General features: G+C 64.2%; 47 protein-coding genes, 1 tRNA gene, 1 pseudogene and 1 riboswitch (1 of these 50 cut by a window edge). Of the genes and pseudogenes, 21 read left to right on the forward strand and 28 right to left on the reverse strand.

Annotation, left to right across the window (positions count from 1 at the left end; all coding sequences use genetic code 11):
* The 3 genes in view from rfbA to rfbB are tightly spaced (each overlapping or abutting the next) and all read right to left on the reverse strand, a layout consistent with a single transcriptional unit that may run on beyond the window.
* Window positions 1-514 carry the 5' portion of a glucose-1-phosphate thymidylyltransferase RfbA gene (rfbA, locus tag A6M56_RS09250; RefSeq protein ID WP_102080811.1) on the reverse strand. It extends 380 nt beyond the left edge of the window, so 514 of the gene's 894 nt are visible here — the first part of the coding sequence; the start codon lies at window positions 512-514; its stop codon lies beyond the left edge, outside the window.
* The gene (gene rfbD / locus A6M56_RS09255; protein WP_102080812.1) at window positions 511-1425 is read right to left on the reverse strand and encodes a dTDP-4-dehydrorhamnose reductase; all 915 of its coding nucleotides are present in this window, start codon (window positions 1423-1425) and stop codon (window positions 511-513) included. The genes rfbA and rfbD overlap by 4 nt, the downstream gene beginning before the upstream one ends.
* The gene (rfbB, locus tag A6M56_RS09260) at window positions 1418-2470 is read right to left on the reverse strand and encodes a dTDP-glucose 4,6-dehydratase (protein WP_102080813.1); all 1053 of its coding nucleotides are present in this window, start codon (window positions 2468-2470) and stop codon (window positions 1418-1420) included. Before rfbB ends, rfbD begins: the two co-directional genes overlap by 8 nt.
* Before the next feature lie 173 nt (window positions 2471-2643).
* Here rfbB and A6M56_RS09265 point away from each other — a divergent pair, with 173 nt between their 5' ends.
* The 4 genes from A6M56_RS09265 to A6M56_RS09280 all read left to right on the forward strand — a co-directional run bounded on the left by A6M56_RS09265 (window position 2644) and on the right by A6M56_RS09280 (window position 7186).
* Window positions 2644-4032: a phosphomannomutase/phosphoglucomutase gene (locus A6M56_RS09265; RefSeq protein WP_102080814.1), complete on the forward strand. Its 1389-nt coding sequence runs from the start codon at window positions 2644-2646 to the stop codon at window positions 4030-4032.
* A 43-nt stretch (window positions 4033-4075) separates the two neighbouring features.
* Window positions 4076-5074, forward strand: coding sequence for a lipopolysaccharide heptosyltransferase I (gene waaC, locus A6M56_RS09270; RefSeq protein ID WP_102080815.1), 999 nt, complete (start codon window positions 4076-4078; stop codon window positions 5072-5074).
* Entirely contained in the window at window positions 5074-6390 is a 1317-nt protein-coding gene (gene waaA / locus A6M56_RS09275; RefSeq protein ID WP_102080816.1) for a lipid IV(A) 3-deoxy-D-manno-octulosonic acid transferase, read from the forward strand. The genes waaC and waaA overlap by 1 nt, the downstream gene beginning before the upstream one ends.
* 97 nt (window positions 6391-6487) lie before the next feature.
* On the forward strand, window positions 6488-7186 hold the full coding sequence (locus A6M56_RS09280) for an META domain-containing protein (RefSeq protein WP_102080817.1): 699 nt from the start codon (window positions 6488-6490) through the stop codon (window positions 7184-7186).
* Here A6M56_RS09280 and A6M56_RS09285 read toward each other — a convergent pair whose 3' ends face one another.
* The 4 genes from A6M56_RS09285 to A6M56_RS09300 form a co-directional block, all read right to left on the reverse strand.
* Window positions 7187-8653 (reverse strand): TolC family outer membrane protein, encoded by a 1467-nt coding sequence (locus tag A6M56_RS09285; RefSeq protein ID WP_459178724.1) that lies wholly within the window; start codon window positions 8651-8653, stop codon window positions 7187-7189.
* 72 nt (window positions 8654-8725) lie between these two features.
* Window positions 8726-9058 carry a rhodanese-like domain-containing protein gene (locus A6M56_RS09290; RefSeq protein ID WP_045786161.1) on the reverse strand — a complete coding sequence of 111 codons (333 nt, stop codon included), beginning with the start codon at window positions 9056-9058 and terminating at the stop codon, window positions 8726-8728.
* 25 nt (window positions 9059-9083) lie between these two features.
* Complete coding sequence (locus A6M56_RS09295) at window positions 9084-9734, reverse strand: protein-L-isoaspartate O-methyltransferase family protein (RefSeq protein ID WP_045787800.1); 651 nt, start codon at window positions 9732-9734, stop codon at window positions 9084-9086.
* A 95-nt stretch (window positions 9735-9829) separates the two neighbouring features.
* Entirely contained in the window at window positions 9830-10570 is a 741-nt protein-coding gene (locus A6M56_RS09300) for a TetR/AcrR family transcriptional regulator (RefSeq protein ID WP_045786162.1), read from the reverse strand.
* A 200-nt stretch (window positions 10571-10770) separates the two neighbouring features.
* Between A6M56_RS09300 and A6M56_RS09305 the strand changes: the two genes are divergently transcribed.
* The 4 genes from A6M56_RS09305 (at window position 10771) to A6M56_RS09320 (ending at window position 13806) form a co-directional block, all read left to right on the forward strand.
* Window positions 10771-11028 (forward strand): YkgJ family cysteine cluster protein, encoded by a 258-nt coding sequence (locus tag A6M56_RS09305; RefSeq protein ID WP_102080819.1) that lies wholly within the window; start codon window positions 10771-10773, stop codon window positions 11026-11028.
* 13 nt (window positions 11029-11041) lie between these two features.
* Complete coding sequence (locus tag A6M56_RS09310; protein ID WP_045786163.1) at window positions 11042-11641, forward strand: DUF1439 domain-containing protein; 600 nt, start codon at window positions 11042-11044, stop codon at window positions 11639-11641.
* Between the two features lie 51 nt (window positions 11642-11692).
* Window positions 11693-12574, forward strand: a complete 882-nt coding sequence (locus A6M56_RS09315; protein ID WP_062737807.1) for an undecaprenyl-diphosphate phosphatase — start codon at window positions 11693-11695, stop codon at window positions 12572-12574.
* Window positions 12575-12693: 119 nt separating this feature from the next.
* On the forward strand, window positions 12694-13806 hold the full coding sequence (locus A6M56_RS09320; protein ID WP_102080820.1) for an NADH:flavin oxidoreductase/NADH oxidase: 1113 nt from the start codon (window positions 12694-12696) through the stop codon (window positions 13804-13806).
* Window positions 13807-13824: 18 nt separating this feature from the next.
* Here the strand turns inward: A6M56_RS09320 and trmB are convergent, their stop codons facing one another.
* The 3 genes from trmB to A6M56_RS09335 form a co-directional block, all read right to left on the reverse strand.
* Complete coding sequence (trmB, locus tag A6M56_RS09325) at window positions 13825-14598, reverse strand: tRNA (guanosine(46)-N7)-methyltransferase TrmB (RefSeq protein ID WP_102080821.1); 774 nt, start codon at window positions 14596-14598, stop codon at window positions 13825-13827.
* 77 nt (window positions 14599-14675) lie between these two features.
* A tRNA-Gly gene (locus A6M56_RS09330) sits at window positions 14676-14749 on the reverse strand.
* Window positions 14750-14911: 162 nt separating this feature from the next.
* Entirely contained in the window at window positions 14912-15625 is a 714-nt protein-coding gene (locus A6M56_RS09335) for a hypothetical protein (RefSeq protein WP_145997219.1), read from the reverse strand.
* Between the two features lie 484 nt (window positions 15626-16109).
* Between A6M56_RS09335 and A6M56_RS09340 the strand changes: the two genes are divergently transcribed.
* Genes A6M56_RS09340 through A6M56_RS09350 form a run of 3 tightly spaced genes read left to right on the forward strand, consistent with a single transcriptional unit; the run spans window position 16110 to window position 21427 of the window.
* A complete protein-coding gene (locus tag A6M56_RS09340) occupies window positions 16110-18884 on the forward strand; it encodes a type VI secretion system Vgr family protein (RefSeq protein ID WP_102080892.1) in 2775 nt (924 codons plus the stop codon).
* On the forward strand, window positions 18881-20428 hold the full coding sequence (locus A6M56_RS09345; protein WP_102080893.1) for a hypothetical protein: 1548 nt from the start codon (window positions 18881-18883) through the stop codon (window positions 20426-20428). The genes A6M56_RS09340 and A6M56_RS09345 overlap by 4 nt, the downstream gene beginning before the upstream one ends.
* Window positions 20429-20437: 9 nt before the next feature.
* A complete protein-coding gene (locus A6M56_RS09350) occupies window positions 20438-21427 on the forward strand; it encodes a PoNe immunity protein domain-containing protein (RefSeq protein ID WP_102080894.1) in 990 nt (329 codons plus the stop codon).
* A gap of 349 nt (window positions 21428-21776) precedes the next feature.
* Here the strand turns inward: A6M56_RS09350 and A6M56_RS09355 are convergent.
* The 4 genes and pseudogenes from A6M56_RS09355 to ubiD all read right to left on the reverse strand — a co-directional run.
* Window positions 21777-22028 (reverse strand): annotated as a pseudogene (locus A6M56_RS09355) (helix-turn-helix domain-containing protein); the annotation flags it as partial.
* A gap of 21 nt (window positions 22029-22049) precedes the next feature.
* Window positions 22050-24104, reverse strand: coding sequence for an acetoacetate--CoA ligase (locus tag A6M56_RS09360; RefSeq protein ID WP_102080896.1), 2055 nt, complete (start codon window positions 24102-24104; stop codon window positions 22050-22052).
* A gap of 84 nt (window positions 24105-24188) precedes the next feature.
* Window positions 24189-25700: an NAD-dependent succinate-semialdehyde dehydrogenase gene (locus tag A6M56_RS09365; protein WP_045786235.1), complete on the reverse strand. Its 1512-nt coding sequence runs from the start codon at window positions 25698-25700 to the stop codon at window positions 24189-24191.
* A 129-nt stretch (window positions 25701-25829) separates the two neighbouring features.
* A complete protein-coding gene (gene ubiD, locus A6M56_RS09370; protein WP_062737761.1) occupies window positions 25830-27341 on the reverse strand; it encodes a 4-hydroxy-3-polyprenylbenzoate decarboxylase in 1512 nt (503 codons plus the stop codon).
* A 539-nt stretch (window positions 27342-27880) separates the two neighbouring features.
* Here ubiD and A6M56_RS09375 point away from each other — a divergent pair.
* Window positions 27881-29062 (forward strand): lytic transglycosylase domain-containing protein, encoded by a 1182-nt coding sequence (locus A6M56_RS09375; RefSeq protein ID WP_045786237.1) that lies wholly within the window; start codon window positions 27881-27883, stop codon window positions 29060-29062.
* Between the two features lie 79 nt (window positions 29063-29141).
* On the opposite strand, the gene A6M56_RS09380 is transcribed toward A6M56_RS09375, so the two are convergent.
* From A6M56_RS09380 to A6M56_RS09435, 12 genes are all read right to left on the reverse strand, one after another.
* On the reverse strand, window positions 29142-30326 hold the full coding sequence (locus A6M56_RS09380; protein WP_102080897.1) for a pyridoxal phosphate-dependent aminotransferase: 1185 nt from the start codon (window positions 30324-30326) through the stop codon (window positions 29142-29144).
* 47 nt (window positions 30327-30373) lie between these two features.
* The gene (nusB, locus tag A6M56_RS09385) at window positions 30374-30841 is read right to left on the reverse strand and encodes a transcription antitermination factor NusB (RefSeq protein WP_045786239.1); all 468 of its coding nucleotides are present in this window, start codon (window positions 30839-30841) and stop codon (window positions 30374-30376) included.
* A 29-nt stretch (window positions 30842-30870) separates the two neighbouring features.
* A complete protein-coding gene (ribH, locus tag A6M56_RS09390; protein WP_045786240.1) occupies window positions 30871-31365 on the reverse strand; it encodes a 6,7-dimethyl-8-ribityllumazine synthase in 495 nt (164 codons plus the stop codon).
* A gap of 92 nt (window positions 31366-31457) precedes the next feature.
* Window positions 31458-32588, reverse strand: a complete 1131-nt coding sequence (ribBA, locus tag A6M56_RS09395) for a bifunctional 3,4-dihydroxy-2-butanone-4-phosphate synthase/GTP cyclohydrolase II (RefSeq protein WP_045786241.1) — start codon at window positions 32586-32588, stop codon at window positions 31458-31460.
* A 131-nt stretch (window positions 32589-32719) separates the two neighbouring features.
* Window positions 32720-33355, reverse strand: a complete 636-nt coding sequence (locus tag A6M56_RS09400) for a riboflavin synthase (RefSeq protein WP_045786242.1) — start codon at window positions 33353-33355, stop codon at window positions 32720-32722.
* 5 nt (window positions 33356-33360) lie between these two features.
* Window positions 33361-34473, reverse strand: coding sequence for a bifunctional diaminohydroxyphosphoribosylaminopyrimidine deaminase/5-amino-6-(5-phosphoribosylamino)uracil reductase RibD (gene ribD / locus A6M56_RS09405; protein WP_045786243.1), 1113 nt, complete (start codon window positions 34471-34473; stop codon window positions 33361-33363).
* A gap of 22 nt (window positions 34474-34495) precedes the next feature.
* Entirely contained in the window at window positions 34496-35056 is a 561-nt protein-coding gene (locus tag A6M56_RS09410) for a GspH/FimT family pseudopilin (protein WP_102080898.1), read from the reverse strand.
* On the reverse strand, window positions 35044-35448 hold the full coding sequence (locus A6M56_RS09415) for a type IV pilin protein (RefSeq protein ID WP_102080899.1): 405 nt from the start codon (window positions 35446-35448) through the stop codon (window positions 35044-35046). Before A6M56_RS09415 ends, A6M56_RS09410 begins: the two co-directional genes overlap by 13 nt.
* A complete protein-coding gene (locus A6M56_RS09420) occupies window positions 35448-37283 on the reverse strand; it encodes a pilus assembly protein (RefSeq protein ID WP_102080900.1) in 1836 nt (611 codons plus the stop codon). The genes A6M56_RS09415 and A6M56_RS09420 overlap by 1 nt, the downstream gene beginning before the upstream one ends.
* Window positions 37280-37927 carry a pilus assembly PilX family protein gene (locus A6M56_RS09425; protein WP_102080901.1) on the reverse strand — a complete coding sequence of 216 codons (648 nt, stop codon included), beginning with the start codon at window positions 37925-37927 and terminating at the stop codon, window positions 37280-37282. The genes A6M56_RS09420 and A6M56_RS09425 overlap by 4 nt, the downstream gene beginning before the upstream one ends.
* Entirely contained in the window at window positions 37921-38832 is a 912-nt protein-coding gene (locus A6M56_RS09430) for a PilW family protein (protein ID WP_102080902.1), read from the reverse strand. Before A6M56_RS09430 ends, A6M56_RS09425 begins: the two co-directional genes overlap by 7 nt.
* Before the next feature lies 1 nt (window position 38833).
* Window positions 38834-39025, reverse strand: coding sequence for a type IV pilus modification PilV family protein (locus A6M56_RS09435; protein WP_062737759.1), 192 nt, complete (start codon window positions 39023-39025; stop codon window positions 38834-38836).
* Between the two features lie 587 nt (window positions 39026-39612).
* Between A6M56_RS09435 and A6M56_RS09440 the strand changes: the two genes are divergently transcribed.
* The 7 genes from A6M56_RS09440 to A6M56_RS09470 all read left to right on the forward strand — a co-directional run bounded on the left by A6M56_RS09440 (window position 39613) and on the right by A6M56_RS09470 (window position 47557).
* A complete protein-coding gene (locus A6M56_RS09440) occupies window positions 39613-40134 on the forward strand; it encodes a type IV pilin protein (protein WP_102080903.1) in 522 nt (173 codons plus the stop codon).
* A complete protein-coding gene (locus tag A6M56_RS09445; RefSeq protein ID WP_286758082.1) occupies window positions 40128-40745 on the forward strand; it encodes a GspH/FimT family pseudopilin in 618 nt (205 codons plus the stop codon). The genes A6M56_RS09440 and A6M56_RS09445 overlap by 7 nt, the downstream gene beginning before the upstream one ends.
* Window positions 40732-41217, forward strand: a complete 486-nt coding sequence (locus tag A6M56_RS09450; RefSeq protein ID WP_102080905.1) for a type IV pilus modification PilV family protein — start codon at window positions 40732-40734, stop codon at window positions 41215-41217. Before A6M56_RS09445 ends, A6M56_RS09450 begins: the two co-directional genes overlap by 14 nt.
* A 32-nt stretch (window positions 41218-41249) precedes the next feature.
* A complete protein-coding gene (locus tag A6M56_RS09455; protein ID WP_145997220.1) occupies window positions 41250-42449 on the forward strand; it encodes a PilW family protein in 1200 nt (399 codons plus the stop codon).
* 2 nt (window positions 42450-42451) lie between these two features.
* On the forward strand, window positions 42452-43066 hold the full coding sequence (locus tag A6M56_RS09460; RefSeq protein ID WP_102080907.1) for a pilus assembly PilX family protein: 615 nt from the start codon (window positions 42452-42454) through the stop codon (window positions 43064-43066).
* Window positions 43067-43137: 71 nt separating this feature from the next.
* On the forward strand, window positions 43138-46863 hold the full coding sequence (locus A6M56_RS09465; RefSeq protein ID WP_180964288.1) for a pilus assembly protein: 3726 nt from the start codon (window positions 43138-43140) through the stop codon (window positions 46861-46863).
* A 379-nt stretch (window positions 46864-47242) separates the two neighbouring features.
* Window positions 47243-47557 (forward strand): hypothetical protein, encoded by a 315-nt coding sequence (locus tag A6M56_RS09470; protein WP_102080909.1) that lies wholly within the window; start codon window positions 47243-47245, stop codon window positions 47555-47557.
* 67 nt (window positions 47558-47624) lie between these two features.
* On the opposite strand, the gene nrdR is transcribed toward A6M56_RS09470, so the two are convergent.
* Window positions 47625-48089, reverse strand: coding sequence for a transcriptional regulator NrdR (gene nrdR, locus A6M56_RS09475; protein WP_045787807.1), 465 nt, complete (start codon window positions 48087-48089; stop codon window positions 47625-47627).
* Between the two features lie 138 nt (window positions 48090-48227).
* Complete coding sequence (gene glyA / locus A6M56_RS09480) at window positions 48228-49475, reverse strand: serine hydroxymethyltransferase (RefSeq protein WP_045786255.1); 1248 nt, start codon at window positions 49473-49475, stop codon at window positions 48228-48230.
* 137 nt (window positions 49476-49612) lie between these two features.
* Window positions 49613-49743: riboswitch (ZMP/ZTP riboswitch) on the reverse strand.
* 138 nt (window positions 49744-49881) lie between these two features.
* On the opposite strand from glyA, the gene ydfG reads away from it, so the two are divergent.
* On the forward strand, window positions 49882-50634 hold the full coding sequence (ydfG, locus tag A6M56_RS09485; RefSeq protein WP_045786256.1) for a bifunctional NADP-dependent 3-hydroxy acid dehydrogenase/3-hydroxypropionate dehydrogenase YdfG: 753 nt from the start codon (window positions 49882-49884) through the stop codon (window positions 50632-50634).
* A 71-nt stretch (window positions 50635-50705) separates the two neighbouring features.
* Window positions 50706-50879 (forward strand): thioesterase family protein (locus A6M56_RS09490; protein WP_286758084.1); only part of this gene is annotated, 174 nt, incomplete at its 3' end.

Genomic DNA, 50879 nt, shown 5'->3' on the forward strand with positions numbered 1-50879 from the left:
CGGCGTAGCTCGAGCGCGGATTAAGCGGCTTCTCTTCGATCGAAAGTGCCTGGAATGTCTTGTCGAATTCGACCACACCGTAGCGCTCCGGATCGTGTACGTGGTAGGCGAAAACGGTTGCACCGCTGGTTTTGGCGTTGGCCTTGGCGAGTTGGGCGACCAAGTCGTGACCATAGAAAATATTGTCGCCAAGGATCAGCGCCGAAGGATCGTTGCCGATGAAGTCGGAGCCGATCAGGAACGCTTGAGCAAGGCCGTCGGGAGAGGGTTGCACCGCGTAGCGGATATTGATGCCCCACTGAGCGCCATCTCGCAGCAATTGCTCGAATCGCGGTGTGTCGGACGGCGTTGAAATGATCAGCACGTCTCGAATACCCGCCAGCATCAGCGTGCTGAGCGGGTAGTAGATCATCGGCTTGTCGAAAACCGGAAGCAGCTGTTTGGACAGCGACTGAGTAATGGGATAGAGCCGCGTGCCGGAACCGCCCGCCAGGATGATGCCCTTGCGTTTCATTTTTTTGCGCCTTCCAGGTTTGCAATCAAGTTGACTGCGGCTCTGACACCGTCCTGCCACGCGGGCAGGCGCACATCAAAAGCCGCACGTATCTTCTCCGTGGCCAACACCGAATTTGCAGGCCGGGCGGCTGGCAGCGGGTACTCCGTGGCGGGAATGCCGACAATGCCTTCGGCATCAAGCGTGAGCGGCAGGCCAGCCCTGTGAGCGAGATCAACAATGTAAGTTGCGTACTCGTACCAACTTGTGCGCCCACTTGCCGTCAGATGGAAAAGGCCGCTTACCGTGCTTCCCGAACTGCGCCGCAGCACGTTTCGCAAAACCTGGGCCGTAACGTCTGCGATCAGGTCAGCACTGGTCGGTGCGCCAAATTGGTCCGCGACGACACGTAACGATGTGCGCTCTTTGGCGAGCCGAAGGATTGTCTTCAGGAAATTCTGTCCATAGGCGCAATATACCCAGGACGTTCTAAGGACGACACCATTGGGGGTGTCCAAGACAGCCAAGTCGCCTTGCAGCTTGGAGCGGCCATAGATCGACGCCGGGTTCGGGGAATCGGTCTCAATGTATGGGGAGGTCTTCGTTCCGTCGTAGACGTAGTCGGTGGAGTAGTGAATGAGCGCGGCGTCTAGAGCGCGCGATTCCTCGGAGAGGATGGCCGGTAATTCGGCGTTGATCGTTGTAGCGCCGGCTTCATCCTGCTCTGCTCGGTCGACCGCAGTGTAGGCTGCAGCGTTGACAATCGAGATGGGTCGAACAGTGCGGACCAGGGCGCGAACGTCAGAAGCCTGGCTAAGGTCGCACTCCTTGCGGCTCACGGGAATCACGTCGGCAAGAATAGATAGCGAGCGCTGCAGGGCATAGCCGACTTGACCATTTGCGCCCAGCAACAAAATGCGCGGCTCAGCCATAGTGCAGCTTGGTCCAGTCTCGATAGGCCCCCGAGACGGCATTTTGGACCCAGTTTGGGTTATCGAGATACCAGCGAACGGTCTTGCGCAGGCCCGATTCGAACGTCTCCGCTGGGCACCAGCCAAGCTCCCGCTCCATCTTGGTGGCATCAATCGCATAACGTAGATCGTGCCCAGGCCGGTCCGCTACGAACGTGATCTGATCTCGATATGACCCGTGTGCCTTGGGACTCATTTCATCCAACAAGTCGCAAATGGTTTGCACTACTTCCAGATTCGTCTTCTCGTTGCGGCCGCCGATGTTGTAGGTTTCTCCGACGCGACCATGCTGAAGCACGGTGCGGATTCCAGCGCAATGGTCGGTGACGTAGAGCCAGTCTCTGACATTGGAACCATTGCCATAGACCGGCAGCGGTTTGCTCTCCAATGCATGGGTGATCATCAGGGGAATCAACTTCTCCGGGAAGTGATATGGCCCATAGTTGTTTGAGCAGTTGGTCGTGAGAACGGGCAAACCGAAGGTGTGATGGTAGGCCCGCACTAGGTGGTCGGAGCCCGCCTTGGAAGCCGAATACGGGCTATTTGGGGCGTAAGCCGTTGTTTCGGTGAATGCCGGGTCTTTGGGTCCCAGCGTGCCATAGACCTCGTCTGTCGAGACATGGTGGAAGCGAAAGCTTTCCTTGAGGCCGCCCTCAAGCTGGTTCCAGTACGCGCGAGTTGCCTCCAGCAGAGTGAACGTACCAACGACGTTCGTCTGGATGAAATCCGCCGGACCATGGATCGATCGATCGACGTGGCTTTCTGCCGCAAAGTGCACGATTGCTCGTGGGGTGTACTTAGCCAGCAGTTCATCCATTGCCACGCGATCGCAGATGTCGGCGCGCACGAACGTATGCCGGGCATCTCCCTCTAGCGACGCGAGCGACATCAGATTGCCGGCGTAAGTGAGCTTGTCGACGTTGACCACCGGCTCATCGCAACCGCGCAGCCAATCCAGAACGAAGTTGGCGCCGATGAAACCAGCGCCGCCAGTAATCAAAATCATGCGATTGTCGAGTCGTTGTTGCGCGCAGAAGAACTTGGACGAGGGCTGCGCGGTGGGGAAAGAGGCGGATGGCTCACAGGAGCCAGCCAAGTATTATAAAGGGCAAGCGGTTAGAATCCGAAACCACTTGTAACATTTCCGCGCGCTCGGCTCTCCAGTGCGCCTAGAGCCTCATGACACACCTAAATCCCACCATCTTCAAAGCCTACGACATCCGCGGCATCGTCGGAAAAACCGTCGACGCTGACACCGCCCGCCTGATCGGCCGGGCCTTTGGTTCGGCAGCCCGCGCCAAGGGCGAGTCGGCCGTGGTGATCGGCCGCGATGGCCGCCTGTCGGGTCCGGAGCTGCTGGCTGCACTCGCGGACGGCCTGCGCGCAAGCGGCGTCGATGTGATCGATCTGGGGCTGGTCGCCACGCCGATGGTCTACTTCGGCACCAACATCGAGCTGGCCGGCCGTCGCGCCACGTCGGGCGTGATGGTCACCGGCAGCCACAACCCGCCGGACTACAACGGCTTCAAGATGGTGCTCGCCGGCCAGGCCATCTACGGCGATGAGATCCAGGCGCTGCGCACGCGCATCGAGCAGGGCGACTTCACCGAAGGCGCGGGCGGGTACGTGCAGGTGGACATCCGCCAGCAGTACATCGACCGCATCGTCTCCGACGTCAAGGTGAGCCGCCCGATGAAGATTGCCGTGGACTGCGGCAACGGCGTGGCGGGGGCCTTCGCGCCGGCGCTGTTCCGGGCGATGGGCTGCGAGGTGACGGAGCTCTTCTGCGAGGTCGATGGCCACTTCCCCAACCACCATCCGGATCCGGCGCACGTCGAGAACCTGCAAGACCTCGTGCGCACGCTGCAGACGACCGACTGCGAGCTCGGTCTCGCGTTCGACGGCGACGGCGACCGTCTCGGCGTGGTGACCAAGGACGGCCAGGTGATCTTCCCCGACCGCCAGCTGATGCTGTTTGCGCAGGAGGTCCTCTCGCGCAACCCGGGCGGCGAGATCATCTTCGACGTGAAATGCACGGGCAAGCTGGCGCCGTTCATCCGCGAGCACGGCGGCCGCGCGACGATGTGGAAGACCGGTCATTCGCTGGTCAAGGCAAAGCTCAAGGAAACCGGCGCGCCGCTCGCCGGCGAGATGAGCGGCCACATCTTTTTCAAGGACCGCTGGTACGGTTTTGACGATGGCCTGTACACGGGCGCGCGCCTGCTCGAGATCGTCTCGCGCCTGGCCGACCCGAGCGCCACGCTCAATGCCCTGCCGAACTCGCACTGCACGCCGGAGCTGCAGCTGAAGTGCGCCGAGGGCGAGCCCTTCGCCCTGCTGGACAAGATCAAGGCGAACGCGACGTTCGAGGGCGCCAAGGAAGTCATCCGCATCGACGGCGTGCGCGTGGAATACGAAGACGGCTTCGGCCTGGCGCGGCCGTCCAACACCACGCCCGTGGTGGTGATGCGCTTCGAGGCGGACAACGATGCCGCCATGGCGCGCATCCAGGCGCAGTTCCGCCGCGCGATCCTGGCCGAGAAGCCGGACGCGCAACTGCCGTTCTGATCGAGCGGTTCGCACTCATGAGGTTGGGGGAAAGGATGGCGGCATGCGTGTGCTGATCGTCAAGGTGTCGTCGCTTGGCGATGTGGTGCATTGCACGCCGGTGGTGGCCGATATCCTGCGCGCGCATCCGGAGGCCGAGATCGACTGGGTGGTCGAGGAGGGCTTTGCTGGCATCGTGCGCATCGTGCGCGGCGTGCGCGAGGTGATTCCGTTTGCGCTGCGGCGCTGGCGCAAGTCGCTCGGCGCTGGCAAGACGTGGAACGAGATGGCGGCGTTTCGGCGTGCGCTGCGCACGCGGCCGTACGATGCCGTGCTCGATACGCAGGGGCTGATCAAGACGGCGCTGATTGCCACGCAGGCCAAGCTCGCACCGAATGGCTTCGTCGCGGGGCTCGGCAACCGTACGGACGGCGCGGGCTACGAGCCGTTGGCGAGGCTCTTCTATCAACGCAAGATCATGATGGAGCCGCGCATCCACGTGGTCGAGCGTTCGCGCCGCATGGTGGCCGAGGCGCTGGGCTACGCGCTGCCCGATACGATCGATTTTGGCCTGCAGCCGCCGGCGGAGCTGCCGTCCGCTCTGCCGCGCCCGTACGTGGCCCTCGTGCATGCGACGTCGCGCGCCGACAAGGCGTGGCCCGAGGCCGCGTGGGTCGAGGTTGCGCGTGAGCTGCTGGCCCGCGATTACGCGATCGCCCTGCCGTGGGGCAGCGAGGCCGAGCGCCGCACGAGCGAGTCCATCCGCGAGGCGATCGTTGCGGCGGTGCCTGGCACGGTCGGCCGCGTGGTGATTCCGCCGCGCATGTCGCTGCCCGACGTGACGGCGTTTCTCGATCAGGCGACGGCGGTGGTAGGCGTCGACACCGGCCTCGTACACATCGCCGCTGCGCTGTGCAAGCCGACGGTGGCGCTCTACAACTTCACCACATCGTGGCGCACGGGCGGCTACTGGACGCCCAATGTGCACGACCTCGGCAGCGCCGACGCCCATCCGACCAGCGCGCAGGCGCTCGATGCGCTGTGCGCGCTGGGTGTGCTGTGATGCTGCGCGTCCTGTATCGCTGGCTGTGGCGCATTGCGCTGCCCTTTGCGCTGCTGCGCCTGTGGTGGCGCGGGCGCAAGGAGCCCGGATACCGCCAGCACGTCGGCGAGCGCCTCGGGTTCTATCCGCCGCGCGTCAATCCCGATCGTCCGCTGCTGTGGGTGCATGCCGTATCGGTGGGCGAGACGCGTGCCGCCCAGCCGCTCATCGATGCGCTGCTCGCGCGTTTTCCGCACCACGCCGTGCTGCTCACGCACATGACGCCGACTGGCCGCCGCACCGGCGCCGAGTTCGCAGCGCAACGCAACGGGCGCGTCATCCAGGCGTATCTGCCATACGACCTGCCCAGCGCCGTTGACCGCTTCCTGCGCCATTTCCGGCCGCGCCTGGGGTTGCTGATGGAAACCGAGATCTGGCCGGTGCTGATCGAGCGCGCGTACGCTGCCGGTGTGCCGATGGTGCTCGTCAACGGGCGCCTGTCCGCGCGCAGCCACCGGCGTACGGCCCGTCTGGGCGATGCCGCGCGCGAAACCTACGCGCAACTGGCCGCCGTGCTTGCACAGACGCCCGACGATGCCGACCGCTACCGTTCGCTCGGCGTGCCGCGCGTGCGCGTGACGGGCAATCTCAAGTTCGACATCACGCCGCACGTCGACCAGATCATGGCCGGCCGCATGCTGCGCGACGCGTTGGGCGGCCGCGCCGCCTGGGTGGCCGCCAGCACGCGCGAAGGCGAGGAGCCGCTGCTGCTCGAGGCGTGGCAGGCGCACCGTGCGCAGCACGTCGGCAGGCGGCATGCGCTGCTGATCCTGGTGCCGCGGCATCCGCAGCGTTTTGACGAGGTGGCGCAACTGGCCGAGCGTGCCGGCCTGCGGGTCGTGCGCCGCAGCGCGCTGTCGATCTCGGCGGACGGCGTGGCGGGCGAGCTCTCGCTGGCAGAGGCCGATGTCCTGCTCGGCGATTCGATGGGCGAGATGGCGCTGTACTACGCCGCCGCCGAGGCCGCGTTCATCGGCGGCAGCCTGTTGCCGCTGGGCGGGCAGAACCTCATCGAAGCCTGCGCCGTCGGTACGCCGGTGGTTATCGGCCCGCATACGTTCAACTTTGCGCAGGCCACGCGCGACGCCGTGGCGGCGGGCGCCTGTATCCAGGTCGACGATGCGGCCGCGGTCACGCGCGTGATCGACACGTGGCTCTCCGACCCCGATGCGCGCGAAGCCGCGTCCCGCGCCGCACTTGCCTTTGCCGCCACGCACGGCGGTGCGACGGCGCGTACCGTGGAGGCGGTGGCATCACTGGTGCTGCCGACGCTGTAGCCGTGCATCGTCGGCACGAAAAGTGCGAACTCATCGCGAACCGGGCAGACTAACGGCTCTTTGCGCATTTGCATTTCGTCATTGTTCACGACTGTTCATGTCTCAACCGAATCGTCCCACGCCCACCTTGCTGCGGACGCCGCGCCGTGTGGTGCTGACGGCCGCAGCCCTGGCGGTATTGACCGCTGCCACCATCATTGGCGCCGGCTGCATGACGCCGACGGCTTCGTCCGGGGCCGCCGCCGCGGTCGCCGCCTCCGCATCCGAGCCGCACGCTGCGGCATCGGCCGCCGCCGCTGATAAACCGAGGCCGGCCAATGCCGCGCCCAACCCCGGCCAGGCCACGCTGACTCAGGCTCAAGGCGAGGGCCGCTCGCGCTTTGTGCTGATCCGTTGGCAAGAGCCCGGCATGGCGCCCAAGGTATTGCCCTCCAGCGAAGACGACGGCGCCGATGCGGCCGCGCAGCCGCTGTCCATCGAGTTCAGCGCCGGCCTGGAGGCCGCCAACGGCGTGGCGTCGGGCTACTCGGGCTGCAACCGCTTCACGGGGCCGTACGAAAAGCTCGCGTCGGGCATGCGCTTCGGCAACCTGGTATCGACGCGCATGGCCTGCGATCCGGCACGCATGGAGCTGGAGAATGCGTTCCTGGAGGCGCTCAAGTCGCCGCTGGCGACCGTAGGCATGCAGCCTTCCGCCAGCGGCACCCACGGCCGCCAGGTCATCTGGAAGACGGCCAGCGGCGCGCTGCTCCAGTTTGCCGAGCGCCCGCTGCCGCCGCGTGGCCAGTCACACTGATCAGCGCTTGGCAGATTGCGCTGCGGCCTTTGCGGGCCCCGTCCTGGCGACGCGCGCCGGCAGCGCGGTGATGTCGCTCGAGCCGCTGGCCGTGAGGAGCGTGTTCACCTGGATCACGTCTGCCTCGCTGAGTGTGCCGGCCGCGGACTTGAGCCGCAGGCCGTTGACGATCGTGTCGTAACGCGCGCGCGCGAGGTCACGCCGGGCCTGGAAGAGCTGCGCCTGCGCGTTGAGCACATCGGTGCCGATACGCACGCCGACACCGTAGGCGAGCTGGTTCGACTCATACGCCGTGCGTGCCGAGAGTTCGGCGGCTTCCAGCGCCTTCACCTGGGCCAATCCCGCAATCACGCCGATATACGCTTGCCGGGCGCCTTGCTCGGCAGAGCGGCGGGCGAATTCGAGGTCGTTCGCGGCCTTGGTCTCCAGTGCGATGTTCTCGCGCACGCGCGACTGGATCGCCCCACCCGCAAAGATCGGGATGGACACCTGTACCCCGATCTGCGAGCTGTCAAAGCGCGCGCCGCCGGGCAGCGAAGGCAGGTACTGGTTGCCGCTGGCATTCGTGTGGCCGGTCTGCGCGACGAGGTCCACGGAGGGCAGGTGGCCGGCCGCGGCCTTCTTCACATCGCGTTCGGCGCTCTGCAGGTTGTACTGCGCCAGCGCGACCTGCAGGTTGCCGGTGCGCGCTTGGTCCACCCACGGTTCGGCGGCAGCGGGCTCCGGTTGCGGCAACGTGGCTCCGGCGCGAACGCCTGCCAGCGTGCCGACGGGTTCGCCCACGATCTGCCTCAGCGCCGACTGCTTGACCTCAAGGTCGCTGCGCGCGGCGATGACGCTGGCTTCGATCGCGTCGCGGCGGGCCTGCGCGTCGTTCGCATCGGTGATGTTGGCGTTACCGACGTCGAAGTTGCGGCGCGCCTGTTCGTACTGCTGCTGGATCGCATCGCGCTGCGCGAGCGCGAGCTGCAGCGTGTCCTGCGCGTTGAGCACGTCGAAGTACGCCTGCGCCGTCCGGGTGATGAGGTCGAGCTGCGCTTGCGCGAGCGATGCTTCGGCGGCCTGGGCGGCAATCTCGCCTTGCTTGTAGGTCTCCCAGCGGTCCCAGCGGAACAGCGGCTGCGAAAGCGACAGCGTCCAGCCCGTCGACGAGAACGTCTTGTTGAAATCGACCGGCGCGTTCTGATCGAAGATGATGCGCGTCGTGCTCCACGCACCGCCCACCTGCGGCAGCAGGCCGGCGCGGCCCTGCGTGAGCTTCTCGCGCTGCGCGAGCGACTGCGCGCGCGCCGACGCGAATTGCGGATCGTTGGCCAGCGCGGCGCGGTAGGCGGAAAGCAGATCGGTCGCGGCCGCTGCGCCCGCCGGGGCCTGGGCCCAAGCGAACATCGGCATCATCGACGCGCACAGCACAACAAGTGCACCGCGCGCGGCCATCCGCGTGCGGCTACTGCGAGCAACAGTCATAAAGCCCCCGAGCGAGGAAAACGTTCGGAAGGCAGCGCGGACCACCGGGCGTGGTCCGCGTGGCTTCCCCAATCAGTACGTCGTCATCTGCGGGTCCACCTGGTTGGCCCAGGCATGGACGCCGCCCTGCAGGTTGTAGACGCGGGCCGGATCGAAGCCCGCACGCGTGATCAGAAACTGCGCAACCTGCGCGCTGCGTCCGCCGTGGTGGCAGATGCAGACGATGTCTTGGTCAGCATCCAGCTCGCCCGCACGTGCAGGAATCTGGTCCATCGGGATATGCGTGATCCCGGGCAGGGCACAGATTTCGAGCTCTTCCGCCCAGCGCACGTCGAGCAGGACGGGCTTCGCGCGCGATGCGTCGGCGAGCCATTGGGCGAGGGCGGTGGGAGCGAGCTGTTGCATGGTGATTGGGGCAGTCGGGGCGGGGTCAGAAGCGGAAGTGCGAGGGCGCGGGAATTCCGACCAGCGGTGCCACGTACGTCTCGAACAGGTTGCGCGTCTGGTATTCGGTGTTCGAGATGCGCGTGATGAGCTGCGCTTCCATGACCGGCGCGCCGCCGACGAAGATCGACAGGCGGCCACCCACCTTGAGCTGCTTGAGCAGCGCTTCCGGCACGGCCGGCACCGAGCCCGACACGCAGATCACGTCGTAGAGGCCATCGCCCCAGCCTTGGGCGCCGCTGGCTTCGACGACGTCGACGTTCGTCACGCCGTTGCGCGAGAGGTTGTCGCGTGCAAAGGCGACGAGTTCGGGCACGACGTCCAGCGTGGTGACCTGGCGGCCGCGATGCGCCAGCAGGGCTGCCATGTAGCCGGAGCCGGCTCCCACTTCGAGCACGTCTTCATGCTTGCGCACGGCCAGTTCCTGCAGCACGCGGGCCTCCACGCGCGGGGCCAGCATGTTCTGGCCGCCGGGCAGCGGGATTTCCATGTCGACGAAGGCCAGCGCGCGGTAGGCCTCAGGCACGTAGTGCTCGCGCTTGACGACCGTCAGCAGGTCTAGCACGTCGGTATCGAGCACGTCCCACGGACGGATTTGCTGCTCGATCATGTTGAACCGGGATTTTTCGATGTCCATGGGCATGCCTTCCATGCGGAGCAAATGATGCGAATGAGGGTTTGACGACAAACCCGGCATTTTAGCAAGTCCGGAGGACATTCCGGCAGCGGTTGTCATGACGTGGCGCCTTCATCGGGATTGCCGCGCGTGGCCGGGTTGCGCCAGGGCTGGTCGGTGAGGGCAGGCAGCGGCGGAACCGTCGCGCCGACCGCCGGATTGCGCAGCACGCCGTGCAGCAACAGCGAGACCACGTGCGAGATGAACGCCCTTGGGTCGAGCTGCCGATGCGAACACGGGCCGAAGGAGTGCTTCCACAGCATCAGGAAGATCATCGGCGCGGCCATCGTCAGGGTGGTCAGGTCGATATCGACGTTGCGCAATTCACCGCGCGCCATGCCGCGCTCGAGGATGCGCGCGAACAGCCGGTCGCAGCGTGCGATGACTTCCTCGTGGTAGTACTGCGCCAGGTCCGGGAAGTTGCCCGATTCGGCCATCAGCAGCTTGGTCAGGCCAGAGGCGGGGGATTCGCCGATCAGCTCCCACCAGCCCATCAGGATTTCGTGCAGCAGCGCCTCGGTGGTGCCCTCGAAGGTGTCGATGAAGGCTTCGCCCTCAGCCAGCGCGGGCAGGAGGTTTTCCTGCACGACGGCCTTGAACAGCTCTTCCTTGTTGGCGAAGTACAGGTAGACCGTGCCCTTGGACACACCCGCCGCCGAGGCCACGTCCTCGAGCCGTGTGGCCGCGTAGCCGCGCGCCACGAACAGGTTCAGCGCGGCGGCAACCAGTTCCTGCGGACGCGCCTCTTTGCGGCGGGTCCAGCGTTTGGCGGAAGACTCGGAATCTCGATCGGTCACGACGGCAACAACGGTAGGGCGGGTCACGCGGCAAGCGCCACTGACTCGCAGATAACTTACTTTCGGGTCATTAATGTACGCACGCTGTACAGATGGGTCAAGCGACATCGACGCTGTCAATCAGATCAGGGCTCGAAGTGCACGCATTGTGCTAGTGCACAATAGCGGCTTCTGCCTTGATGTCACCGACTCGCACGGCCATGGATTGCCGACCTCACTGTGGGGCATGCTGCATCGCGCCCTCGATCTCCAGCCCGATCCCCGGGATGCCCGGCGGCAAGCCGGCGGGCGTGCGGTGCGTGCAACTGGACGAGGCCAACCGCTGTCGCATCTTCGGCCGGCCGGAACGCCCGGCCGTATGCGGCAGCCTGCGGCCGGAGCCCGACATGTGCGGTGCCTCGGCCGTGCACGCCATGCAGTTCCTGACCCGGCTCGAGGCCGCCACTGCAAGCTCCTGATGCCTGATGTGCCATGACCGATTCTGAAATTTCCACGCCGTTCGTGCGCGCCCGCCGTGTCCGCTGGTGGGCGGGCGCCGCCGCCATGGCGGTGTCCATTGCCGCCATGCTCGTCGCCTGCATGCCGACGGGCTGGACGGGCGACGGCTACACCTTCTCGCGCAGCCAGATGCAGGATGCGCTCGCCCGCAAGTTTCCGTTTCAGCGGCGCTTTCTCGGCTTCTTTGACGTGACGCTGTCCAATCCGCAGGTGGCGCTGGACCCGGCGCGCAACCGCATCGCCATCCAGGCCGATGCACGCGTGGAAAGCGGCCTGTTTCGTGAACCGCTGACCGGCCCGCTGGCCGTCTCCAGCGGCCTGCATTACGACGCGCCCACACGTTCCATCCGCCTCGATCAACCGAGCGTCGACCGCTTTGACCTGCAGAACGTGCCCGGCGGCGTCGGCCCGCAGATCAGCGCGATCGGTTCGCTGATCGCCGGGCAGTTGCTCAACGATTACGCCGTCTACACCTTCAAGCCCGACCAGCTGAAAGTGGCTGGCATTGCTGTGGAGCCCGGTACAATCACGGTTTTGCCCGAAGGCGTGCACGTCCAGGCCAAGCGGCCTTGAACCCGGTGCACCCCTCAGCGCTTCGTTTTTCTTCCCCTGTTTGCTCACTGCATGGACATCGCACTCGCCATCAAAGCGCTGATTCTCGGCATCGTCGAAGGCCTGACCGAGTTCCTTCCCATCTCCAGCACCGGTCACCTGATCCTCGCCGGCCAATTGCTCGACTTCAATGACGAGAAAGGCAAGATCTTCGAGATCGTGATCCAGTTCGGTGCCATCCTGGCGGTGTGCTGGGAGTTCCGCCACAAGATCATCGACGTGGTGAAGGGCCTGCCGAACGACCCGCGGCAGCAGCGCTTCGCGATCAATGTGATCGTGGCGACGATTCCTGCGATCACGCTCGCGCTGATCTTCGGCAAGGCCATCAAGGCGCATCTGTTCAACCCCATCGTGGTGGCGTCGGCGTTCATCGTCGGCGGTTTCGTGATCCTGTGGGCGGAATGGCGCGAGCGCCATCGCGGCGAAACGCACGACCCGCGCGCCAATGCGCTGCTCGAAGCGGCCAAGGCCGGCGCGCCGCGCATCGAGACGCTGGACGACCTGCGCATCTCCGACGCCATCAAGGTGGGCTTCGCGCAGTGCTTTGCGCTGATCCCGGGCACGTCGCGTTCGGGTGCCACCATCATCGGCGGCCTGCTGTTCGGGCTGTCGCGCAAGGTAGCGACGGAGTTCTCGTTCTTCCTCGCGATTCCGGTCATCTTCGGTGCGACGGTCTACGAGATGTACAAGTCGCGCGCGCTGCTGTCGGCCGACGACCTCTCGATCTTCGCGGTGGGCTTCGTGGCGGCGTTCATCTCGGCATTCTTCTGCGTGCGCTGGCTGCTGAAGTTCATTGCCACGCACGATTTCCGTGGTTTCGCGTGGTATCGGATCGTCTTCGGCATCATCGTGCTGGTGACGGCGTACACGCACCTCATCGCCTGGCAGCCCTAAGCCGCCGGCAAGCATTTCCCTTCCTCGGCGCGCGGCTTTCGCGCCGTCTGCACGATCGGGCGGATTCGGACACACTGGCGGTTTCTTCCGTCAGCCGCTGACAACCGGATCGCCTGATCATGAGTGCACTTTTCCAGCCTTTTTCCCTGCGCGGTCTCACGCTCGAGAACCGCATCGTCATCTCGCCCATGTGCCAGTATTCGGCCGACAACGGCCGGGCGGCAGCATGGCACCACACGCACCTGGGCAGCCTGTCGCTGTCGGGTGCAGGCTTGCTCATGATCGAGGCGACGGCCGTGTCGCCCGAGGGCCGTATCACTCACGGCTGCCTGGGTTTGTGGGACGACGCAACCGAGGCGGCGCTGGAGCGCACGCTTGCGGCCATTCGCCAGAACGCGCTGGTGCCGTTCGGCATGCAGATCGCACATGCCGGCCGCAAGGCGTCAAGCGCGCGCCCGTGGGAGGGCGGCGCGCTGCTGCCGCTGGACGTTGGCGGCTGGGAGACGATGGGCCCCTCCGCATTGCCGCAGCGCCCCGAAGAACGCGCCCCGCGCGAGATGACCGATGCCGACCTCGCCCGCGTGCGCGAGCAGTTTGTGGAGACCGCCCGCCGTGCGGTGCGCCTTGGCATGGCGGCCATCGAACTGCACTGCGCGCACGGCTATCTGCTGCACGAATTCCTCTCCCCGATCGCCAACCGGCGCACCGATGCGTACGGCGGTTCGCGCGAGAACCGCATGCGTTATCCGCTGGAGATTTTCGATGCCGTGCGCGCCGTGGTGCCTGACAACATCCCGGTGGGCGTGCGCGTGTCGGCCACCGATTGGGTCGAGGGCGGCTGGACGCCAGAAGATTCGGTGGTGTTTGCGCAGGCATTGCGCGCGCGTGGCTGCGACTGGATCGATGCCTCCTCAGGCGGCGTGTCGCCGCTGCAGCAGATTCCGCTGTCGACGGGCTACCAGGTACCGTTCGCCGAGAAGATCCGCAACGAGGCCGACATCCCGACCATCGCCGTGGGCCTCATCAACGAGCCGCATGAGGCCGAGGCGATCGTGGCCGAGGGTCGCGCCGATCTCGTCGCCATCGGTCGCGCCTTCCTCTACAACCCGCATTGGGCATGGGCCGCCGCCGCCGAGCTTGGCGCGACGGTCAAGGCGCCGCCGCAATACTGGCGCGCCTTCCCGCGCCACGCCAAGAACCTCTTTGGCGAGACGCATTTCGGCGCGCGTTGATGTGCGCGCCGGCCGTGGTCAGCCGCGCTTGCGGAAGACCACGTCCCACACGCCGTGCCCGAGGCGCAGGCCGCGCTTCTCGAACTTGGTGACGGGGCGATAGTCCGGGCGCGGTGCGAAGCCGTCCGCGGTGTTTTCGAGCATCGGCTCCGCAGACAGCACCTCCAGCATCTGGTGGGCGTATTCCTCCCAGTCCGTCGCGCAGTGCAGGTAGCCGCCCGGCTTCAGGTGTGCGGCAAGGCGCGCCACGAACGGCCCCTGGATCAGGCGCCGCTTGTGGTGGCGCTTCTTGTGCCACGGGTCCGGAAAGAACACGTGGATGCCATCCAGTGTGCCTTCCGCAATCATGTGCTCGAGCACTTCCACCGCGTCGTGCGACACGATGCGGATGTTGCCGATGTCGCGCTCGCCAATCAGCTTGAGCAGCGCGCCCACGCCGGGCTCGTGCACTTCCACGCCCAGGAAATCGTCATCCGGACGCAATTGCGCGATGTGCGCGGTGGTCTCGCCCATGCCGAAGCCGATTTCGAAGATGCGCTTGGCGCCGGTACGGCGGAACGCGGCATCCCAGTCGAGCGGTTCGGTGGCGTAGGGCAGCAGGAAGCGCGGGCCGAGCGCTTCGATGGCACGCTGCTGGCCGCTGGAGGTGCGGCCGGCACGGCGCACGAACGAACGGATGCGGCGCAGGTGGCCGACTTCCGTGCCGGGGTCGGCGTCTGCTGCGGCGTTGGTATCTTGCGATTCCGGCGTGGCGTCGTCGGGGCCGGTGCCCGGTTGTTCAGTGGGCTGCATGAGGATCCCGGTGCCAGCACTGCGTCAGGCGCAGCAGGCAACAAAAAAGCCGCCGAGGGCGGCTGCAGGCTGTTCGGTGGAGCGGGCGATGGGAATCGAACCCACGGCTCTAGCTTGGGAAGCTAGGGTATTACCATTATACGACGCCCGCGTAGCCCCACATTCTATGCGGGGTTGCGGCGGTTCAGCAAGCTGAGAGCGTGGAGGGTGGCGTGAAAAGTGGCGCCACCGCCACTCCGCTCGCTGCATTCGCTGGCGCCTGTCTCCCCCCTAAACCCCCTGGCTCGCTAGCAAGTAGCGTAGCAGGAGCAGTTCAATCATAGCCCCTGCAGATGCTGGCGCTCGCGAGACCATGGTTGTCTCTGCAAAAGATGCGCATTGCCTCGCCAGGTGAGTCCGATGTGGTCGGAATCCAATAATTGCTTACCACCAAATACTTGACGGTTACCAGAGTCGATCGAAGCCCGATCCAAGTCAAAGCGTGCTCGAGTGACGACAGTATTGGATTGGAGGACTCGATTTCATATTGAATGCTAAAAATGGCGGCGTCCGGTTCCATCCAAGGGCGGTCAGACAGTGGAGGTAAGCGGAACTTTTTCTCTGAGTTTGCCAATATTTTTTGTCCGTCAAGCTCTTTGTACGCTGCCGCAGGAATGTAATTTATGTTCCCACCGGGAAGTTCAACCTTACCGTCCGGCGTGATATTCGCGTATAGGTCTTGGGTTGTGTGGTAAACGAGCTGCTGCGAGGGTGCGCTCACGCGAAAGCGCTTGACTACTTTGTCAGATGGAGTGGCGTTCTTGAGCTGAAATTCATAGCCGCGATTGAGTGCCTGCACGAACTCAAGCGACACGTCACCTACCAGATACTGATAGGCCCCAGTCGCCAGCAAGGCAGAGATACCCGAGCCAACAAGGAACTTCCATGATCCGGCAAACCCTTTGCTTTTTCGTTCATTGTCTCGTTCGGGTTGAGTGCTGCTGCCGGCGCCGGTATTACCAATTCTCTTCTTTCTCTTTTTTCTCATAAAGTGGTTTCGTTCATGCCTATTATTAATGCTGGATTGATGTGATGGTAAAATCTATTGCGAGAGTCGTGTGTGTTTTATTTTGTCAGGCAAATTTTTGTGCGCGGCAAGAGTGCCGCCCTCCCCATGTTTCCATTTGATATATGCAGAACTGCGTGAGTAATGTTGTCCGTTACAGCGGAGACTTGGCGGTGGTGGGTAGGGGTTTGGCAGATAACTGAGTTATTTGTATTGCTATATGCGTGACTTATCTGCTCGAATGTTGATCGTTTGATTTATTGTTTCCATCCCTTGAGGGTGGGGCTATGCATGATTCGGGTGGATGTTCGCAACACTAAAGTCTGTGTTTCGCAAGTCTTATTATTAAGGTTTGGTAACCATTGGTGAGTATTTGCTGTTTGTGTTCGTAATCTTCGTACCCCTAAAATAATCGGTTCTGAAAAATCGATGCGTGGTGTCCCATAACGCTACCATCCCTGAGCCGATGTACCTGCCACAATCCGCACTGTCGGCGTTATCGGGCCTGCTCGGCCAGCACACCCGCCAAATCACCATTGAGACAGCACTGACCACGGATAACTTGGTCGTGGAGCGCTTCACTGCGAAAGAAGCGGTGTCTGCGCCGTTCGTGCTGCACGTGGATTGCCTGAGCCCATCCGCCCACCTCGATACCGCTAAGCTGGCTACCGAGGAAATCACGCTGCGTCTCATGCTGCCCGATGGCAACCGGCGTGCATGGCATGGTTATGTGGTGGGCTGTGCCGCGCTCGGCGGCGATGGGGGTCTTGCACGCTATCGGTTGACTGTCGGTTCTTGGTTCGACCGACTGCGCACGCGCACGGACTGCTACGTCTACGAAAACAAGACCGCGCTGGAAATCATCGAAGAGGTCTTCGCCGACTATCCACTCGCGCATTTCCGTTTGGCGGTGAGCCAGCCAATGAGGAAGCGCTCCATCTGCTGCCAGTACCGCGAAACCGACTTCGCGTTTGTGGAACGCCTGCTAGCAGAAGAGGGCTTGTCCTACCGGTTCGAGCACCAGCAAGGCGATGCATCTCAATCCAGCGATGGCAAGGCGGCGCAATCCCGCCACTGCCTGGTGATTTTTGACAACGACGCCGAACGACCGACCTGCGCACAGCCGGAGATTCGCTTTCACCGCGTGGATGCCACCGAGCAGGAAGACGCCATTGAGCGCCTTTCGCGCACGCATACCGTTGGCACCAATGCGGTGACGCTCGCATCGTGGGACTACAAGGCGCTGGCAGCAACGTCAGCACAAGCGAGTGCTGATGATCCCGGTGGCGAACTGCCGACGCTGGAGAGCTTCGAGGCTTCCGGCCCCTATCGATTCAAGGATGCGAAAGGCGCTGACCACGCGGCGCGTCTACGCATGCAAGCCCATGAGGGCGGCTACCTTCGCTATCAGGGCCAAGGCAGTGTGCGCCAGCTCGGCGCCTGTCAGCGATTCAAGCTCACGCAGCACTTCGATAGCGGCCACAGCGAGTTCGTGACGCTCCAGGTCGAGCATGACGCCGCCAACAACCTCGGCGCCGACCTTGCCCGTCTGTTGGACACCACGGAAATCGAATCGGGCAGCTACCGGAACCGCTTCACCGCCGTGCCGGCTGAGGCTCCCATCGTTCCTGTCTATCGTCGTCGGCCCACTGCACCGGAGGGGCAAGCTGCAGTGGTGATCGCCGATGATGGTGCGCCGCTTACGACCGACCGCGATCACCGCGTGCGTGTCCGCTTCCCGTGGCTTCGCGCTCCAGATACCAGTTCCTTCCGCGACCCGGACAGCAGCGACCGCAGCCAAGTCACCGCCTGGGTACGCGTGGCGACCTCCAGCGCAGGTCCCAATTGGGGTGCGAACCACTTGCCGCGCGCCGGCACGCAGGTGCTGCTGACCTACATCGATGGGGATATTGATAGGCCGCTGGCGGCCATGCAGCTCCACAGCGAGCAGGACGCTTTGCCTTGGCCCGCTCCTGATGCTCCGCTAGGACAGGTACTTTCCGGCTGGCACTCGCAGGGGCTCGGTGGCGAGGGCTACAACCAGTGGGTAGTCGATGACCACCCCGGTCAGCTACGAATGCGGCTGGCAAGCTCCACCGCCAACAGCCAACTCAACCTTGGCTACGTGATGTCGCACGGTGCGACCGGTGGCGAGCGTGGTAGCTGGCGCGGCACCGGGGCGGAACTGCGCACCGATGCGTGGGCGGTTGTGCGCGCTGGCGGGGGGCTGCTGCTCTCGACCACGGCACAACCACGGGCAGGCGGAACATTGCTCGACGCGCACGAGGCACGCGGTCAGCTCACAGCAGCGCAGAAGACCGCGCAGCGCTTGTCCGATGCCGCATCGAGCCAACAGGCATTGCCGCTGGCGGCCAACGAAGCCTTCGACCCGCTCACACAGGCGTTGGACCCCGCCCAGGATGGCCACTACGACAGCAACGTCAATGGGCAGGATGCAACGCAGCCGAACAAGGCACCGGTAGAACGCTTCGGCCAACCCTGGCTGGTGACAGAGTCGCCCACCAGCATTGCGCTCGCCTCGCAGGCAACCACCACCGTCTACGCAGGCCGACACTTGCACGGCACCGCTCAAGGAGACTGGCATCTCGCCGCTGGCAATGTCATTGCCGCTGCAGCGGCCAAAGGTGTGAGCCTGTTTGCGCAGCGCAATGGGGTTCGGGTGATTGCCGAAGGTGGGCCGGTCTCCATTCAGGCCCACACCGATGCGCTGGCAGTGCTCGCTGATAAAGCCGTCACCGTGACTTCCTCTGCGGATTCGGTCGAAATCCTGGCACAGCAGAACATCGTGTTGCATGGCGGCGATTCCATCCTCCGGCTGGAAGGCAATGCGATCACCTTCGAGACGACCAAGCTGGACGTGAAGGGGGCCGGGCATCCGCTGATCGGGCCGGGCGGGCAGGCTGCGACATTGCCGGCATTGCCAGTGGGAGCGCTGGGTGAAACCCCGCACTTCATTGAACTGAATCACCACTACGACGATCTGGAGCCCGTCAAAGGCGCGCCCTACAAGCTGCACTTCAGCGACGGGACCACGATCTCCGGCAAGGTGGATGGCAACGGCTTCGCTCGCCATGAGGGCGTCCCGCCAGGTGAAGCCAAGGTCGAATGGGGTGAAGACGCACGCAAATGGGCAGCCGAGTCGCAACGCACCAATGACCGCTTTGGCGCTGCCGCCGACGCTGACTCTGCCATCGCCCTCGTCAAAAGCTTGTTGTCATGATCGCTCGCACCATTCCCATCACCCAGGTCAAGCCGGACCTGAAGGACTCGCTGCGCATGGCCGTGGCGGAAATCGAACGTTTCCTGGCGATGTTCTACCCGGCCGAAGCGATCGACCAGACCCACGCGGCAAAGGCCATCGCCGGCCAGTGGCTGTCACGCGTCAAGGGCTTCCACGAGGACGACGACTTCCTGCACCTCGTGCGCGACTTCCTGAGCTATGTGCTCAGCGGTGGGGAGCACTCGCGTATCTCGGATCAACTGGCCTATTACTTCTCCGGATTCATGCCGAGCTACGGCTCGGCCTGCATCCTGCTCGGCATGGTCGCCGACGGGTTGCCTTGGTCTGAGGTGCAGGCGTTCATGCACAGCCAGTCCTACGGCAATGCTCGCGAGTACATCGAGACCTTCGATTGGGCCAGTGGACGCGAGCGCGCCGACGCTGAAGTCGATGCGTGGCTGGCTATTCTGCGAGAGCAAGACACCCGCCTGCAAACGGCAATGACGCGTGAGCCCGTCCTGCTCGCGTTTGCCCCGCCAAGCGCTACGCCGAATGGGCCGGTCACGGATGTGCCCGCTCGTGGACCTCTACCCGCGCCACGCCCGCCGGTGCCTGCCGTGCCCCCGGAACCCGAAGCGCAGATGGCGCGCAGGCTGGCGCCGTCGCTGATTCGGATCGCCAAGGTTCCATCCATATCGCTATGGCCTCTCTTGCTTCTTTTAGTCCCGGCTAATGCCCTCAGGAAGAATACGGAGGACGAGGACATGCGGAAGCTGCATGAGCAGTATGCACGGCAGCAGAAGCTGGTCGTACGCGACACGCAGCAGAAGGCGGATGCCACGACCGACCAGACCAACAACGAGTGCAAGGCTCAGATCGAGCAAAACCAGAAGAACGGGGCCGTTTGCGAGAATGACGGCTATGTGTTGATGGAGTCGGCACTGCAGTACAAGCGCTTGGTGAATCCGCCCAAAGGCAAAGGGCTTGATGGTTTGTTTGAGAAGTTGGAGCCGCTCAACCAGCCGGCACCGATGCCGGACACAGTGACCGTGCCCAAGCCGGGGAAGCTGGTGTTTATCCCTGCCGACAAGAAGCCGCCTCGGCCTGAATACGCGTATGCAAAGCCGAAGCCGGGCGTAACGATCGCGCCAACCTATCCAAAGTTTGTCGTGTTCGAGGCCAAGCACATTTCAAAGGGATTTGAGCCGACAGATACAGACGGGATAAAGAAAGAGGCTAGGCGACGGCTGGGGGAAACGTGTGATGGGACGCAGATGAGTGTCCCGTGGACAGAAGAGCGGATTCCTCAAGCGCTCAGGCGAAAAGACAGCCTCATTCGGGATAGGCGGGCGCAGAATGATAAGCGTGAGGAAATAGATGAGCATGGCTACGCTCGCTGGATATTTGTCTGTTTGCCCGGGCCAGTAGGAGACGCAAAGCCGTCGAAGCTATTTGTCTTCATCGACGTTGTTGAAGCGAAGATGGATTTAGAGAAAACTCCCGGCCCAACATCGAGCCATCCTAACGGGAAAAACGGACTATAAGGAGTTGAAATGGCATTCAAGGATGTGCGCCGACAGAAGTTTCTGGACGAAAAAAACTATCGTGAGCTGGATGAGCAACTGGCCGACTATATTCAAAGGTGTTACAAGAAGCTGGCAAACGGTTCCGAGCTTACTGACCAGGCAATGCAGCGTTTCCGTTGGTCGGCGGCCTCTGATGGGTTGCAACAACTGATCCTTCGTTACACGGCAGGCCGTCCCGTTGAGGACCTTCGTGCGCAACTTCCGCAAGTTGTTGAGGACTTCGATGTTTATATCGCTAACGAAGTATCAGCGCGAAAAAAAGACCCTCCACGTAACGTCGCCGACACGCTTGAAATCACTCAGCTCGAAGCCTACGTCTATGTGTTCTGGTTGCTTGCTCTATGCAAACTGCTGCGGCACGAGGCGCTGATTCCCAAGGTCATGAGTTGGGTTGATAAGACATTCGACTTCAATCGGGGCCGGGATATCCTGTTCGAGAACGTTGTGCAGGCGTTGACAGGTAATCATGTCGAATCAGAGAAGGTCTTGCTGCATCCCGAGCCATATCGACCGCTGGGTCGCGCCACCGTGTACGCGCCCGAAGAACGCCCTGCGCTGGTCAAAGAGTTCGTCGAGACTTGGTACAAGCACATGAAACCGTGCTACTGGCACGGTACGCATACCGAAGGCACGTCTTACTTCGGCTATTGGGCTTTCGAGGCAGCGCTTGTCACTGTCCTCTGGGATATTGACGACAGCAGCTACCGGGACAACCTCGTCTATCCCAGGGACTTGGTGGACTGGTATCGAGCCCATGGCAATGGCTACACCGCGCCAAGCACGCCACCGCGCCAGCCAGCCGGCCAGCCATGCCCGAAGGAAGGCTGGTGGTTCACTCCTGCCGCTGCTGGCTCACGACGGCATTTCAAGCAAGGCGAAATCATGCCGGAGGTGCGATCCGACTATGGCTCAACCTTCTGGCAATGGGATAGCGATCAGTCCGCACCGAAGCTGTAGCCTTAGTTCTTGCCGGGGTGCCTGCGTATTACCGGAGGTGCCCCTCTCGGCAGATAACCCACTCGGTATGCCTCGCGTGCCTGTTGTCTGCCGTGCGATGACTGTTGATGGTTGGCGTATGACTTCCAGCCCTCAACGACATGTCGCAGACCCTCACCCAAGAGCAGGAGAGTTTTATCGCTGATGTTGTAGCCGAGCAGTTCGGCAAGACCATGGGCTTCGCGCGATTCGCGGATGCGCTGGCGATGACTGCGAGGACATCGCTGGATTCGAGGCTGTTCCCAGCATCGACGTGGTTCGGCGTATATGGGCCGCCTACGTCTGGCGCCAAGGCTGACCGTGCATATGACTATGGCGTTTGTTTGCGTCGCCGAAGTTGCGGATGCTTCGCCCGGAGTAGGGCCGTGAACTGCTGGACAAAGCTCACCACGAGCGCCCGTTCGTCCTCGTCCAAGTCTTTGAGCACGTCAGACACCGCAGCACTCTGATCGTCAATGTGCCGTGATCCGCGCCGCAAAAGCGCGTCCACAGTGCAGTCCAGTGCATCGCTCAACTGCTGAAGCCGGTACAGGGTAGGGACCCGCGTACCGCGTTCCCATCGAGACGCCGCCGGCTTGCCGGCCTAACTTCGCCAAGACTCCAATGCCGGCGCGGATCCGCCGGCAGCGGCGGTTTGCGCGGCGAGCGTGTGCGCGTAGTCGACATACCAGGCCAGCACCTCCGGGTTGGCCATCGCATCGGGATTGGCGATACGCTCCGGCGGCGCGCCCAGCAGCAGCTTCTTGATCGGCACTTCCATTTTCTTGCCCGACAGCGTGCGCGGCACGCCCGGCGCTTGCACGATCACGTTGGGCACATGCCGCGCCGACAGCCCGGCCTTGATACGCGCATTGATCGTGCCACGCAGCGTGTCGTCGAGCACGGCCCCTTCGCGCAGCACGACGAACAGCGGCATGAACGATTCCCGGCCGAGGAATTCCAGGTCGACAACGAGGCTGTCGAGCACTTCCGGCAGGTCTTCCACCACGCGATACAGCTCGGCCGTGCCCATGCGGATGCCGTGGCGGTTGATGGTTGCGTCGGACCGCCCGTAGATGATGGCGCCGCCGCGCGGAGTGATCTTGATCCAGTCGCCGTGGCGCCACTGGCCGGGGTACATGTCGAAGTAGCTGTCGCGGTAGCGGCTGCCGTCGGTGTCGCCCCAGAAGAAGAGCGGCATCGAGGGGATGGGCGCCGTGCAGACGAGTTCACCCACCGCATCGATGAGCGGGTTGCCCGCTTCATCCAGCGCTTCCACGCGCGAGCCGAGGTTGCGGCATTGCATCTCGCCGGCGTAGACGGGCAGGGTGGCCACGCCGCCGACGAAGCAGCCGGCAAAGTCTGTGCCGCCGGAGATCGGGTTGAGCCAGACGTCGGCCTTGACGTGGCGGTAGATCCAGTCGTAAGCCTCGGCCGACAGCGGCGAACCGGTCGAGCCGATCGCACGCAGCTTCGACAGGTCGAAGTCGCGACCGGGCTCGATGCCGGCTTTCAGGCAATTGGCGAAGAACGCCGCGCCGGCGCCGAAGAACGTCACGCCTGCGTCCTGTGCGAAGCGCCACAACGTGTTCAGATCGGGCGTGCCGGGGTTGCCGTCGTAGATGGCGAGGGTCACGCCGCCGAGCAGGCCGCTCGCCTGCGAATTCCACATGACCCAGCCGGTGCTGCTGTACCAGTGGTAGACGTCGTCGGGGCCGAGGTCGAGATGCAACGCGCCCATCATCGTCTGCACGAGCAGCAGGCCGCCATGGCCGTGCACGATGGGCTTGGGCATGCCGGTGGTGCCCGACGAGTACAGGATCCACAGCGGGTGATCCGCCGCCACGGGCGTGATGACGAGCGGTACGTCGTCGGCAGTCAGGTCGCGCCAGTCGCGGGCGTGCGGGAACTGCGTGCGGTCGATGTCGCCGTGCAGTTGCGGCACCAGCACGAGATGCTCGACGGTCGGCAGCGCGGCCATCATCTCGGCGACCACGCCGGTGCGGTCGAACGCGCGGCCGCCGTAGTGGTAGCCGTCCACCGCGATCAGCACCTTCGGTTCGATCTGGCGGAAGCGGTCCGTGACGGCCACCTGGCCCATGTCCGGCGCGCAGACTGACCAGATCGCCCCGATGCTGGCCGTGGCGAGGAACGCGACGATGGCGTCCGGCGTGTTCGACAGGTATGCCGCCACGCGGTCGCCCGGCGCCACGCCCATCTCGCGCAGCGCCGCAGCCAGCGAGGCGACGCGGCGGCGCAGTTCGCGCCAGGACAGGTCGGCCAGCGGTTGGGTCTCGCTGGCGTAGCGGATGGCGGTGCGGTCAGGGCTGCCGCCTTCCTCCACATGACGCATGACCTGATCGACGTAGTTCAGCTTGGCGCCGACCAGCCATTGCGCGCCCGGCATGGTGCGGTCGCCCAGCATCTGCGTGAACGGTGTCGAGGCGCGCAGGTCGAGGTAATCCCAGACGGAGGTCCAGAACGCCTCCAGCTCAGTGGTGGACCAGTCCCAGACTTGCGCGTAGCCCTCGGGCGTGGTGGCCGAGAAGCGCAGCCCGCGTTCGCGCGCAAGCCAGTCGAGGTAATGCGTCAGGCGCGCGTTGGCAATGAAGTCAGCCGAGGGCGTCCACAGCAGGGCGCCTTCCTGAATGGTGCTCATATGTCTCCTCCGCCAGATGGGAAATCGGCAAGGGAGGCCGCCCCCGCTATCGATGTGCGGCGGGTCGGCCCGGGGGGATGCGGCTCAGATGCCACCCATGCACAGGTACTTCAGCTCGAGGTATTCGTCGATACCGTAGACCGAGCCTTCGCGGCCCAGGCCCGATTGCTTGATGCCGCCGAACGGCGCCACCTCGTTCGAGATCAGCCCCGTGTTGATGCCGACCATGCCGTATTCGAGCTGCTCGGCCACGCGCCAGATGCGGCCGATGTCGCGGCTGAAGAAGTACGACGCCAGGCCAAATTCGGTGTCGTTGGCCAGGCGCACGACTTCCGCTTCGTCCTGGAACTTGAAGATGGCGGAGACCGGGCCGAAAGTTTCTTCGCGCGCGATCAGCATGTCGGGTGTGGCGTCGGCCAGCACGGTCGGCTCGACAAAGCGCTGCGAACCGAAGCCCTGCATCAGCTTGCCGCCGGCGGTCAGGCGCGCGCCCTTTTGCGTCGCGTCGCTGATGTGGCGCTGCACTTTCTCCACGGCCTGGTCGTCGATCAGCGGGCCTTGCACCACGCCCGACTCGAAGCCGTTGCCGACCTTGATGCCCTTGACCTTGGCCGAGAGCTTCTCGACAAACGCGTCGTACACCGAGGCATGCACGTAAAAACGGTTCGTACACACGCACGTCTGGCCGGCGTTGCGGTACTTCGACTGCACCGCGCCCTCCACGGCGGCATCGATATCGGCGTCGTCGAACACGATGAACGGCGCATGGCCGCCCAGCTCCAGCGCCACCTTCTTCACTGTCGGCGAGCACTGCTGCATCAGGATGCGGCCGACCGGCGTCGACCCCGTGAACGACAGATGCCGCACGATCGGCGATTCGCACAAGGCCTTGCCGATGGCGATCGAGCGATCCGCGTCACCCGTCACGACGTTGACGACGCCCTTCGGAATGCCAGCGCGGTGCGCCAGTTCGGCCATCGCGAGCGCAGACAGCGGCGTCTGCTCGGCCGGCTTGATGACGATGGTGCAGCCTGCCGCCATGGCCGGTGCAACTTTGCGGGTGATCATCGCCAGCGGAAAGTTCCACGGCGTGATGGAGGCGCACACGCCCACCGGCTGCTTGAGCACCACCATGCGCTTGTCGCGCCAGGTGCTGGCCATGACGTCGCCGGAGACGCGCTTGGCCTCTTCGGCAAACCATTCGATGAAAGACGCGCCGTAGACGATTTCGCCCTTGGCTTCGGCCAGCGGCTTGCCTTGTTCAGCCGTCATCAGCGCGGCGAGGTCGTCGGCGTTGGCGATCAGCAGGTCGAACCAGCGGCGCATCAGGCCGGCGCGCTCCTTGCCGGTCAGCTCGCGCCACGCGGGCCACGCCGCATTGGCCGCGTCGATGGCGCGCAGCGTTTCTGCGTGCCCGAGATTGGCGACATCGGTCAGGTGTGCGTTGGTGGCAGGGTCGTAGACGGGGAAGGTGGCGCCGTCTGCCGCGCCCACCCAGGCCCCGTCGACATAGGACTGCGTTTTGACGAGGGTGCGGTCTGTGATGCGCTCCAGCGCGTTGGCGGCGGTGCGGGATGCGTCGAGTGCTTCGGCCATGGCGTTCTCCATAAGGAAGGCGGGCCCAGTCGACAAAGAGGGCCCGCCTTTTAGATGCAGCAGTCGCTTAACTCGCTAAGAATAACCGAACGATCGTTCGCTCGCAGGCCACGCCGCCAAGCCTTGTGGTTAGTGGAAGAGCGTGTCCCACATGGCGTCGACGCGGGCTTTGACAGCGGTCTCCATGACGATGGGCTGGCCCCATTCGCGCGTGGTTTCGCCAGGCCATTTGTTGGTGGCGTCGATGCCCATCTTGGAGCCCAAGCCTGACACCGGGGACGCGAAATCTAGGTAATCGATCGGCGTGTTCTCGACCATGACCGTGTCGCGCGCCGGATCCACGCGCGTGGTGATTGCCCAGATCACTTCCTTCCAGTCGCGCAGGTTCACGTCGTCGTCCACCACCACGATGAACTTCGTATACATGAACTGCCGCAGGAAGCTCCACACGCCAAACATCACGCGCTTGGCGTGGCCGGCGTATTGCTTCTTCATGCTGACCAGCGCCATGCGATAGCTGCAGCCTTCGGGCGGCAGGTAGAAATCGGCAATCTCCGGAAACTGCTTCTGCAGCAGCGGCACGAACACTTCATTGAGCGCCACGCCCAGCACGGCCGGCTCATCGGGCGGCTTGCCTGTATACGTGGAGTGATAGATCGGGTCGCGGCGCATCGTGATGCGCTCGACCGTGAACACGGGGAACCAGTCCTGCTCGTTGTAATAGCCGGTGTGATCGCCGAAGGGGCCTTCGAGCGCGTGCTGGTAGCCGCTCGGGTGCGTTGGGTCCGGCTGGATGTGGCCTTCGAGGATGATCTCGGCGCCGGCCGGCACCTGCAGTTGTGCCTGCGCCAGCGAAGGCGTCAGACAGGTCGCAAGCTCGGTCCGGCTGCCGCGCAGCAGCCCCGCAAACTGGTACTCAGATAGCGTATCCGGCACCGGCGTCACCGCGCCGAGGATGGTGGCCGGGTCGGCGCCCAGCGCCACCGCAATCGGAAACGGCTGGCCCGGATTCGCGATGGCGTGTTCGCGGAAATCCAGCGCGCCGCCCCGGTGCGCCAGCCAACGCATGATGACCTGGTTGCGACTGATGACCTGCTGCCGGTAGATACCCAGGTTCTGCCGCTTCTTGTGCGGCCCGCGCGTGATGACCAGCCCCCATGTGACGAGCGGCGCCGCATCGCCGGGCCAGCACGTCTGTACGGGAATGCGCGAGAGGTCAACGTCATTCCCTTCCCACACGATCTCCTGGCACGCCGGCGACGACACCTTGCGCGGTGCCATATCCCACACGGCCTTGGCCATCGTCCACAGCTTGCCGGCTTCACGCAGACCGCGCGGCGGTTCGGGCTCTTTCAACGCCGAGAGCAGGCGACCGACGTCCCGCAGTTCATCGAGCGACTCCGCGCCCATGCCCAGCGCCACGCGCCGCGTGGTGCCGAACAGGTTGGCGAGCACGGGCATGTCGTACTTGCGCGCACCGTCCGCCGGCCGTTCGAAGACGACCGCCGGGCCCTCCGCGCGCAGCAGGCGGTCACAGACTTCCGTCATTTCCAGGCGCGGCGACACCGGCTGGCGCACGCGGCGCAACTCGCCGGTGCGTTCCAGTTGGGCGAGAAAGTCACGTAAGTCCCTGTATTGCATGGAAATTTTGTAACCAAAGGTAAGGTGGATCGTCTATCACGCGGAGACCCGGGCCCGCCAAATGGTGGTCGGGCCGCGGTTTTTTTGGTGTAGGCAGGGTGGCCGCGATTGTAAGGCCAAAACCCCATGGCACCCTGATGACAGAACGAACCGCAGGTCGGCGGCGCCGAACAACGCGACCCTTTTCATAACCTTTTGATATGAAAATCGATTTCTTTATGATTGACTTGGAATAACGCGCTTCCTACAATCCAAATCGATCTGGCAATTGTTGCGTCGCAACATATCTTCGGCTAGTGCCCTCGCCCATTCTCTCGCTCGTATGAGGGGCGATGCCAGAGCACTTCATCATCGCTGCGGGACGTGACCTCCCCAAGGACACGCCCCGCATTTGTCTGGGCACAAGGGGAGTGCCCCCAACAGATGCCGGCTGACTGCAACAGCGCGGCATCCTTACTAAAAACCGTTGCGATTCGAAACGCACGGCGCCATGCAAAAGAAAGGCGCCCACCGGATCTGCGCAGCGGACGGAGGTAAGTATGAACGGTTGGAAAACCCTTCATTCTTCCGGGATCGGTTCGGCGCTGCAACGTCGACTCGTCGCCCCGGTTGGCCGCCGCCTCGCGCGTGCAGGCCAAGTTGCGCTGCCTCGTAAGCTGCGCATGGAGTTGAACGCAGGGGGCGCCGTCGCGTCCCGCAATGAAATGCATCCGGGGGTGCTGCTGGTGTTCCGCAGCGGGCATGTCGTGCTCAACAGCATCGGCGTGCTGGCGGTGGTGGCTGCCGTCGCGCTCTCGCTGAACAGCGAATGGCGTGCCATGGTGGCCCAGCGGGTGCTCAAGTTCGCGCCAGGTGCGAATGCTAGCGCGGCTTCGGCCGCGCCGTCGCGTAGTGCTACGGCCGGCTTGGAGCCGGTTGCATTTGCGCCTGCCGCTCCGGCAGCCGGCGCGGGTTTAGCGCCGCCCGTGGTCGAAGGGGCTGGCTCGCAGGGCGCCGCAGTCGTTGCGGCCGGGTGGGACACGCTCTCGAAGGTGCCGTCCGTCGCCGAACTGGCCGCACAGATCCCGAACACGCAGGTCGTTCGCGAGGCACGTGAGTCGGCAACCGCCGGTACCCCGCGCGAGCAGGCTGCCGTGGCCGAATACATCGCCCGCAAGTACCGCGTGGCGGCGACCGCCACCGGCCAGCTCGTCAAGGCGGCGTACCAGACCGGCAAGGAAGTCGGCCTCGATCCGCTGCTGATCCTGGGCGTGATGGCCATCGAGTCCAGCTTCAACCCGTTCGCCGAGAGCGGCATGGGTGCGCAGGGCCTGATGCAGGTCATGACCAAGGTCCACCAGGACAAGTACGAAGTGATGGGCGGCGTGGGTGCCGCACTGAACCCGTACGCCAACATCAAGGTGGGTGCGCTGGTGCTCAAGGATTGCATCGCCCGTGCCGGTTCGATCGAGGGCGGCCTGAAGCTGTACGTCGGCGCGGTGACGCAGGGTGACGGCGGCTACGGCGGCAAGGTGCTCGCCGAACGTTCGCGCTTGCGCATGGTGGCGACGGGGCGCCGCTCGCCCGTGACGATGGCGGCGGAGCGCGAGCCGGTGAAGGCCGTTGCCGCACCGGTGACGCAGGCCGAAGCCAAGGCGCAGGCCAAGCCGGCCGACAAGCAGCCGCTCAGCGGCCAGCAGGAGGAAGCCCGCCTGGAAGACAAGTCGCAGGGCCAGGCCTGATCGACGATTCTTGCCACGCTATATAAGAAAGGCCGTCTTGAGGGACGGCCTTCTTGTTTGGGCGAACGCACCAGCGATTTTATTGGCTGAACAGTCGGCCAAGCCTCGAAACGGCTTCTTCCAGATGGTCCATTGCGGTGGCGTACGACAGGCGGATGTAGTGCTGCGCCGTGTGCGGGCCGAAGTCCAGCCCCGGCACGAGCACGACCCCGGCGTCATGCAGCATCGACTGCGTGAGTGCGTCAGCATTGCCGGCGTGCGGGTGGTGCACGCCGCGGCAGTCGGCATACACATAGAATGCACCGTCCGGCTTGACGGGTACCTTGAAGCCCAGCGATTCCAGTGCCGGCACGATGAAATCGCGGCGGCGGCGGAATTCCGCCTTGCGGTCTTCGTAGATGGCCAGCGCCTGCGGCTCAAAGCAAGCCAGCGCCGCATGCTGCGCCACCGCCGAAGCGCAGATGAACAGGTTTTGCGCGACCTTCTCGAATTCGGGCACCAGCTCAGCAGGCGCGACGAGCCAGCCGAGGCGCCAGCCCGTCATGTTGAAGTACTTCGAAAAGCTGTTGATCGTGACGACATCGTCGCCGAAAGAGAGGGCGGAAACTGGCGCTTGGTCGTATGACAGACCCTGATAGATCTCATCGACGATCGTGAATCCGCCGCGCGCGCGCACCGTCTGCACGATGCGCTGCAACTCGTCGGGCAGGATCGACGTGCCGGTCGGGTTGGACGGGGAAGCCAGCAGCACGCCCTGTGTGCGCTTACTCCAGTGGGCGGCGACCTGTCCGGCCGTCAGCTGGAAACGGTCTTCCGGCCCCGACGGCACCAGCCTGGCCACGCCGTCGAAGGCCGCAACGAAATGCCGGTTGCACGGATAGCTCGGATCCGGCATCAGGACTTCGCCGCCGATCTCCACCAGCACCGCGCACGCCAGCAGCAGCGCTGCCGACGCGCCGGCCGTCACGATGATCCGCTCGGGCGCAATGTCGAGGCCGTACGTGGTCTGGTAGTAGCGCGCAATCGCCTCGCGCAGCGGGCGGATGCCGAGCGCCCCAGTGTATTGCGTGACGCCGCGCCGCATGGCATCGACGGCGGCCTGCACGACGGGCTCGGCGGCCGTGAAGTCCGGCTCGCCGATGCCCATGTGGATGATGCTGCGCCCGGCCAATTCCAGCTCGCGGGCCTGCTTGGCCAGCTCCATCACATGGAAGGCGCGGATATTGGCCAGCCGGGCGGCCGTGTGCAGGCGGTGGGCATCCATCTCGGGCGAAGCAGAGGAAGGGGAAACGAACAGCAGAACGCCGGAATTTACCGGCGGGCGGCCACCTCGACCGCACGCACCTGGGCGGCCAGCTTGTCGAGCACGCCGTTGACGTACTTGTAGCCTTCCACGCCGCCAAAGGTCTTGGCCAACTCGACCGCCTCGTTGATCACGACCTTGTACGGGATGTCCAGGCAGTGCACCAGTTCGTATGCGCCGACCAGCAGCGCAGCGCGCTCCACCGGCGAGAGCTCGGCTACCGGGCGGTCGAGGTACGGCGTGAAGGCCTCGGTGAGCGTCGTTTCTTCGCGGATGGCGCCGTGCAGCAGGGCATCAAAGTGGGCGCGGTCCGCCTTGTTGAAGCCCTGTGCGTCGTGCAGGTGCGCTTCTACCACGCCCGGATCGTTGCGGTTGAGCAGCCATTGGTACAGCCCCTGCAGCGCCAGTTCGCGTGCACGGCGGCGCGCGCTCTTGGCGGGCGCCTTGGTCTTGGCTGGGGAATTGTCTTGCGTCATGAAAAAAGCCCTTGCGCGGATGCTCGCGCTTATTCGTTCTCGTCGTCCTGGCCGTGGTCCTGCAGGCCATGCAACGCATTGGTCAGATTGGCCATCTCGACAGCGGCACGGGCGCAGTCGCGGCCCTTCTCGCGGGTGCGGGCGTGGGCCTGGGCATCGGTGTCGGTGGTGAGGATGCCGTTGGCGATGGCGATGTTGAAATCCAGGCCGACACGCGTGATGCCCGCGCCGGACTCGTTGGACACCAGCTCGAAGTGGTACGTCTCGCCGCGGATGACGGCGCCGAGCGCGATCAGCGCATCGAACTGGCCCGATTCGGCCATCTTTTGCAGTGCAAGCGGCACTTCCAGCGCGCCGGGCACGGTGACGAGCAGCACGTCTTCGCCGGCCACGCCGAGTTGCTCGAGCTCGTCGACGCATGCTTCGCGCAGTGCCTCGCACACGGGCTCGTTGAAACGCGCCTGGACGATGCCGATGCGCAAGCCTTCGCCGTTGAGATTGGTCGGGTAGAAGCCGTGGTCCATGGTGTATTCCGGTTTGGGTTGCCGCCGGGGCAACGTCACGAGATCAAGAAGCAGAAAACCAGCGCGGCAGCCGAGGCCGCCGCAGAAAATCCTCAATGCGTCGCCGCGTTGGCGGTCTCCGGGGTATCGGCCATCGACTGATACGCGGTGACCTCCAGGTCGTAGCCCGTCATGCTGGGCAGCTTGAGCGGCGAAGCCAGCACGCGCATCTTGCCCACGCCCACATCCTTGAGAATCTGCGCGCCGATGCCGTAGATGCGCGGGTCGGGTTTGGTGCGTGGGCGCTCGTGCGGGGCGTCCAGGGCACTGAACTGCGTAAACAGCCGCTCGGGCGAGTCGCCGCAATTGAGCAGCACGACCACGCCGGTCGGCGCCGCCTGCACGGCACGCAAGGCGGCCGGCACACTCCACGAGTGCGTCGTGCGCTGGCATTCGAGCAGATCGAGCACCGACAGCGGCTCGTGCACGCGCACCAGCGTCTCCGTGCCGGGGCTTGGGGTGCCCTTGACCAGCGCCAGATGGGCGCGGCCGGCGGCACGGTCCCGGAAGGCAACGGCGCGGAAGTTACCGAACTGCGTTTCCATCGTGCGTTCACCCACGCGCTCGACGATGCTCTCGGTGCGGCTGCGGTATTGGATCAGGTCGGCAATCGTGCCGATCTTCAGGCCATGCTCCTTGGCGAACTCCACCAGATCCGGCAGGCGCGCCATGGTGCCGTCGTCCTTCATGATTTCGCAGATGACCGAGGCGGGCGACAGCCCAGCCAGCGCGGCCAGATCGCAACCGGCTTCGGTGTGACCGGCGCGCATCAGCACGCCGCCGGGCTGGGCCATCAGCGGGAAGATGTGGCCGGGCTGCACCAGGTCTTCGGGCTTGGCATCGCGGGCGACGGCGGCCTGCACGGTGCGGGCGCGGTCGGCGGCGGAAATGCCGGTGGTCACGCCCTCGGCAGCTTCGATCGACACGGTGAAGTTGGTGCCATGCGGCGTACCGTTGCGGCTCACCATCAGCGGCAGATCGAGTTGGCGGCAGCGATCAGCGGTGAGCGTCAGGCAGATCAGCCCGCGGCCGAAGCGCGCCATGAAGTTGATGGCCTCGGGCGTGACGTAATCCGCCGCCAGGATCAGGTCGCCTTCGTTCTCGCGATCTTCCTCGTCGACCAGGATGACCATCCGGCCGGCGCGGATTTCGGCAATGATTTCTTCAACTGTGGCGATCGACATGGCGTGGCAGGGCTGCGCGCCGCCGGCCGACCCCCGCGTATTCGTATCGATGGGGCGCCGCGCGACTGCATAAATGGGAAGCCCGCTATTGTACGCCAAGGCGGCCGAGGCAATGCCCCGGCGGCGGGGGCTTAGGCGCTCGCGGCCGGCGCCAGGGTCGTCTGGCTCAGCATGCGCTCGACATAGCGGGCGATCAGGTCGATCTCGAGGTTGACCTGGCTCCCAGCCTTCAGGTGCTTGAGGGTGGTGACGGCGACCGTATGCGGGATCAGGTTGATGGAGAATTCGCAGCCGTCGGCGTCATCGCGCACACTGTTGACGGTCAGGGACACGCCATTCACCACGACAGAGCCCTTGTACGCCAGATACTTGCCGAGTTCCGCAGGCGCGCGCACGCGCAGCTCGTGAGACTCGCCCACCGGCGCGAAATGTGTAACGGTGCCAAGACCGTCGACGTGGCCAGACACCAGATGGCCGCCGATGTGGTCGGCCAGCCGCAGCGCCTTCTCCAGATTGACCTCGCCGGGGCGTTCCAGCCCGACGGTCTTGGAGAGCGATTCACGCGAGACGTCGACGTCGAATCGGGTGTCGGTCTTGGCCACGACCGTCATGCAGGCGCCCTGGATGGCGATCGAATCGCCCAGCGCCACGTCCGCCAGCGGCAGGCCGCCGGCGTCGATGGACAGGCGCACGCCCGCATCAGGGTTGGCACCCAGCGGCGTGACGGTTTCAATACGGCCAACTGCGGCAACGATTCCCGTGAACATGGTGGTCAGTCTGTAGGGTTGCGGCGCGCCAGGATGCGGAGGTCGCCCCCGATGCGCGAGATGTCATGAAAGAAGAACTCGGCCGCGCCTTCCAGTGTCTGCAGCGGCCCCATATTGAACATGCCCTGGCCCGAACCCAGCACCTTGGGCGCCAGGTAGACCAGGATTTCGTCGACCAGCCCCTCGCGCAGCAATGAGCCGTTGAGCTTGAAGCCGGCTTCGACGTGCAGTTCGTTGATCTCGCGGCGGCCGAGCTCGCGCAGCATGGCGGCCAGATCGACCTTGCCGTCGGCGTTGGGCAGGAGGATGACCTCTGCGCCGCGTTCGGCCAGCGCGCGCATGCGGCCGGCTTCCGGGTGGGCGGCAAAGATCAGTGTGGGTTCGTGGTGGCCGTCGGTGGTGAGGATGTGCGCGTCGAGCGGCACGTCCAGCTGGGAATCGATCAGCACGCGGCGTGGCTGGCGCGGGGTGGAAACGGCCCGCACCGTGAGGCGAGGATTGTCTTCGCGCACTGTGCCGATGCCGGTGAGGATGGCGCATGCACGGGCGCGCCAGCGGTGCCCGTCGTTACGCGCTTCGGTTTCGGTGATCCATTGGCTGATGCCGTTGTCCAGCGCCGTGCGGCCATCCAGCGATGCCCCGACCTTCACGCGGACCCACGGCGTGCCGCGCGTCATGCGCGAGACGAAGCCGATGTTCAACTCGCGCGCCTCACGCTCCAGCAGGCCGCAACGCACGTCGATGCCGGCATCCCGCAGCCTTTGCAGGCCGCGCCCGGAGACGGCGGGGTTCGGATCCTCCATGGCGGCCACCACGCGCGCGATACCCGCTTCGACGAGCCGATCCGCGCAGGGCGGGGTGCGGCCGAAATGGCTGCAGGGCTCCAGCGTCACATAGGCGGTGGCACCCCGCACATCTTCGCCGCGCGATTGGGCATCCTTGATGGCCTGGATTTCTGCATGATCCTGGCCGGCGGGCTGCGTATAGCCTTCGCCGATGACGGTGTCGCCGCGCACGATCACGCATCCGACGCGCGGATTGGGCGTGGTGGTAAACAGGCCCTTCTCGGCCAGCGCCAGGGCGCGCTGCATCATGGCGTGGTCGAAATCGGAAAACATGGGCGTGAAGCGGTGGTTGCGGTTAAGGGTCGTCGTCAGCGGTATCCGTGCAACGGCCGCGGCTCGTGGCCGGGTCGCAGATGCGAGGGCGGCCGGCAGCGTTGATGACCACGTTGCGCCGATGTCGCCCACAGGTGAGGGTCAGCGTGGCACCGTTCACGTCGGACATCCGTGAGTATCCCACAGCCTCGTAGGAAAGCGTGCCACGCCCCAGGTTGGTCGTGAGGCTGACGGCGGGCATCGTCGGCAGTGCAACGGCGGTCAGTTTCCTGCCGTTTGACGAGGGCGCCCCGTCCGGTGCCGCCAGTGGCAATTCCGTCAACGCCCATCCGGTAGCCCAGCTGGCGTTTTCCCTCGGGCCGAGCTGCGTCTGGACATGCCGCCGTTGGGCCGTCGCCTGAGCCAGCGAAACGGTGCTCATCAAGCGCTGGGCGAGGAGTTCGACGGTCTCGCGCTGCCATCGGTCGATGATCGACGGCACGGCAAGCGCGGCCAGCACGCCAACAATGGTGAGCACGATTGCCAGTTCCAGGAACGTCACGCCCGCCTGGCAGTGGCGCTGGCGGTGCGTCACGGCCAGCATGCGGGATCGTCGGGGATGCGCTCGCCGGTGCTGCGCAGGGCGAGAAACGGGCAGTCCGGATCGGGCGTGTGCGGGACGGCCATCACTTGGACGCACTGGGAGATCGGCAGGCTTCCGTTGACGCCCGTGCACACCTGCGGAGGAAAGATGGTGTAGCCGTCCGCCCGCGTCATGGGGCCCGGAGACCGCGAATCATCCGTTGCGTACGTGCCGGTGCGCGCGTGTCGCAGCTCCAGTTGGGACAGCGTAGCGACCAACGCGGCGCCCGCCGCGGCCCGGTGCGTGCGCTTCCAGTAGGCCGGCCACGTTGAAGTCGCCACGAATGCCAGCACGGCCGCAATGACCAGCACGGCCATCACCTCAATCAACGTGAACCCACGCAAGCGATGCATCAGCGCGTCCCTGCTTCGGTGACTTCACGCCAGCTCAATCGCCCAAGCTGGCGCGTATAGCTGCGCGATTCGAGCCGCTGCGCGCGTCCGCCGGTGAGTTGCCACATCGTTGTGTGGACGGCTTGCACTGCGACCCCGCCGGGCACGTGCGCGGGTGGCGCGGCGTGCATGGTGATGAGCGGCGTGCCGGTCAGGACATGACCAGTGCGGCCCTCCTCGTTGGGCGGCAGGCCCGTGCGCGGATCGAGCAGGTAGGCCCGTTCCCGGCCGCTCGCGTCTCGTGTGGTAAGCAACACGCCGTGCGTGCCGGCCACTGTGAGGTCATCGACGGCCTCGCCTTTCGGCAGGTCGATGTGCCAGCCATTGGACGCACCGCCGCCTCCGTCGGCGCGGATGACGACACCATCGGCGTCTTCATTCGCGTTCAGCCTGGAAAGACTGTCGCGCGACAGGTTGCCCGATGTGCCGGTGTCAGCAACGCCATACACGGTGGCGGCGCCGTGGGCGTCGATCGCGGTGAACACCAGCAGCGGGCCGCCTGCCGTCGCGGCCAGCAGGATGGGGCCCAGCACGCGCTGAAGCGAGCCGCCGCGCGAGGTCGCCTTGAAGAACGGCGTACGCCGTTGCGTTTCATTCGTCCCCAGGGCTTGTTGCCAGGTGGGACCGTGGCTCAGGTCGAAACGCCAGATCTGGCCTTGGGTATCAGCCGCATAGGCGAGGGTGGCGGTCCCTTGCGGGCCGAGCGCCACGGCGGGGGCGCCGAGCCCACCCCGGCTTGCGGCTCTGGGCACCGTCATGGCATGGGCCGTGCGACCGGGCTGCCACGGGGAGGTACGCGGCTGGTCCAGCGCGAGCAGCAGCAGGCGGCTGTCTGCATTGGCATCCCCTTCACCGTTGCCGCTGATGGCGAACCACCGGGCCGGACCATTGTCGCTGTCGGCCAGCGGAACAACGGGGATGGGGCCGTCGACGCGGCCCACGGAGACGTCGTCACTGCCGTCATAGGCGAGCATCGGTACGGGCCCGGACCACGTGGGGTCGGTAATGTCCACGAGGAACAGACCAGGGCCCATGGCGCCGTTCGCGCAGGTCAGCACCGAATGCCATTGCGCGCCGGTCCATGCGTCTGCAGCGAACGGGCGGCGGCACACTGGTGCCGGTACCGGTTGCCCCGGTGACGTGTTCCGGGCGGCGGTCGGCAAGACGGCGTCGGACATGACGGCAAAGCGTTCTGCACCGGTCAGCGCATCAAAGCCGTGCAGCATGCCGTCGTTGGCGCCCACATAGACCATCCACGGCCGAGGGGCGTGCGCTTGCCGGAACGCCGCATGGCGCGCATCGAGCACGAAGCCCGGTGGCCCGAGCAACTGCACGCGCGCGCCTCGCATGGCGCCGAGCACGGAAGCGCGTGGCCGCAGGCCGCGATCGCTGTATTCGCCGTTGCGCACGCCGCGCAGGTAGTCGATGCGCTGGCGGCCCAGCTTTTCGTCGGCGTCGATGGCGGCCTGCTGAGGGGCCGAGAGGGCCTCCCAACGCAGCGGCACGGGCACGCGGGACGTCGACTCGCCAGCGCGGAAGGTCCAGAGTTGCCGTGCGTCTACCGCAGTGCGATCGAGAAGGCGGCCTGCTTCCCACAGATCCGTCGGGGCGGACGCGTCCGGTGTGCCTAGCGTTGGCAGGAACCGCATGCCCCGCAACTGGCCGCTCCAAGCGTCGCCGCCACGCGCGATGACGACCTGCGTGGGCAACCGGCCTGCGGGATGGTCGAGGCTGGCGGCGGGCGTCGACCCGGCCAGCGCAGTGGCGAGCCACACACCAATGTGTCGCGCGCTCATGGTTCTGCCACCCGGGGCCGGTACACCGTCTGCAGCATCACGTTGACGGGGGCGTCCTCCGCATTGCCATCGGCATCTACGCTGGCGGGGCCAAAGCCGATCGCCGTGATGCGGAACAGCCAGGGCCTGCGCGGGGCACCGGCGTGCATCCACTGGCCAGGCAACGCATCGGGTATGGGTTCGATCACGTAGCGGGCGGCGAGTGTCTTCCGCCCCGTGACGGCATGGCTCGGCGCGAGCGCGATCGCGTGAGCGTCGCTTCGAGCCAGTTGCGCGAGCGCAGCGGCGGACTCACCCTGCAAAGGCCAGCACAGCCCCCGGGCGGCGCCTTCGCCGCATGCGCCTGGAGCAAAGCCGCTCAACGTGACGGGGTTCAGCGCGGCGATGCGCGCAGCGTCTGGCGCGGCACGGCAGTCTTCGCTGCGGTACGGCGTGTCGGTGGCGATGGCGATTTCGCACTCGGCCGCCGTCAACGCCGATTCCGCTTCGCGCAGAGCGACCGCACGGTCTGCGGCCAGGGTCGCGCGGCGCAGGTGGTCCTGGCTCAGATGCAAAGCGGTCAGCATCAACAGCCCGATGATGAGCAGTGGGCCGACCACAGCGATCATCGAGAAGCCATGGGCTTTTGCGGGGCGGCTCAGCATGCGTCTGCCTCGCAGTGCAATGGGTTGCGCACCGAGAACGTGGCGGTGAAGCGGGCACGGTTGCGGCGTAAGTCCGCGGGGCGGAATGCCACGTCCTCCGTCCGGGCGTCCGGTACAGGGCCGAGGTCGGGGAACAGCGTGATGGTGTCTGAGGGGGGCGGCCTGAGCGCGTAGTGGTCGCCGCGCACGACGATTGCCGCATGGACCTGTCTCACGCGGTACCAGTCTTCCGCCTGCATGGCCCGAGCCGGCTTGGTGGTACTGGGCGAGGTGGAGGTGGGCGCCATGGTGTACAGCAGTTGCAGTGTTTCGATGCCGCGCACGATTTCGTGTGTCTGGCCGGCGGCGGGCGCATTGGCGTTGCGGCCCGCGAAGGAGCGGCACATGAGCCGTGGGGCGCGCTCATCGTCATCGCTGACGGAGATGTACAACAGCATGCTGCCCAGGCGCGGGTCTTCGTCTCCGCCGATGCGTTCTCGAATGCCGAAACCGGCGCAGTCGTACGTCGCCGCGTCAGGGCTGCGACCGGCGAAGCGGGTCATCAGCGCGTCGCTGTGCTGCTCGCCTTCCGATTGACAGTTCAGGGCCGGGGTTTTCTGCGGCCGCCCGCAGTCGTCCGAGCCGAAAAGCGATAGCGGTGCGCCGGCACCTGGCCATCGGCGCACGAGCGAGGCGATGGGCGTATCGGTGACCCATCCCGCCTGGCGCACCGCCTGCGCGATCGCCTGCAGGGCGCGCATCGCGCGGTCTTCGATGAGCGCGTCATCGGCTAACCGCTGGTAGCGTGCCCGCGCGACGAGCATCAGCTGGAGCACGATGCCGAGCACCATCAAACCGAGCAGCATGCCGACCAGCAGTTCGACCAGCGACGCACCGCGCGCAGGCCGGGCGAGCGGGTGTGGCATTTCAGCGATCTTCTGTCTGATTGAGCGTGGCAAGTGCCTGCGCGCCGTACTCGCTGGCGGCATGGCTGGTGGCTTCGAGTACGTCGAACGCCCGGAACATGGCCGCCGCGCCGAGGGAGAGCACTGCCAGGGCGACGAGGGATTCGAGGAGGATGGTGCCGTGTTGGGGGCGGAGGTGGCGTCGGATGAGCATGGCGGAAAAGCGCTTTTTTCGAGCCGCTAAAGTTAGTGCGTATTGAGCCGTATAACTGTCATATCTCGTCAATGCGATGGGCTGTTGAGGGCAGGTGCTCGCGCCTGAGGGGAGAGGCCCACTGCTGAGTTCAAGCTTTCTTCAGCCGTGCTAACAGGGAATGGTCTGGCGGTGGCGTTGTGGCCGACCGGGGAAGCCGTTGCGTTTCGTGGTCTAGCCGCTGCTATTTGTGGCGGCCGGGGGCAGAGACTTCTCTCTGCCGCGGTTGTTTAGGGCGTAGTAATGCATTGCGAATTCCGCAGCGGAAGTCGTGGCGAATGCGCAGTTGCATTGCCCCAACAATGGGCGCTTGCGTGTCAGCCATAGGCTATTGACACTGATTGGCCGCATCCTCCATGATTGCGGCCATTAAGCCTGACATCGTCTCCGCTAGGGGACAGTGGCAACAGAATCAAAAGAAAGTAATCGGGTTATCGGGAATGACGCATCTCCAGGCAGATGCGTTTCTTGTCTAGAGCAGCCGGGGGGCTATATGTACTGGGTCAAGGAAACTCTTTCGCAGTCGATCGTTCTGCGGCGGCATTGATATGTCCGCGCCGCTCTGCGCCAACGCAAGCGTGCCGCGCGATTCCGATTCAGCGGGCTCCCATTCGATCAGGAAGGGACGTCGGCGGCCTGCAATCGCGCTTGGCTCTGGCTTTACTCTCGTCGAGCTGATGATCACGGTGGCAATCGTTGCCATCCTGGCGACCATTGCTTATCCCAGCTATACCGACTACGTGAAGCGCGGCAAGCTGGCCAACGTGACCAATATGCTCGCGGGTATTCGCGCCCAAATGGAGCAGTATTACCAGGACAATCGCACATACGCAGCGGTGGGCACGTTTACCCCGCCCTGTCAGGCGATTTCGGCTGTCGCCGAGTTTTCGTTGGCGTGCACGATTACGAACAACGGCAATAGCTACACGATGACGGCGACTGGCTCGGGGGCAACGGCCGGCTTCATCTACACAGTGAATGAGGCAAACGTTCAGGCGACGACCGCGGCGCCGGCTGGCTGGAACACGTCCACGACATGCTGGATCACGAAGCGGGGTCAGTCGTGCTGACGGGCCAGGGCGCCCGGCGCCGCGGCTTTACGCTGATTGAATTGCTTGTCACGGTTTCCCTGTTTGCGTTTTTGATGCTCCTGGCGGCACCGAGCTTTACGAGCTGGATTCAGGATGCCCAGGTACGTACGGCGGCGGAATCGTTACAGAACGGTCTGCGTGTCGCGCAGGCCGAAGCCACGCGCCGTCATCGCCAGGTTGCGCTGGTGCTCACCAATAGTGCACCTGCTCCAGGCGTGGCCGCTCAGGCCAACGGTAAGAACTGGTTCGTGATGGTGATCCCGAATCAGCTTGCAGGCGAGTCGTACACGAACGCTGCGGCCCCCACGTTGATGGTGCAGAGCGGCGCGCTTGGTGCTGTGGCGCCCAACGCGCAGGTCAGCGTGCAACAACCTGCGGTCTGCTTCAATTCTTTGGGCAGGCTCACCACGCTGAACGACGGCACGTACAACTGTGCCGTGCCTCCCACAGGTACGGTGACCTACGCCATCACGAATAGCCGGTTTGCTTCTGCGCGAACGCTCAACGTGACCGTGAGCCTTGGCGGTCTGATCCGCGTATGCGATCCGAGCAAATCGCTGTCGCAGGGGAATCCAGATGCGTGCGCCTAAGCCCCGTTCGGGCCATATTGATCCTCAGCCCCGTACACAGCACGGGATGACCCTCATCGAGGTGCTGGTCGCGATGATCCTCTTGACCGTGGCATTGATGGCCATGGTGATGGCCCAGGTGCGTGCCTCACAGGTGTCGGTGGATGCGGAGGACCGCAACCGGGCGGCGCTGCTGGCCAACGAGCTTGCAAGCATGATGTGGGAGAACCGTACAACGAAACTGCCGGCGTCTTCGGTTGCGGCGTGGCAGGCGATGGTCTCCAGCAATGTGAGTTACAGGACTGCCACCGCCTCGAGCCCGGCGGCGAGCGGGTTGGGCGGCCTGCCCAATGGTACGGGCACCGTCACGACCGATCCTACGACCAATGTGGCGACGATCACCATTACCTGGCAGGCGCCCTCGCATGGCGCCAGCGCCACCGCAGCCATGAGTGGGAAAAGCCGGTATGTAACGCAAGTGGTGTTGCCGTGAGGGGGCGGACGCTGCGGAGGCGCCCGTTGGGCGTGGCCTATCAGACCGGTCTCAGCCTGATTGAGCTGATGGTGGCATTGGTGATCAGCATGGCGATCGTAGGCGCGGTGTTTGGCTTGATGAGTGTCTCCGAAGGCCGAAAGCGTACCACCATGTCGGTCAACGACATCAACCAGAGTGGCGTCTTTGCCCTGTATCAGCTTGACAAGGCCATTCGCAGCGCGGGGTCGGGTTTTTCGCAGAATTGGCCGCTGACCTATGGCTGCCGCCTCAACGTCAATTTGAACGGCGATCAGATTCTGCCGTCACCGACCAAGATCCCGCCGCCGTTCGACAAGCTCTCGACGCTAGGCGGTTTTCGGCTGGTTCCGCTGTTGATCGTGCAGAACGGTACAAGCGGAGGTTCTGACGCGATCATTACGATGGCGGGCAATGCCGGATATGGAGAGATTCCGACTGAGTTTTCCAATACCGCGCCGACGGTTTCCAAAGGCGTGGCAAACCTGAGCCTGGTCAACACCATGACGTTCAACGCGGGCAATCTCGTGCTCGTGGCGGACCGCAACAATACGGCGGGCAACGTTCAGCCGTGCTATGTCGGACAGGTGCAGGCCAATTTTACGGGCAGTGTCGCAACGCAGTTGCCACTGGCGGGCGCCTATGACGCTTCCGTAGGGCTGGACGGCAATGTGAGCAGCATTTCGGCCACCGGTGTGGCGATGAATCTGGGCAATGTCGGCGGCGGCAATCTGCCGGGCTTCGCTGTCTATGGTGTCGGGGCCAACAATACGTTGATGTTCTACGACTTGCTGCAATCGGGTAGCAACGGCTATGTCGCCGTGCCGCTGGCTGACGGTGTAATGGAGATGCATGCACTGTATGGCATTGACCCCGACAACAGCGGAAATGTCAGCTGGCAAGCCCCGACGGGGGCATTCGATGCCGCGACGCTGTCCAACGGCACGCAGACTGCCGCAGCGAATCTCTACGCCATCAAGGCGATACGTATCGGCTTGATCTTGCGGACATCGCTGCCTGAGCGGGCGCAGCAATTTGTTGGCACAGCCAGTGCAGCCACTGCGAACGGCGTCGTCACACCGGGCCCGCTGGTGCTGTTTGCCGATGTGCCGAATCTGGCTTACACCCGCAAGCTCACAGGCGCGGAACAGAACTATCGTTACCGCGTTCTCGAAACCACAATCCCCTTGCGCAACACGCTGTTGCAGCGCTGACGATGCCGATCAAGCCCAATGCCCGTCCTCTTCGTGGCTTGCGCGTTGCGCTGCGTCGGCATCAGTCCGGAGTGGTGCTGTTGATCGCGCTGATTGCCATGGTCATTCTGGCGATCGGTACTGTCGCGCTGTTTCGCTCTTCGGATGCGGCGCTGGCCAACGCAGGCAACCTGGCCTTCAAACGGGACATGACCAACCGTGGTGAGCTGGCCATCGTGGCCGCCAAGACGGCGCTGACCAGTGGCGCGCTTAGCCAAGAGGCGACACGCCAGGCCGACCAGGCTGCCTATGGCTATTACGCAACGATGCAGCAAACCGACAAGCACGGTGTTCCGAACAATCTGATCAGCTTGGACAAGCCCGTCGTCAACAACAAGATCAATGCCGGCGACGGTATCACGCTCTACTACATGATCGATCGGCTTTGCACCTCGGTCGGTTCGACCGACCCGTCCAATGCCTGTGTCATCAGCTCGATTGGTTCCGCGAAGGGCGGGACGGTGCTGCCGTATCGCGGCCAGGCGCAACCGCCTTCGGTGCCGGTCTACCGCATCAGCGTGCGGGTTGACGGGCCGCGTAATAGCCAGACCTTCCTTCAGACCACTGTTTCTCTCTGAGTTGCAGAACTGCCATGCACCCCAATCATGACCGAGGTTGGAAGGCCGACGCTTCGCGGAGCCCTTCTGTGATGACATTCCTGCGCGCTGTGCTTGCCAGCGCCCTGGCGATGATGGCGCTGCAGGTGCCTGCCGCCCAAATCGATCTTGCCGACCAGCCGCTCTTCAGCTCGGTATCGGTACCGGGCAACCTGCTGCTCACGCTGTCGGTCGAGTATCCGACCGCCAACAGTATTGCCTATGTCGGCGCCTATACCCCGGGTACCAAATACCTCGGTTATTTTGATCCGCTCAAGTGCTACACGTACCAGTACGACGCCAACACAGACAGCAATAACTACTTCATCCCGGCCGCGGCCGCGGACAGCAATTATCAGTGCGCCAGCGGCAAGGGTTACTGGAGCGGTGCCTTCCTGAACTGGGCAACGATGCAGACCATCGATCCGTTCCGATGGGCGCTGACCGGGGGGTACCGCGTTACCGATACGCCGACGCTGACCGTGCTTGAGAAGGCTTGGGCGTCCGGGCAGGGTGGCTCTGGCGAGACGCCGAATCGAACAATCAATGGCAGCACGACTGTGGCGGCAATCTCGCCGTTTAGTTGGAGCAACCTCAGCGTTCGTATCTGGGGGGTAGGCAACAAGCTGTATTTCACCAATAGCGGGAAACTCGATTCGGATCCCGCCAGTGCCTACAAGTCCGGCTCTTCGCAAGACTCCTCCAAGGTGTGGTGGGTCTATGCGCGTGTGAAGGTGTGTGATCCATCGCAGCGTGAGGCCAACTGCACGCAATACGGTAGTAACTATAAGCCCGAAGGCCTGATGCAGCAGTACTCGCAGCGCATCCGTTTCGGCGCGTTTGGATACCTCAACGATTCGAACATCAAGCGCGATGGTGCTGTGCTGCGCGCGCGGATGAAGTTCATCGGCCCGACGCAGCCGGTTCCGGGCAAAAACCCGACGACGAATACCGTGGCCGAATGGAGCGCCACGGACGGTACCATGGTGACCAACCCGGACACGAAGGATGCATCGGACAGCAGCGTCAAAAACAGTGGGGTCATGAACTATCTCAACAAGTTCGGCTCGACTTCGCAGAACTATAAGACCTATGATCCGGTCGGCGAGCTTTACTACGCGGGCGTTCGTTACTACAAGAACCTCGGCAACGTCGCCAGCTATTCTTCTAACATCGATGCCACCCAGGTGGACGGCTTCCCCGTCATTCAGACCTGGGATGACCCGATCCTGTACTCCTGCCAGAAAAACTACATTCTTGGCATTGGCGACGTGAACACTCACGCGGACGCGAACCTGCCTGGCAGTACGATCGCCGATACCAACTACGAACCGGCAATGCCTTCCGAGGTTTCCAGTGATACCTCGGTCAATGTGGATTCGGCGACGAACCTTGTGGGCAAGATGGAAGGCATCAGTAATCTCAACAAGGCTTCGCCATCGTGGTGCTGCGGGGACAACAACACCTTTTTGATGGCGGGCCTCGCCTACGACTCGCATGTGCGTGATATCCGCCCCAACGATTTCAAGGACAGCCTCGGGAACAAGTCGAAGATCCAGACGATTTCCACCTACTGGCTCGACGTGCAGGAGTACCAGCAGTACAAATACCAGAACCAGTTTTGGCTTGCGGCCAAGTACGGCGGGTTCAATGTCCCGTCCGGCTACAAAGCGTCCAACACGAGCCCGCTGGCGCAATCATTGTGGAATTTGAGCGGCAATACGGACCCCAACGGCAAGCCCATGCCGGACAACTACTATCTGGCTGGCCAGGCAGATCTGATGGTGAACGGGCTCAATTCCGCTTTCCAAAATATCTCCAACGATATTCAGGCTGCCACCACGGCGCTGGCCGTCTCTTCCGCCAACGTGAGCCTCACCGGCAATATTGGCTATTCCGCTTCCTACAATTCCGCCAACTGGAGTGGCGATGTGGTCGGCAGTTCGCTGAGCTTCGATGCCGCCACAGGGCTGCCCACGCAGACGAAGGTGTGGTCCGCGCAGGCGAATCTGGCAACCCAGACCAGTTCCTCACGCCTGATCGCCACCAGCAACACTGTCGGCACGGCGCAAGGTGTGCCATTCCAGTTTGCCAAGCTCAGCGCGAGCAACCAGAGTGCACTCAGCAATTCGGCCGTGAAGAACTGGAACAACCAGGACTTCCTGAACTACTTGCGCGGCGACCGTACCAACGAGGGCACGAGCGGCAAGGCGGTCTATCGTCAGCGCACCAGCTTGCTCGGTGACATCGTTGGCTCGAAAGTGGATGCTGTCGGTCCACCTATCGCCGTGCTGTCGAGTGCGACCAATCCCGGCTATGCATCTTTCAAAAGCACCTATGCCAACCGCAAGCCGGTGGTCTACGTCGGCGCGAACGACGGCATGATGCATGCATTCGATGGCACGATCGGCGCAACTGGCGGCAACGAGTTGTTTGCCTATGTGCCGAGCTTTCTTTATCAAGGGCCATGCACTTCGGGTTGCACGCCCACGGTGAACGGCTTGGCATCGCTGGGGTTGGCAGGTACCAACTTTGTCCACCATGCCATGGTCGATGCGACGCCGCAGGCATTTGACGTTGACTTCGCTCGCGCAGGCGGAGCCAAGCCGAGTTCATCGAGTACCTCGGACTGGCACACGATCTTGATCGGCGGTCTGGGCAAGGGCGGGAAGGGCTACTACGCACTCGACATTACTGATCCATCAAAGATCACCGACGAGGCGTCGCTGTCCACCAAGGTGATGTGGGAGTTCGGTGGTCCGTCCGATCCGAAGCTGGGGACGCTGGGCTTCACCTATGGCGACCCGATCGTCGTCAAGACCAAGAAGTACGGTTGGATCGTTGCGGTGCCGTCGGGCTACAACAATGCCGATGGCATGGGGTGGCTGTTCATCCTCAATCCGGTGACCGGCGCCCTGCTCGAGTCCATCTCCACGGGAGTGGGTTCGGCAAGCACGCCAGCAGGCCTGGCGTTTGCATCGGCGTATGTTGCCGACTATACCGACAACACCACAGACTCCATCTACGCGGGTGATCTGCTGGGCAATGTCTGGCGCTTCGATCTCACCGGTACCACCGGCGCCTATCCGGCACCCACCCAGATTGCAAAGCTCACCGACCCGAGCGGCAACCCGCAACCCGTCACGACGCCCCCGCTCATCGAGATTCAGCCGAACTCGCTCAAGCGCTACGTCATGGTGGGAACGGGGCGGCTGCTTGGCAGCACCGATATCGCCAGCAGTCAGACGCAGAGCTTCTACGTCATCTATGACGGCGTGGTGCAGCGCTTCAACGGCAGTACCGATCTGCCGACTGGCGTGACCTTCCCGATCCAGCGCAAGGATCTCAATGCCGACACCAATCTGCTGAAGGGCATCGGAAGTGCGCCGACATCGTTGATGGGGTATTACATCGACCTCGGCCAGTCGTCCAACGGCGTGGCCGAACGTGTCAATGTGGCCCCGGTCTCCAACTTCGGTACCGTTTCGTTTGCCGCCAACCTGCCAAATGGCGACGCATGCAACCCCTCGGGGACGAATCGCGTCTTCTCACTGGACATTGGGACGGGCGCCAGCCGCGTGGTGAACAGCCTGGGCGTGCTGCAGCCGTACTACACGGGTGGCGGGCTGGTGGTGGATCTGTCGTATCTCAACGTGAATGGCACTGTCCGGCTGGAGGCGGGGACCGACAATAGCGCGATCAACTCCGTGCCGCTCGTGCCGACGGTGGTGCAGGCCATCCGCCAGATCAACTGGCGCGAGGTGCCCACCGCAGACTGAAGGCGGTCGGAACGATGGACCCACAGCGCAACGCAGCACCCAGGACCTGCAAGGGGTAGGCCGTATGAAGCGAGCCTGGGTCGCCTGCGCTGTGGCTGCCATCGGCCATCTCGCTTTCCTGCATATCGCGGGCCTGTGGATACCGCGGGCGGCAAAGGGGCAAGCGCAAGCTGATCGCCCCCTGTTGCTTGTCAGTCTCGTCAGCGTGCCACCCGGTGAGGCGGTAGTCGGCACCGCCAGCAGTGGCAAGCGGAGGGCGCCCACGCCTGTTGCAGCGGCAGACGGCGGTCCATTGCCGATATCTTCCTTGCGTCCCGCCGCGAGCGCCCAGTCGGAAGGGCCTCCACCCGGGATATCTCCTTCCGAGGATGTCGATGGGATGCGGTTCTATACGTCTGCCGAGGTCGACCGGCAGGCCTTGCCAGCGAGCGCCCTTGAACTTCTGGACGTGATGGCGCTGGTTTCGGACACGTCACCGATGGTACTACGCATCTACATCGGCGCTGACGGAGTCGTCGTGCGCGCTGAAATCGTTCGTGCCAGCGAACACAACCGTGCTGCGGCCGCCAGGCTGGCCTTGATTCTCATGGCGTCACGCTTTGTTCCCGCCAAGCGACTGGGAGCGGATGTCGCCACGGTCAGAGAGTTGGAGTTTCAGATCGAGCCGTCTGGCGGGGCCGAACGGCACGCTTAGGCGCGAGCCGCGCATCGGGATCGGCGAATGCCGGTGGCCGTGGACAGCCGGCTCCCATGTCGGCATCTCACTTCCGCACGTTCGTCGCGGCAATCTCGTCGAGCACATCCCGAAATTCCGACACATCCTCGAAACTCCGGTACACCGACGCAAACCGGATATACCCGATCTTGTCCAGCCGCTTCAGCTCCCGCATGACCAGCTCGCCCACCCGGTCGCTGCCGATTTCCTTCTCGCCGTGGCTCAGGAGCTTCTCTTCGATGCGGGCAATGGCTTCGTCGATGGCCTCGGCGGAGACGGGGCGCTTGCGCAGCGCCAGGCGCATGGAATCCTTGACCTTGTTGCGGTCGTAATCGACGCGGCTGCCGTTTTTCTTGACGACGGCCGGGAAGAACAGCTCGATGCGCTCGTAGGTCGTGAAGCGGCGGTCGCAGGCTTCGCACTTGCGCCGGCGGCGCACGGTGTCGCCTTCTTCCGACATGCGGGTTTCAATCACCTGGGTGGCCGCGTGGCCGCAAAAGGGGCATTTCATGCCGGTGGTCTCCTCGGAAACCTCAAAGAACGCGCTGCGCTGAAACGACAATGCCGCGATGGCCCGCCCATTCGACTTCGGGCGCATCGCGGCAGGGTACTACGCGGCCGGCAGCGCCGGCCACCGGCGGATACAACCTCAGCCGTACACCGGGAACTGCTTGGTGAGCTCGGCCACCTTGGCGCGCACCTCGGCGATGTTGTTTTCATCGTGCGGGTTGTCCAGCACGTCGGCGATCAGGTGCGCCACCTTCACGGCCTCGGCTTCCTTGAAACCGCGCGTGGTCATCGCCGGCGAACCCAGGCGGATGCCCGAGGTCACGAACGGCTTTTCCGGATCATTCGGAATCGCGTTCTTGTTGACGGTGATGTGCGCGTCGCCCAGTACCTTCTCGGCTTCCTTGCCGGTGATCTTCTTGGCGCGCAGGTCGACCAGCATCACGTGGCTCTCGGTGCGGCCCGACACGATGCGCAGGCCGCGTGCCATCAGCGTTTCGGCCATGGCGGCGGCGTTCTTCACCACTTGCTGCTGATACGCCTTGAATTCCGGCGACAGCGCTTCCTTGAAGGCCACTGCCTTGCCGGCGATCACGTGCATCAGCGGGCCGCCCTGGATGCCGGGGAAGATCGCGGAGTTGATGGCCTTCTCGTGTTCGGCCTTCATCAGGATCACGCCGCCGCGCGGGCCGCGCAAGCTCTTGTGTGTGGTCGTCGTGACGAAGTCGGCGTGCGGCACCGGGTTCGGGTACACACCGGCGGCGATCAGGCCGGCGTAGTGGGCCATGTCGACCATGAAATATGCGCCGACCGACTTGGCGATCTTGCCGATGCGCTCGAAATCGATGCGCAGGGCAAATGCCGATGCGCCGGCAATGATCAGCTTCGGCTTCTTCTCTTGCGCGAGCGCTTCGAGCGCGTCGTAATCGATGTCTTCCTGCGCGTTCAGGCCGTAGCTGACCACGTTGAACCACTTGCCGCTCATGTTCAGCGCCATGCCGTGTGTCAGGTGGCCGCCTTCGGCCAAGCTCATGCCCATGATCGTGTCGCCCGGCTTGAGCACGGCGAAGAACACACCCTGGTTGGCCTGCGAGCCCGAGTTCGGCTGTACGTTGGCGGCTTCGGCGCCAAACAGCTGCTTCACGCGGTCGATGGCGAGCTGCTCGACCACGTCCACATATTCGCAACCGCCGTAGTAACGCTTGCCGGGGTAGCCCTCGGCGTACTTGTTGGTCAGTTGCGAGCCCTGCGCGGCCATCACGGCCGGCGAGGTGTAGTTCTCAGAGGCGATCAGCTCGATGTGGTCTTCCTGACGCTGATTTTCCTTCTGGATGGCGGCAAAGATTTCGGGATCGATCTGGTCGATCGTATAGCGGCTGCGTTCGAACATGGCGAGTGTCTTGGTGAAACGAAACGGAATTGGCGGAGGTCGGGCGAGGCGGGCGGGCATCGGGAAACGCGCGCGGCTTGGACGACTGCTTCCGGTGTCGGCCGGCGGCAGCGGGTGCCCAAGTCACCCAGCTTCCCATTCGCTGCCCAGGCGAGCGGCAGGCGCCGTTGTGCATGACGCCAGAAACCTTGCGCTTCCTCGTGGTCGCTGCCCACATGTCGAAGCCGCTGGGATGCGGCTTCAGGATTCGCCAGTCGCGCAAGGTGGAATGGTTGCCCGCGAGTGTACGACAGCCCCATGGTCGCCGCAAGAACCGGGGCGTTTGCAGCGCACATTGCGGTGCAATACAACACGACGCTCGGGTAAACTCCAGTTTTTGCCATTTTCAGGCCCCGGAGACACTTCCATGATCGTATTCGTGACCGGCGCGACGGCCGGCTTCGGCGCAGCCATCGCGCGCCGTTTCGTGCGCGAAGGCCATCGCGTGATCGCGGCGGGCCGCCGCCAGGACCGTCTCGATGCGCTCAGGGCCGAACTCGGGGACGCGCTGCTGCCTCTCGTGCTCGACGTGCTCGACGCCGAAGCCGTGGCCGCGCTGCCGGGCTCGCTGCCCGAGGGCTGGCGTGAAGTCGACGTGCTGGTCAACAACGCCGGGCTGGCGCTAGGCCTGGAGCCCGCCCAGCGCGCCGACCTGAACGACTGGGACCGCATGATCGGCACGAACTGCTCCGGGCTGGTCCACATGACGCGCGCGCTGCTGCCTGGCATGGTCGAGCGCAACCGCGGCCACGTCATCAACATCGGTTCGATCGCCGGCACATACCCGTACCCGGGGGGCAACGTGTATGGCGCCACCAAGGCGTTCGTGCGGCAGTTCTCGCTGAACCTGCGGGCCGATCTGACGGGCACCCGCGTGCGCGTATCGAACGTCGAGCCGGGCCTGTGCTCCGGCACCGAGTTCTCCAACGTGCGTTTCAAGGGCGACGATGCCCGCGTGGAAAAGGTCTACGAAGGCACGGAGGCGCTCACCGCCGACGATATCGCCGAGGCCGTCTACTGGATGGCGGCGCTGCCCGGCCACTTCAATGTCAACGCGATCGAGCTGATGCCCGTTTGCCAGTCGTTCTCGGCCACCAGCGTGACGCGAGGCATGGCTTGAAATCCGGCGCACAAGCCCTCGGCCAGTCGGGGGATGGCTGGCCGCCACTTACGCCTTGGTAAAATTGCCGGATGTCTTCTTTTGACTGGAACCTGCGTGTGTATTGGGAAGATACCGACGCGGGCGGCGTGGTGTTCTACGCCAATTATCTGAAATTCTTTGAGCGCGCCCGCACCGAATGGCTGCGTGCGCTTGGGGTCGATCAGCAAGCGCTGGCCGACGCGACCGGCGCCATCTTCGTGGTG

Source organism: Ralstonia sp. RL, assembly GCF_001683835.1.
Classification (GTDB): domain Bacteria; phylum Pseudomonadota; class Gammaproteobacteria; order Burkholderiales; family Burkholderiaceae; genus Ralstonia; species Ralstonia mannitolilytica.

Coding starts and splice junctions, on each gene's coding strand:
- rfbD (WP_102080812.1), bottom strand. CDS start 1,425: ATGGCTGAGCCGCGCATTTTGTTGCTGGGCGCAAATGGTCAAGTCGGC.
- rfbB (WP_102080813.1), bottom strand. CDS start 2,470: ATGATTTTGATTACTGGCGGCGCTGGTTTCATCGGCGCCAACTTCGTT.
- A6M56_RS09265 (WP_102080814.1), top strand. CDS start 2,644: ATGACACACCTAAATCCCACCATCTTCAAAGCCTACGACATCCGCGGC.
- waaC (WP_102080815.1), top strand. CDS start 4,076: ATGCGTGTGCTGATCGTCAAGGTGTCGTCGCTTGGCGATGTGGTGCAT.
- waaA (WP_102080816.1), top strand. CDS start 5,074: ATGCTGCGCGTCCTGTATCGCTGGCTGTGGCGCATTGCGCTGCCCTTT.
- A6M56_RS09280 (WP_102080817.1), top strand. CDS start 6,488: ATGTCTCAACCGAATCGTCCCACGCCCACCTTGCTGCGGACGCCGCGC.
- A6M56_RS09285 (WP_459178724.1), bottom strand. CDS start 8,653: ATGACTGTTGCTCGCAGTAGCCGCACGCGGATGGCCGCGCGCGGTGCA.
- A6M56_RS09290 (WP_045786161.1), bottom strand. CDS start 9,058: ATGCAACAGCTCGCTCCCACCGCCCTCGCCCAATGGCTCGCCGACGCA.
- A6M56_RS09295 (WP_045787800.1), bottom strand. CDS start 9,734: ATGGACATCGAAAAATCCCGGTTCAACATGATCGAGCAGCAAATCCGT.
- A6M56_RS09305 (WP_102080819.1), top strand. CDS start 10,771: ATGGATTGCCGACCTCACTGTGGGGCATGCTGCATCGCGCCCTCGATC.
- A6M56_RS09310 (WP_045786163.1), top strand. CDS start 11,042: ATGACCGATTCTGAAATTTCCACGCCGTTCGTGCGCGCCCGCCGTGTC.
- A6M56_RS09315 (WP_062737807.1), top strand. CDS start 11,693: ATGGACATCGCACTCGCCATCAAAGCGCTGATTCTCGGCATCGTCGAA.
- A6M56_RS09320 (WP_102080820.1), top strand. CDS start 12,694: ATGAGTGCACTTTTCCAGCCTTTTTCCCTGCGCGGTCTCACGCTCGAG.
- trmB (WP_102080821.1), bottom strand. CDS start 14,598: ATGCAGCCCACTGAACAACCGGGCACCGGCCCCGACGACGCCACGCCG.
- A6M56_RS09335 (WP_145997219.1), bottom strand. CDS start 15,625: ATGAGAAAAAAGAGAAAGAAGAGAATTGGTAATACCGGCGCCGGCAGC.
- A6M56_RS09340 (WP_102080892.1), top strand. CDS start 16,110: ATGTACCTGCCACAATCCGCACTGTCGGCGTTATCGGGCCTGCTCGGC.
- A6M56_RS09345 (WP_102080893.1), top strand. CDS start 18,881: ATGATCGCTCGCACCATTCCCATCACCCAGGTCAAGCCGGACCTGAAG.
- A6M56_RS09350 (WP_102080894.1), top strand. CDS start 20,438: ATGGCATTCAAGGATGTGCGCCGACAGAAGTTTCTGGACGAAAAAAAC.
- A6M56_RS09360 (WP_102080896.1), bottom strand. CDS start 24,104: ATGAGCACCATTCAGGAAGGCGCCCTGCTGTGGACGCCCTCGGCTGAC.
- A6M56_RS09365 (WP_045786235.1), bottom strand. CDS start 25,700: ATGGCCGAAGCACTCGACGCATCCCGCACCGCCGCCAACGCGCTGGAG.
- ubiD (WP_062737761.1), bottom strand. CDS start 27,341: ATGCAATACAGGGACTTACGTGACTTTCTCGCCCAACTGGAACGCACC.
- A6M56_RS09375 (WP_045786237.1), top strand. CDS start 27,881: ATGAACGGTTGGAAAACCCTTCATTCTTCCGGGATCGGTTCGGCGCTG.
- A6M56_RS09380 (WP_102080897.1), bottom strand. CDS start 30,326: ATGGATGCCCACCGCCTGCACACGGCCGCCCGGCTGGCCAATATCCGC.
- nusB (WP_045786239.1), bottom strand. CDS start 30,841: ATGACGCAAGACAATTCCCCAGCCAAGACCAAGGCGCCCGCCAAGAGC.
- ribH (WP_045786240.1), bottom strand. CDS start 31,365: ATGGACCACGGCTTCTACCCGACCAATCTCAACGGCGAAGGCTTGCGC.
- ribBA (WP_045786241.1), bottom strand. CDS start 32,588: ATGTCGATCGCCACAGTTGAAGAAATCATTGCCGAAATCCGCGCCGGC.
- A6M56_RS09400 (WP_045786242.1), bottom strand. CDS start 33,355: ATGTTCACGGGAATCGTTGCCGCAGTTGGCCGTATTGAAACCGTCACG.
- ribD (WP_045786243.1), bottom strand. CDS start 34,473: ATGTTTTCCGATTTCGACCACGCCATGATGCAGCGCGCCCTGGCGCTG.
- A6M56_RS09410 (WP_102080898.1), bottom strand. CDS start 35,056: ATGCTGGCCGTGACGCACCGCCAGCGCCACTGCCAGGCGGGCGTGACG.
- A6M56_RS09415 (WP_102080899.1), bottom strand. CDS start 35,448: ATGCATCGCTTGCGTGGGTTCACGTTGATTGAGGTGATGGCCGTGCTG.
- A6M56_RS09420 (WP_102080900.1), bottom strand. CDS start 37,283: ATGAGCGCGCGACACATTGGTGTGTGGCTCGCCACTGCGCTGGCCGGG.
- A6M56_RS09425 (WP_102080901.1), bottom strand. CDS start 37,927: ATGCTGAGCCGCCCCGCAAAAGCCCATGGCTTCTCGATGATCGCTGTG.
- A6M56_RS09430 (WP_102080902.1), bottom strand. CDS start 38,832: ATGCCACACCCGCTCGCCCGGCCTGCGCGCGGTGCGTCGCTGGTCGAA.
- A6M56_RS09435 (WP_062737759.1), bottom strand. CDS start 39,025: ATGCTCATCCGACGCCACCTCCGCCCCCAACACGGCACCATCCTCCTC.
- A6M56_RS09440 (WP_102080903.1), top strand. CDS start 39,613: ATGTCCGCGCCGCTCTGCGCCAACGCAAGCGTGCCGCGCGATTCCGAT.
- A6M56_RS09450 (WP_102080905.1), top strand. CDS start 40,732: ATGCGTGCGCCTAAGCCCCGTTCGGGCCATATTGATCCTCAGCCCCGT.
- A6M56_RS09460 (WP_102080907.1), top strand. CDS start 42,452: ATGCCGATCAAGCCCAATGCCCGTCCTCTTCGTGGCTTGCGCGTTGCG.
- A6M56_RS09465 (WP_180964288.1), top strand. CDS start 43,138: ATGACATTCCTGCGCGCTGTGCTTGCCAGCGCCCTGGCGATGATGGCG.
- A6M56_RS09470 (WP_102080909.1), top strand. CDS start 47,243: ATGCGGTTCTATACGTCTGCCGAGGTCGACCGGCAGGCCTTGCCAGCG.
- nrdR (WP_045787807.1), bottom strand. CDS start 48,089: ATGAAATGCCCCTTTTGCGGCCACGCGGCCACCCAGGTGATTGAAACC.
- glyA (WP_045786255.1), bottom strand. CDS start 49,475: ATGTTCGAACGCAGCCGCTATACGATCGACCAGATCGATCCCGAAATC.
- ydfG (WP_045786256.1), top strand. CDS start 49,882: ATGATCGTATTCGTGACCGGCGCGACGGCCGGCTTCGGCGCAGCCATC.